The sequence below is a fragment of the Novosphingobium sp. BL-S-34 genome (genome assembly GCF_056857015.1).
In genome coordinates this window covers 2,749,143-2,806,813 of sequence record NZ_CM166472.1, presented here as the reverse complement: position 1 = coordinate 2,806,813, position 57,671 = coordinate 2,749,143, and the positions used below count along the sequence as shown (strand labels likewise).

The following is a 57,671-nucleotide window of genomic DNA, read 5'->3' as shown; positions in this document are numbered from 1 at the left end:
TGTGGCTGCGCATGGTCATGTCGTCGCCCAGCATCGGGCGCTTGTCCTCCAGCGCCTCGCCATAGACCTTCAGGCCGTTTTCATGCGCTACCTTGGCGACTGTGCCGTAGTGCTCGCTGGCCAGCAGGTCGGCCAATGTGCGGCGATAATCGTAGAGGAACTTGTCCGCCTGCGCCCGCGAGCCGACCAGCACGCCGGTCAGGGTGGGCAGCCAGGGCCGGGCGTCGTAGCCGCGCAGGCGCTGGAACTGCTCCAGCATCTTCGGCGTCCAGTTCGCCTCGCCCACTTCGATCGAGTCCGTCAGCAGCGCGCGCACGCCGCGCTGGCCGATCATGTCCGGCCCGGCGGCTTCCTTGTACAGGCCAAGGTAGTGATCGAGATAGCGGCGCACGGCGTCACCGTCGAACTTGTCGACCTCCAGCCCGGTCGCCTCGGGCGGTGCTGGGTGGTTGGTGGTGCCGAGCAGCGAATAGCCCATGCGCAGCACCCGCCAGCGTTGCCCCTTGAGGAGCGCCGGGGCCTGCCAGTCGAGCGTACCATCGGCCTTGAGCTTGCCCGTCAGGTCCAACACGCTGTCAGGCGTAACGCCGGTGGCGCCATCCTTCGGCTCTTCCAGGGCGTAATAGTCGCGGCTCATCACGAAACCGGCCTTGGTCTCGAAACGGTCGACCTTCGCCCCTGCGGTAAGCGCGAAAGTGCCCACGATCAGCGGCTTTTTCGCCAGCATCGCGCCGACGCCGTCGAACAGCCCGCCCATGGCAATGCCCGGCGCCGGCGACCCGAGCCCGCCGTCAGGCTTGCGGGGATTGAGCACCAGCCGGAAATGCGCGGCAGTGACGGCGGGGAAGCTGACGGTCGTCGGCACCGCGCCAAGCGTGAGCGTGGTGATCGGCGTCCATGCCTTGCCGTCGGCGCTCGATTCCAGCGTGCCGGTGAAAGCGGCACCGGCGAACGGCACCGTCACCTCTGGCACGAAGATGGTCGCGGAACCGATGCTTGCGGGCCTGGCATAGTCCAGCCGCAGGCTCGGCGCCTCGCCCTCCTTGCGGGCGAGCGTCACGCCCTTGCCCATGTCGCTGTCCGAAAGCGCGGCGGCGGAAAGCGCATTGCCCAGGCCATCGGCTGCGCGCGGCAGCGCCAGAGCGGGTTCGACGGCCTCCGGGAAAGCGAAGACGCCCACCTCGCCGTAGTAGGACGGACCCGGCGGGGCGGGATGGCCGGAGATCATTTCCTCGATCGAAAGCGCGGCGCCAAGCGCCTGGTATGGGCCCGTTGCCGAAGGCGGCGCGGCCAGCTTGCCGGAGAAACGCTGCCCGGCTGCCACGGAGGTCTCCGACCAGACCAGCTTCTTCAGGCCGTCCTGCGGCTGCACCCAGGGGCCGCCGGTCTCCGACCAGCCGGGCGAAGCGGCGATGGCGAGTTCGAGGCCCTGGCGGTCCGCCTCATGCGCGGCAAAGCGGAAGGCGTCCTTCCACTCGGGCGTCATGTAAACGAGGCGGTGGTCGACCACTTGCGGAGTCTGGAGATTGGCGTCGAAGTTCTGGAGGCCGCCGATGCCGACGCGCTTCATCCAGGCCATGTCCTTGGCGATACCGTCCTTGGAGATATTGCCGTTCATCCAGTGCCACCACACGCGCGGGCGGGCGGAACCCGGCGGATCGCGGAACTGGTCCTCCAACGGGGCGGCGGACGGTTCGGCAGATGTTGCAGCGGGGGCAGGCCCCTGTTCCTGCGCAAGGACCGGCACGGCGACAAGCGTCGCGGCCAGTGCAGTTGCGGAGCACAGCACGGTACGAAGTGAATGGATCGGCATAGTCCCTCCCGGATCCAGATGGTTGTCGGATTTATCGTTGTGATTGTTTTAGTTTTGTTTTTGCCCTCGCCGCCGGGACGTGATGTCCCGGCGAGGAGAGGTTTCCGGGGAGGCTTGCTGCCCCTGTCCCGGCGGCATTTTTAGGTAGTGTGAAGTCTCAGACGATCCCGGCGCCCAGGCCGACGGCCTTGCGTTCCTGCGCCTTGCGGTCGCGCCAGCGACTTTCGCGGTAGGCGCCCAGCACATCCGCCGCACCGCCCGCCTCCACGCGCGCCTTGGCCAGGATCGGGCTGACATCCACGTTGTAGGCCCGGCGCAGCGCCTGGAAGGCCATCATCGTGTCGTTGGCTTCCTGCGAGAGATGCAGCGCCTCGCGGTCCACGAGCAGCGCCTTGGCATAGCACGAACCGATGGCTTCGGCCGAAGACAGCATCGATTCGATCGGGTCGGTCACGTTGTGCGACTGGTCGATCATGTAGCTGGGCTTGAAACCGTCACGCGGGGCCAGTTCGGCCTCGACCAGTTCGTTGAACACCAGGAACAGCTGGTGCGGGTTGATCGAGCCCGAATCGAGGTCGTCGTCGCCGTACTTGCTGTCGTTGAAGTGGAAGCCGCCCAGCTTGCCGAAGCGATGGAGGCGGGCCACGATCTGCTCAATGTTCACGTTGGGCGCGTGATGGCCCAGGTCGACCAGGCACTTGGCCTTGGGGCCCAGTTCCTGCGCGGCGAGGATCGAGGAACCCCAGTCGCTGATGACGGTGGAGTAGAACGCCGGTTCGAACATCTTGTGTTCGAGCAGCATGCGCCAGTCGTCCGGCAGCGCGGCATAGACCTCAGCGGCCGCGTCCAGATAGCGGTCGAGGCTGCGGCCGAGGTCCTGCTGGCCGGGGAAGTTGGTGCCGTCACCCACCCAGACGGTCAGGTCGGTGGAGCCGAGCTGACGGCCGATCTCGATGCATTCGATATTGTGTTCGACGGCCTGCTGGCGGGTCGCCTCGATCGTCGAGGAGAGCGATCCGGTGGCGTAAGAGTGGGCCTGGTCCTTCTGGTCCTGGAAGGTGTTGGAGTTCACCGCGTCGAAGCCGAGGCCAAGGCTAGCCGCTTCTTCGCGCAGCGCCTTGTAATCGCTCACCTTGTCCCAGGGGAAGTGCGGCGAGACGCGCGGGGTGAGGCGCGAAAGCTGGTTGATGACGGCGCAGTCTTCCAGCTTCTCGTGGATATTGGTCGGTTCGCCCGCGATGGGGAACTTGGCGAAGCGAGTGCCGCCCCGGCCCGCGCCCCACGAAGGGACGGCGACCGAGAAGGCGGCGACCTTGTCCTTGATCGCGTCGATGGCGATGCCCGAACGCTCCAGCTTCCGGCCGAGCGAGGCATATTCGTCCTCCAGCGCGTCCGCCGCGCGGGCATTGGCTTCGGCGATCAGTTCATCCGAAATCGGCAGTCTGCTCATTCTTCTATCCTCTAGCCCGTGCGGGGGAACGCGCCGGTTCGCGCCTTCCCCCGATACATATCTCTTAGCGCGTGAACGCCTGCGCGTTACCCGCATCGACATTGATCATGTTGCCGGTCGATTTCGCCGACTGGTCTCCCGCGAGGAAATAGACGGCTTCGGCAATGTCCGAAGGCAGCACGTCGCGCTTCAGCATCGAGCGGTTGCGGTAGTGCTCTTCCAGTTCCTTGCCGGTGTCGATGCCGTGAGCGCCCGCGCGTTCCTTGCGCCAGTCGCCGTCCCAGATCTTGCTGCCCTTGATGACGGCATCGGGGTTGACGACGTTGACGCGGATACCATGCGGCGCGCCTTCCAGAGCGAGGCAGCGCGCAAGATGGTTCGCCGCCGCCTTGGCCGAAGCATAAGCCGAGGCATTGGTGGCCGCCGCCACGCCGTTCTTCGATCCGATGAAGACGACCGAGGTACCGCCCTGCTCCTTCATGCCCTTCAGCAGCGGCCAGGCAGCGCGGCTGGTGAGGAAGTAGCCCTGCGCCAGCACGTCATAGTTGCGGTTCCACAGCTCGATCGTGGTTTCCTCGATCGGGGCCGAGGAAGCGATGCCGGCATTGGCGACGAGAATGTCGAGCCCGCCGAATTCGCGCGCGGCGACGGCGAAGGCGTCGGAGACTTGCGCTTCGTCAGTCACGTCGCAGACGGCGGCGCGGACCACGTCCTTTCCGAACTGCTTCGCGAAACCGGCGCGTACTTCCTCAACGGCATCGGCGTCGCGGTCCGCCAGCAGCACGCAGGCGCCGTCCGCCATCAGCCGCGCCGCCGTGGCGGCACCGATGCCGCCGGCACCGCCGGTGACGAGCGCCACGCGGCCGACCAGCGGCTTGGGCGCGGGCATGCGCTGCAGCTTGGCTTCCTCAAGCAGCCAGTATTCGATGTCGAACGCTTCCTGCTCGTCCAGCGCGATATAGTCGCCGATGGCCTCGGCGCCGCGCATCACGTTGATGGCGTTGCCGTAGAATTCCCCGGCGAGGCGCGCCGTGGTCTTGTCCGTGGCGAAAGTCATGCGGCCGACGCCCGGCACCAGCACGACCACCGGGTTGGCATCGCGCATGGCGGGCGAGTTCCCACGCTTGCAGCGCTCGTAATAAGCCGCATACATGTCGCGATAATCGGCAATCTTCTGAGCCAGATAGTCCTGGTCCTGAAGACGCGAAGGGTCGAGGGTCAGGGGAGCGATCTTGGTGCGCAGGAAGTGATCGGGGCACGAAGTGCCCAGCCCGGCGAGACGTTCGAACTCCACCGAGTTCACGAATTCCAGCGCCTCGGCATCGTCCGAGAAATGGCCGACCTTGCGGCGTGCGCCGGTCATCAATCCGCGCAGGCGCGGCATGAGATCGGCGGCAATGGCGGCGCGGCCTTCGGAAGTGCCGTAGGCGCTGCCGCCGAAGGCCGGCTTTTCGCCGAGCTTGGCATTGAGGTACTTCGCGGCATCGGCGATCAGTTCGACGGTGTGCTCGTAACAGGACTTGGCGCTGTCGGCCCAGCAGATGATGCCGTGGCCGGCGAGCATGACACCCTCCACGCCCGGATTGGCGGCCACGTAGTCACGCAGCTGAACGCCGAGCGTGTAGCCCGGACGCTTCCAGCCCAGCCAGCCGATCTTGCCGCCCCAGATCGCCTGGGTGGCCGCTTCGCCGCCCGAGCTGGCGGCCAGCGCGATGATCGCATCCGGGTGAACGTGATCGACATGCGCGAAAGGCAGCAGCGAGTGCAGCGGCGTGTCGATCGAGGCAGCGCGGCCGTTGAGGTTGAACGTGCAATGCGGCAGGTAGCCGACCATCTTGTCGTCGTCTTCAGGCCCGGCATAGTGCGCTTCGAGGCCGAGCAGCTTTTCCTGGTAGAGCGTGGCGAAACCGTCGAGCTTCATCGAACCGATGTCGCCGCCCGAACCCTTGACCCACAGCACTTCCACCTCGCCGCCGGTCAGCGGGTCGATTTCGGTCAGCTTGGCCGAAGTGTTGCCGCCGCCGAAGTTGGTGACGGTAAGGTCGGAACCGAGCAGGTTGGAGCGGTAGAGCAGCAATTGCTCGGGCGAAAGCGTCGCCGCCACCGAGTCGTCCCAGCGGCTGGTCGGAACGGCAAAAGGTATCGCGGGCGGCATCGCAGCCGGGCGGGAAGCGGTCATGGTATCCATAGTCATCCTCTACCAATTCGTGCTTGCATGAGCAATCTGTTTCGCTACAAAACGATCACGTTCGATCACCAAAGTCAATCATAATTGGTCAGAACGCATTCGGGATTGAGGATGGTTGGAGAGCCATGACGGGTACGGGTACATTCATCGTCGTCGATATCGGCAAGACCCTCAGCAAGCTGACGCTGTGGACGCGGGGCGGCCGCATGCTCGACCGTCAGGTGCGCCCCAACGCCGCCTGCGAGCAGGACGGTCTGCGCGTTCTCGATGTCGAGGGTATCGGCCAATGGCTGCGCGCCACGCTGCGCGGCTGGTCGGGCCATCCGGTGGAGGCGATCATTCCCGTGGCGCACGGCGCAGGCTTCGCGGCGCTGGACGGCGCCGATGGCAATGGGGGCCTGCTGTTCCCCCCGCTCGACTACGAACAGGCCATCCCCGAAGACGTGATGGCGGACTACCGCCGCGAGCGTGACGCGTTCACTCTCACCGGCTCGCCCGCCCTGCCCGACGGTCTCAATCTGGGCACCCAGGTCTACTGGATGTCGCGCCGGTTCCCCGAGGAAATGGCCCGCGCCACGCTGGTGCCCTGGGCGCAGTACTGGGCCTGGTTCCTCACCGGCCGCACCGCCAGCGAAGTGACCAGCCTGGGCTGCCACACCGACCTCTGGTGCCCCGCCGATGCCCGGTTCTCGCCCATGTCCGAACGGTTCGGCTGGGCCGAACGCTTCGCGCCGGTCGTCAAGGCGAGCGACGTGGTGGGCACTCTCCGCGCCGATATCGCCGCCGAAACCGGCCTGCCCGCCACGGCACAAGTGCTCGCGGGCCTGCACGATTCGAACGCCGCCCTGCTCGCCGCCCGCGGTTTCGCCGAGATTGCACGGCAGGAAGCCACGATTCTCTCCACCGGCACCTGGTTCATCGCCATGCGCCTCGCTGCCGAGACGTTCTCGATCGCCGCGCTGCCCGAGGCGCGCGACACCCTGGTCAATGTCGACGCCTATGGCTGGCCGGTGCCTTCCGCGCGCTTCATGGGCGGGCGCGAGATCGAATCGATCATCCAGATCGACACCCGCCGCGTCGACATCCGCCCCGACCAGCCCCGGCTCATGGAGGCCGTGCCCGGCCTGCTCGCGCGCGGCACGATGATGATGCCCACTCTGGCGCCGGGCTTCGGACCCTTCCCTCACGGCACCGCCGAATGGGTCGACAAGCCCGAGGAATGGGCGGGAACCTGGTACGCCCGCCGCGCCGCGATCTGTCTCTATGCCGCGATGGTGGCGGATACTTCGCTCGACCTGATCGGCTCGAAGGAGCGGCTGCTGATCGAGGGCCGCTTCGCCGATGCCGAAGTCTTCGTACGCGCGCTGGCGGCACTGCGCCCCGACACCGAAGTCTATGTGGCCAACGCTCATAACGACGTGTCGTTCGGCGCCCTGCGGCTCATCAATCCGCTGCTGCAGGCGCAAGGCGGCCTGCGCCGGGTCGCGCCGCTCGAAGGCGATCTTGCCGCCTACCGCGCGAAATGGCGCGCGCATATGCGAGAGCTTGCCTGATGATCACCGCCTCGATCCCCGATTTCCGCGAGGCCGCCCGCCGCCGCCTGCCGCGCTTCCTGTTCGAATATATCGACGGCGGCTCCTATGCCGAAGCCACCTTGCGGCGGAACGTCTCCGACCTCGCCGACCTCGCCCTGCGCCAGCGGGTGCTGCGCGACGTGTCGCAGCTCGACCTCTCGACCGAGCTGTTCGGCCAGAAGCTGGCCCTGCCCGTCGCGCTCGCGCCGATCGGCCTTGCCGGCCTCAACGCCCGGCGCGGCGAGTGTCAGGCGGTGCGCGCGGCGGACAAGGCGGGCATTCCCTTCACGCTTTCCACCGTGGGCGCCTGCACCATCGGCGAAGTGGCATCGGCGGCGGCCAAGCCCTTCTGGTTCCAGCTCTACATGATCCGCGACCGCGCCTTCATGAAGGACCTGCTGGCGAAAGCAGTCGAGGCGGGCTGCTCCACCCTGGTCTTCACCGTCGACATGCCGGTGCCCGGCAGCCGCTACCGCGACTATCACACCGGCCTGGCCGGAACCGGCGGCCTGAAAGGCGCGGCCTGGCGCTTCGCGCAGGCGGCCGCGCGGCCCGCATGGGCCTGGGACGTCGGCATCCACGGCCGCCCGCACACGCTCGGCAATGTCGCCCCGGTGCTTCAGGGACGGACCGGCATCGAGGACTTCTTCGCCTGGATGCGGAACAACTTCGACCCCTCGATCAACTGGCGCGATCTCGATTTCATCCGCTCGGAATGGAAGGGGCCGCTGGTCATCAAGGGCATTCTCGACCCCGAGGATGCGAAGGAAGCCGCCGCGCTTGGCGCTGACGGCCTGGTCGTTTCCAACCACGGCGGCCGCCAGCTCGACGGCGTGCTCTCCAGCGCCCGCGCCCTGCCGCCCATCGCCGACGCCGTGGGAGACCGCATGACCGTGCTGGCCGACGGCGGCATCCGCTCCGGCCTCGACGTGGTGCGCATGCTCGCGCTCGGCGCCAAGGGCGTGCTGCTCGGCCGTGCCTGGGCCTGGGCGCTCGCCGCAGGGGGCGAGGCGGGCGTCACCAAGATGCTCAAATTGATCGAGGCCGAGATGCGCGTCGCCATGGCGCTCACCGGCACGACGAAAATCGCAGAGATCGACAGAACGATCCTGGCGGGAGGGACCTGACAATGACGGAAACCGCAGAGCAAGAGGACAACTGGCGCAACACCATACTCGCCGGCCTTGCCAACTATATCGACGCCGGCTCGATCGTCGCCGGCTCCGCCGCGCTCGCGCTGTGGCAGGAGAGCTATCACCTCTCCAACGACTTCGTCGGCCTGATCGCCGCCTTTGGCCCCAACGCCATCGGCGCGGGCGTGGGCGCGCTGATCGGGGGCTGGCTCTGCGACAAGCTGGGCCGCAAGAAGATCTACCAGTGGGACATGCTGATCTACGCGCTCGGCATGTCGATGCTGGTCTTCGCGGTGGCGCCCTGGATGATCGTCGTCGGCTTCCTGATCGTCGGCCTGGCCGTGGGCGCGGACATTCCCGCCAGCTGGTCGCTGATCGCGGAGCAGGCGCCGGACAACAAGCGCGGCAAGCATTCCGGCGTGGCGCAGGCGCTGTGGTATCTCGGCCCGGTCGTGGTCCTGCTGATGAGCCTGGCGCTAACCTCGCTCGGCGTCCTCGGCGCGCGGATCGTCTTCGCGCACCTCGTGGTGATCGCGCTGGGCCTCACCCTGCTGCGCTCGAAGATGAAGGAATCGGAGCGCTGGGTGGAGGCGCAGAAATCGGACGTGAAGCGCCCGCCCTTCTCCTCGCTGTTCAAGGGCAAGTATCTCACCTCGATCCTCGGCCTCGTGGGCATGTACGGGTTCTGGAACCTCTGGGCCGGCACCAACGGCTTCTTCTTCCCCTACATCCTGCGCACCATGGGCGCGGCCACCCAGGCGCAGAGCGTCGCCATCCAGGCGGTCTCGTTCTTCGTCGCCATGATCTCGGTCACGTTCGTGTTCATGCGCCTGTCGGACAAGGTGAACCAGCGCACGCTGTTCATCATCTCGGCCGTGATCCAGATCGCGGGCATGATGCTCCTGGCCATCCTGCCGCTGACGATCCCGGTCGCCCTGCTCTATGTGTTCCTGCTCCAGTTCGGCGGCGGCTTCGGCGCGCAGAGCTTCTTCCAGCTCTGGAGCTCGGAGATGTTCCCGACGATGCTGCGCTCCACCGCGCAGGGCGTCTGCTTCGCCATCGTGCGTATCTCGCTGGGCGTGTTCAGCTTCTTCGTGCCCATGCTCAATGCCACGGGCTTTACGAACCTGGCCTGGATTCTTACCGGCTTCCTTGTCATCAGCGGGATCATCGGCGCACTCTGGGCGCCCCGCAACGAAGGCAAGTCGCTGGAACAGCTCGAAGCGGAACAGGCCAATCCCGGCCTGGCTCCCCAGAAGGAAGCACAAGTCGCATGCACGCCGAGGAACGCGAACGCCTGATACTGGAGGCCGTCGCCGACACGGGCTTCGTGAGCTATCGCGCTCTCGAAGCCCAGCTCGACGCCTCGCCCGCAACGATCCGGCGCGACCTGACGCGGCTGGAGGAATCCGGCCGCATCCAGCGCGTCCATGGCGGCGCCAAGCTGCCGGAAGACGACAAGCCGGAAAACCCCCTGGGTCTGGCGGGCACGCCTTTCGAGCAGTCCATCACCCAGCACCTGCCCGCCAAGCAGGCCATCGGCCGCGCCGCGGCCAGGCTCTGCCGGCCGAGCGAGGGGATCATGATCGACGGGGGCACCACCACGCTCCAGATGTGCCCCTATCTCGACGGGCTGGACATGCAGGTGCTCACCAACTCGCTGCACATCGTCCACGCCCTGCTCCCCCAGACGGGAACGCGCGTGCTGCTGCCCTCGGGCACGGTGTTTCGCGAGCAGAACATCGTCCTGGCCCCGGCGGGCGAAGACTCGATGCCGCGCTTCCACGCGCCCAAGCTGTTCATGGGCGCGGCGGCGGTTGGCCCGCAGGGGGTGATGCAACAGGACGTGATCCTGGTCGCCGCCGAGCGCCGGTTCATGGACCGTGCGGAGGAAGTCGTGCTCCTCGTCGACAGCTCGAAGTTCCGCTCATCGTCGGGCGCGATCGTCTGCGGGTTGGACGAAGTGGATACCATCGTCACCGATGAAGGGATTCCGCAGGACATGGCGGATCGGCTGCGGGATCTCGGGGTTAAGTTGATTATCGCCTGAAGGCAGGAAGAAGGCCTGGGGGATGATCCCCCAGGACCTCAGAATTTGGCGGGCTTGGTGCGCGGCTTACCTTTGCGGGCGGCGCCGCGTTCGATGGTCTCCTGACGGGAATGGCACGCCAGCCCGATAGGGCAGCATGCCATGTTCCTCGTCATTGCGAGGAGGCGAAGCCGACGCGGCAATCCAGAGCCGCGCCAAGCCGCCCTGGATTGCTTCGCTGCGCTCCCAATTACGAAGTGCAGGCGTTCAAAGTGAATTCCGCTTCGCAATCCCGCCCAGCACCGCAGCGCTCGGCTTGGGCGTGCGGGCGAACGTGGTGCGATCCACGCTGCACAGGCCGAAGCGCGGCTTGTAGCCGAAGATCCACTCGTAATTGTCCAGCAGCGACCAGTGCATGTAGCCAAGCACCGGCACGCCGTCGTCCATCGCCTGCTTCAGCCCTTCGAGCGCCGCTGGAATGAAGCGCGCGCGCAGCGTATCGTCCTCGGTGCCGACGCCGTGTTCGGAAACCAGCACCGGAACCTTGGTCGCGGCGTGGACATAGCGCACCGCGCCCGCCAGAGACGGCGCCCAGACTTCGGTGCCGGACCAGTTGCGATCGGCGCTATCCGGCGCGGGCAGGCGGCCCTTGTCGTTCCAGACCGCGCGTTCGTAGTTCTGCACGCCGATGAAGTCGTCGCCCTTGGCGATCTCCAGCCAGTCGCCGTAAAGCTCGGCGCGGACCTTGTCGCGCATCGAGTTCTTGCCGGAAGCCTGGTCGTCCAGCACCGAGAGCGTGAAGCCCACCGGCAGATCGCCGCGCACGGCCTTGATCGCGGCGCGGGCGGCCTTGTGCCCGGCCATCTGGCCCCGGACGATGACATCCACGTCCTCGCGCCCGGCGACATTGGCGCAGAGGAAACGCTCGACGCCGAGCCGCTTGGTGGCGGCCTCCAGAGTCTGGCGCTGCATGTCCCATACCGGCGGGGGCAGGATGTTCTTGAGGATGAGCAGGATATTCGGCTCGTTCAGCGTCATGGCCATGGCGATATCGGCACCGATCGCGCGAGCCACCTTGTCGCAGTAACGGCCGAAGAGCTGGGCGGATTCCGGGTTGCTCCAGCCGCCCTGCGCGCTGAACCAGCGCGGCGCGGTGAAGTGGTTGAAAGTCACCAGCGGGGCCAGGCCGCGGGCGTGGCAGCCTTCGACGATCCGCTTGTAGTGATCGAGCATGGCCTGCGAGAACAGGCCCTTCTCCGGTTCGATCCGCGCCCATTCCACGCCGAAGCGGTAGGAGGTGAGGCCCAGCGACTTCACGATATCCAGATCGGTCGCCCAGAGTTCCAGGCTGTTCACGGCGTCGCCCGAAGGCTCCGCGAAGATGGTCGGCTTCTGGTTTTCGACGAACCAGAGGTCGGACGCCACATTGTTGCCTTCGATCTGGTGCGGCGCGGTGGCCGCGCCCCAGAGGAAGCCCTTGGGGAAGGCCGGGTCTGGACGCTTCGCGGCGGCGCGTGCCATGACCGGCGCGGCGGCGGCAAGTGCTCCAGCGGCGAGCAGGCTTCGGCGGTCGAGATTCGCAATCTTGGTCATCGGATGCCCCTCAGGAATGGTCGGCGAAGAAGGAAAGCAGTTCGTCGGACAGCCGGCGGTCGGACGTGCCGAGATGCATGGCCATCGAATAGTGGTTGTGCCCGGAGGCGTAGTGCGCGCGCGGCAGATGGCCGTGGCGGCCGAGGCGGGCTTGCAGGAGGCTGGCCCATTCGGCCTGGAAGCGCGGCGGGTCGAACTCCGCGCAGGCGACCATGAGCGGCAGGCTGGTCGCCATCACCGCGCCCATCGGCATGCGCAAGTCGTAGCAATCCTGCGGGCCGTAATAGAGCATGTCGCGCTCATCCAGCGGTGTGAACCCATAGAGCCCCGAAAGCAGCGCGGCCCCGCGCACCAGCTTGCCGTGATCCTCGCGCGCTTTCAGAAAGGCCGAGACATGGACCGCGCCCGCCGACGTGCCGAGCAGGAAGATCCGGTCCGGATCGCCGCCATGCCCGGCCACGTTCGCGCGCAGCCAATCGACCGCAAGGCTCACGTCCTCCGCGCCCGAAGGCCACATGTGCGCAGGCGCGAGGCGGTAGTTCATCACCGCGCCGATCAGCCCGTTCGCGGCCGCCCAGCGCCCGACATGGGCATTGGTCCAACCGCTTTCGCCGGCGCCCGCTTGTCCACCTTTGTCGCCAACGAGGAAGCCCCCGCCATGAACGAACAGCACCACCGGACGGGGATCGCCTCCCTGGCCATAGAGATCGAGGCGGTTGCGGGGATCGGGACCATAGGCGCAGTCGAGCGCGACCGGCGCGATCTCGGCGGCGAGCACCTGCTGCTCGGCCTGGAACAGACCCCGGCACGCCGCAACGACATCGGGACCCAGCTTCGTACCCATCGCGACGATGGCGCGTCCCGTTTCACGAGCGGTCATGCCACTTCACTCCCTCGATGCGCGAACAGGCGGGTCAGCGAGTAAGTCGTTCCGGCCACGCCCAGCCCGGTTCCATAGACCAGCTTGAGCACGAGCGCGACTGACCAGCCGATCTCGCGCCACGGCCCGAAAAGACCGATCGCGGCGAGAACCGCAGCGCTCGCCAGGCCCGCCAGCACGACGGTGAGAACGGTCCGCGCGATGAAGCCGCGGCTACCCGTGCGCACTCCGGTCTTGCGAAGACTGGCCGAAACCACCAGCAGCGGCACCAACGAGGACATCAGGGCGATGGCCGCGGCCTGCGGCGGGAAATCCAGCGCGAAATTGTTGGGCGCAGCGAAATGCAGCGGGCGGTTCGCAAAGCCGAAAACGCCGAAGAAGAACACCGCGCTCAGGACCAGATTGATCGCGCCGCTGGTCACTTGCTCACGCCGCAGCCGGGCGGCGATGTTCATGGCCGGCATCCGAGATCGAAGCTCTGGAGATCGCGCGCGAGATCGACCGTCCCGGCATAGCGCGCGGCGATTCCGGAGCGGATGGCGGGTTCGAACTGCGGCAATGGCCCCGGCGGGACCGCGAAGTGAGTCAGCACCACCCTGCCCACACCTGCGTCGGCGGCGATCTCGCCGATCGCTTCAGGCTTAAGGTGATGGGTGGAAAGGTGGCGCTCCATGCCGGCCAGCATCTCGGGCGAGGCGTCCTTGCGGCGCTGGCGGATTTCACCAAGCAGAGCGTCGAGGGCGATGATCTCGGTCACGAACATGTCGCTGCCCTTGGCCAGCGCAGTAACGGCAGCGCTTGGGCCGGTGTCGCCGGTATAGGTAATGCTGCGGGTGCCCAGCGCGAAACGGTAGCTGAGCGAGACGTTGGCCGCATCCGGCTTGCCGTCATGGTCGAAGTGACTGTTGGCGGCGGTCTTCACGCTCACGCCCTGCCCGAGGTCGAGTGCCTGACCACCCGCCAGTTCGATCACACGTACCGAGTCCGCCGGGCGCGGCGGCGGTGTGCCGAGACCGAAGCCGATGCTGCCCGGTGTCGCCAGCGAGGCGACGATGCCTTCCACCACCGCCCGCGTACCCGCCGGGCCGTAGACGGTCAGGACGCCGGGAAACTGGTTCATCCAGCGCAGGCCGATCACGGCGGCGAGGCCGCCGGTATGGTCGAGATGATTGTGGCTGATGAATACCGTGTCGATGGCGCCAAGGTCGAGCCCGATCCGGGCGAGCTGGTCCACCGTGCCGTCGCCCGTGTCGACAAGCATCCGGCGATCACCGATGGTTAGGAGATTGGCCGGTTCCGAGCGCTCGGCCGTAGGCACCGGACCGCCGGCCGTTCCCAGCGTCGTCCAGCGCAGCGCCGGGCAGGTCGTGGCCGCCAGCGCGGGAACGGCGGACATCGCCGCTACCGTAAGCGCCAGCGACGTCATTGCGCGTTGAACCTGCATCATCACCCCTCTGTTGGCCGCCTCTTGAGGGCGCCTCGATGAATTGGGCCGGGGCCTTGCGGACCCCGGCCGGATACGATCAGAACTTCGTTTCGGCCTGGACGCCGATCGTGCGACGGCCTTCGCGGGTGAGCCAGTTCACGTAAGCCCCCGAGTCCGCGAACGGCAGGTGGATGACCGAGGCGTGGAAGCGTTGGTCGAGCAGGTTGCGCACGAAGGCGCCGACCCGCCAGTTGCCGTCCGGATGGCCGATCCCCATGCTCAGGCCGATCGTGCCGTAGCCGTCCTGATAGGCATAGGCATTGGCCACCGCGTACTGCACGCGGCTGCGATAGTAGATATTGGCCGAGGTATCGAACTGGAGGCTGTCGTTGATCGGCAGCTTCACGTCCGCGCCCAGCGTGGCGCTGTACTTCGGCGCGCCCGACAGCGGCTCGCCCTTGGCCTGGACCAGGCTGGTGACGCCGTCGGCTGCCAGGAAGCAGGAATATCCGGCCTTCACGTCCTCGGGGCAGGCAGTCACGTAGTCGGTGAACTTGGTGTCCGAATACGTGAAGCCGCCGCTGAACGAGAGCACCGGGGTGACGCGCCAGGAGGCGTCGATCTCGAAGCCCTTGGCGGTGAAGCCACCGGCGTTCTCGGTAACGAATTCCACGCCGTTGAACACCGAGGTCTGGAGGTTCTTGTACTTGTCGTAGAACAGGTTGGCGTTGAAGGTCACCGCGCGGTCGAACAGCTGCGACTTGATGCCCACGGTGATGTCGCGGACGGTCTGCGGCTTCACGTTGGTGCGCGTGCCGGTCAGGCCGGTGAAGGTCACCGTCGGGCCGAGGTAACCGCGCGCGATGGTGCCGAACAGCATGACATCGGGCGTGATCTTGAACTCGGCACCGCCACGGCCCGACCACGAACCCTTCTTGGTGCTGCCGGTCTGGAGCGAAGTGGGCGTATAGGGCGTCACGAAGCCGGAACCGTCGGCAGCAGGCGTAGCCGGCGCGAAGTTGGGATCGATGATCGAGAAGTAGGACGCCTTCACCCAGTCGTACTGATAGCGCAGACCGCCGATCAGGCTGAACTGGTCGGAGACGTGGAACTTGCCGTCGAAGAAGCCGGCCAGCGAATCCGAGCGCGTCTGGGTGTTGCCCTGCCCGCCGGAGATGTTGACGATGAAGCTCTGGAACGGGTTGGCGGGACGAAGCTGGGCACGGTTGAAGTCGTTGTCGTCACCCACCTTGCGCCGCGAGGCATAGACGCCCGAAGTGAATTCGAGTTGGCTGCCGCTCGGCGAACTGATGCGCAGTTCCTGCGAGAGGAACGACTGGTCCGTGCCGGTCTGCTGCGCGGTGAAGACCGGAACGCTCGAACCGTCGATCGAGAAGACCTGCGGGCCTTCGTCGAGGCGGCGATAGGCGGTGATCGAGGTCAGGTTGTAATCGCCAAGCGCGTAGTTGATCTCCATCGACCCGCCGAAGTTCTGCTCCGAGCTGTACCCGGCGTAGTCCTCCACCGACTTGGTGTTGTCGAAGCCTGCCGTCACGCCGAGCGCGGTGAGGTTACCGAAGCGCGCGGCCATCAGCGGATTGGCGAAGCTGGGCAGGCGATTAAGCGTCCAGAGCTGGCCCGGGCCCTTGCGGCTGATTTTCGAATAGTCGCCGATCAGGTAGATCGAGAAATCGTCCGTGGGCTCATAGAGGAACTTGGCGCGGCCGCCGTAGCTTTCCTCGCCGCCCCAGGTCTCGTCCCGGTAGACGTTCTTGAGGAAGCCGTCGTTGCGGCGGTAGAAGCCGAACACGGCAAGCGCCGAATTCTGGGATACCGGCACGTTGACGCTGGCATTGGCGTTGACTTCGTTCAGCTGGGCATAGCTCAGGAAGGCCTTGCCGAAGAAATGCGAGGGATCGGGCTTCTTGGTGGTGATGTTGATGACGCCGGACGAGGCGTTCTTGCCGAACTGGGTGCCTTGCGGCCCCTTCAGCACTTCGACGCGCTCCAGGTCGCCAAGGCTGTTGATCGGGTTGCCGAAGGGAATGACGACGTTGTCGACCACGGTGCCGACGTTCTGCTCGGACGAGCTGGAGAAGCCGCCGGCCGAGCCTACGCCGCGCAGGCGGAAGCCGGAATCGTTGGGCGAGGATCCGAACTGCACGCCGGAGAACTGGTACTGGATATCGGTCAGCTTCTGGAAACCGCTCTCGGTGAGCTGGGCGCCGGAGATGGCGGAGACCGCGATCGGCACGTCCTGGAGACGCTCGGCGCGGCGGGAGGCGGTGACGATGATGTCGGTGCCGGAAACCTGCGGGGCCTCGGCTGCCTGAGGCGCGGCGGCCTGAGGGGTCTCCTGGGCCTGGGCGGAAACGCTGACGGCGCCCAGGGCGATGCCGGAAAGCAGGCTGAACTTGCTGATGGTGTTCATATTGGTCTCTCCCCAAACTGATTGTTTATAGCCGGTTTTTATGGCCGATTTTATGGATGCGACCCGTCAGGTCTCGTCGATGACGGGGTTGGAAAGGGTGCCGATCACGCCCACGGACACTTCGACCGTGTCGCCGGCCTTGAGGTAGAGCGGGGGCTTGCGCTTGTCGCCGACGCCGCCCGGGGTGCCGGTGGCGATCACATCGCCGGGCTTGAGGTCGGTGAAAGTCGAGCAATAGGCGATGACCGTGGGGATATCCCAGATCATGTCGGAGACCGGCTGGTCCTGCACCAGTTCGCCGTTCACGCGGGTCTGCACGCGCTGCGAGGCCAGGTCTTCCACGTCCGAAGCGGCCACCATCGAAGGGCCGAAGCCGCCGGTGCCGGGCCAGGTCTTGCCCGGCGTGAACTGGATGTTGTGGCGCTGCCAATCACGGATCGAGCCATCATTGAACGGCGCGAAACCGGCAACGTGCTCCCATGCGTTCTCGGGCGCGATGCGGCGGCCGCCCTTGCCGATCACGACCGCCAGTTCGCCCTCGTAGTCGAAGCGTTCGCTTTCGGGCGGGCGGACCATGGGCTCGCCATCGGCGATCAAGCTGTCGGCCCAGCGGGTGAAGATCGCCGGGTGTTCCTTCTGCTCGCGGCCGGTTTCGGCAACGTGGCTGGCGTAGTTGAGGCCGACGCAGAGGATCTTTTCGGGGTTCGGCACGACCGGCAACAGCTTCACCGCATCGGTGGCGAACTCGCCCGTCGCGGGCAGCGCGGCAAGGTCGCCTGCCAGCACGTCCTTCAGCCATGCGTCCGCACCGGATGCGCCGAGATCGATCACCTTGTCCCCTTCGAGGCGGCCGAAGCTCTTGCTGCCATCGGGACGTTCGAAGCTGATGTAACGGTTCATGCGTAGTCTCCCCTGCCCCCGCGTCTCGCGCGGCGGCGGTCAAATGGTCAGAGCGGTGCGGCTTCCCAGTCGCGGCGGAAGCGGAAGCGTTCCTCGGCGCGGCGAAGGCCATCGAAATCCTTGTCGGACACGCCCCACTGGTCGATGCGACCCGCGGGCCAGGTCCAGTCGTCCGGCGCGCCGACCTTGTAGTCTTCCGGCACTTTCTCCACGGCGGTCGAGAATTCGATCACCGGGCCGAACGGGGCGATGAAGTAGGCGTAGACATTGGCGCCAGGCCCGTGGCGGCCGGGGCCCCAGGCAGGCACCAGCGCATGGTCACGCAAGCGGCCGATCCCGCGCATCACCGCGTCCATGTCTTCCATCTCGAAAGCGACGTGGTTGAGCGAGGCGAAACCGGCGCGGGCGAAGGCGGTGGAGTGGTGGCTGTCGTTGCAGCGCACGAAGACCATGCCCTTGGTGCGGTCGGACACGCGGAAGCCCAGCACATCCTCCACCGCATCGCCGCAGGCTTCGGCATCGGCGGCATTGAACACGACATGGGTGAGCTTCACCGGCAGATCGCGCCCGGCGATCGGTTCGACTTCGGTAGCATCGACGAGGAAGCGCAGGATCGTGCCTTCGGGCAGTTCGACCAGCACACCCTGCCCGCCGCCGAGATCGTCGCTCGTGGTCGGGCTCGCCGTCCATCCGGCGGCAGCGACGCGGGCTTTCAGGGCTTCCAGTTCCTCGGCGGTGCAGACGAACGTGGTGGAGCGGACGAATTCGTCCTCCGACTTCTCGAACGCCACGAGGTAGGGAAACGGCCCGGAGCCGCGCAGGTACTGCGTATCGCCTTCAGCTTCCGCAGCAGCCATGCCCCAGATTTCGGTCATGAACGCGGCGGCGGCAGCCGGGTCGGGCAGCGCCAGTTCGATGCTGCGCAGTTTCATGCTTCGGTCTCCTGAGAGAGCCCTGCCGCGCGGATGCCGGCGCGGGCGCAGTCGGCATCACACTCGCCGGTGTCACCGCTGACGCCGACGGCGCCGATCAAAGTGCCGGCGGCATCGCGGATCACCACCCCACCCGGGGAGAACGCGATGCGGCCGCCGACGGCAGCGGTGACGCTTTGAAAGAACACCGGATTGCCCTTGGCCCGCTCGGCCAGGACGGCGGTATCCGCATCCATGCCAACGGCGCCTTCGGCCTTGGCTTTGGCAATGTCGAAACGGAAGAGGCTCGCCCCGTCCTCGCGCGCGAAAGCGACCGGGTGGGCGCCGGCGTCGAGCACGATCACCGCGAGTTGCTTGGCACCGCGGGCGCGTGCCTCGGCAAGCGTGGCGGTAACGATGGTCTGGGCCTGAGCCAGCGTGAGAGTCATGCGGCAAGCTCCTGATGGCTGAAAAGCTGCGCCGCGCGGGCGGCAAGCAGGTCTTCGGCGCTGTGGCTGGCGGTTCCGAAGACGTAATGGTCAGGGCGGATCAGCACAGCATCGACGCCGTGTTCATCCAGCCATGCGGTCACCGCGCCATTGTCCGGCAGGGTGCTGGCGGCGATGCGGGTCACGCCCTCGGCTTGTCCCGGCACCGCATCGTCGCGGACGAACAGGCGCCAGTCGCCGCCGGTCAGGTCGTCGAGCTTGCGGCCATCGGTGAGCACCGGCTGCACGAAGCGCGCACCTGCGCCGGTCGTGCCGGGCAGGACCACGCCTTCGGCAATCGCCGGGATCAGGTCATGCGCGGTCTCGCCGGACTTCTGCCGCGCTTCCTCGCGGATGCGGGCATCGCGCGCGGCGGCCTCGGCGGGATCGAGTTCGCAGATGTAGCGCCCGGCGGCAACGGCGGCACCGATCACCGCACGGACATGCGGGTCGCGCTCGGGCTGGTAGCTGTCGAGCACCGCAGCGTCGGCGCCTTGGTTGGCCACTGCGTCCATCTTCCACGCCAGATTGGCGACATCGCGCAGGCCATGGCACATGCCCTGCCCGAAGAACGGCGGCGTCTGGTGCGCGGCGTCACCGGCCAGGAACACGTTCCCGACCTGCCACTGGTGCGCGACCAGGCCGTGGAAACGATAAGTCGCGGCGCGCACGATCCTGTGCGGCACATCGGCCATCCACGCACCGACGAGTTCGGCCACCTTATCCGGTGCCGACATCGCGACATCGTCTTCACCGGGAAGCAGCATGAACTCCCACCGGCGATGATCGCGGCGGCCGGGAACCACGGTGGCGGGGCGCGAGGGATCGCACATCATCACCGAGAGGCGCTGGAGGTCGGCCCCCTCGGGCACGCCGGAGAGCGGCGGGAAGGAGACCGGGCCTTCGACCTCGGCATCGACGACGAGCCAGGGCTCCTCGAAATCGAGATCGTCCAGTCCGACGCCCAGCGCCTTGCGGACCGAACTGCGGGCGCCGTCGCAGGCAATCACCCAGCGGGCGGAGGTCCTGCGCGTTTCACCGTCCTCGCTATAGTCGACGGTAACGCCGCTCTCGTCCTGCGTCAGGCCGAGGAACGTCGCGCCGAGCACGAGTTCGACGTTGTCCCTGCCTGCAAAGCCTTCGCGCAAGTGCGCTTCGAGTTCGGGCTGGTAGAAGAAGTAGTCGTTGGCCCAGCCAAACGGGCGCGGCTTGCCCACGGTGCCCATGTAGCGGATCACCCCGTGGTCGGCGCCAACATGCAGGTGGCCGTCGGTGGCGATCATGTCGCCTTCCACCCGATCGATCACCCCGGCCGACTGGAACAGGCGCATCATCTCATGATCGAGATGGACCGCGCGCGGCAGCGGATAGTGTTCCAGTTCCCGTTCGAGAACCAGCACGTTGAGCCCTTTCAGGCCGAGAAGGTTCGCAGCCAGCGCGCCCACAGGGCCGCAGCCTACGACAACCACGTCGTACGACATCTTGTAAGCCCTTAATAAACCTGGTCTTCAGCTCGGTTCGATCTCGGCAGGCGCCTTATGGAGCACCCCGCCCTTCATGATCATCTTCAGCCGGTCCTTGTCCTGCAGGATCGCGACGTCCGCCGTGGGATCGCCGTCGACCAGCAGCAGGTCGGCCAGCCAGCCTTCCTTCACCAGCCCGACCTCAAGCCCCATCAGCTCGCCGCCATACTGGGTGGCGGAGCGCAGCGCCTCGGCAGGCGTGAAGCCGTAATGCTGGACGAAGTGCTCCAGATCGCGGGCGTTGCGGCCATGCGGATTGAACGGGAAGCCATAGTCGCCGCCGGTCAGGATGCGCACGCCGCGTGCCTTGAGTTCGGGCACCAGCTTGCCTTCCAGGCCCATGCGGACGTTGGCGCTGGCCTTCATGTGCGTCATGTCGACATGCGGCGGCGGATTGGCCTCGATCGCGGCGATGGAGACGCCGGGACCGGGTGCGTAGAAGAACTTGTCGTTGTCCGCCGCCATGCGATCGACGGTGGCGTCATCCGCGAAGGAGCAGTGGTAGAGCACGCGCGCGCCGGCATCGAGCGCGAGGCCGATGGCCTCGGGGGAATAGGTATGCGCTGCGATCCACAGGCCGGCCTCGCGCGCGGCCTCTCCGGCGGCTTCCAATTCCTCGCGGGTGTAGAGCACATCCATCGCCGAATTCGGCTTGAGCGCGTCCTCTCCGGAGACGACCAGCTTGATCGATTGGACGCCCTCGTCCTTGCAGTAAGCCACGAAATTGCGCATCGCCTCGGGCCCGCGCCCGTTGAACACGTCGCCGGTGTCGACGCCTTCGTCGCCTTCCGGGCTGCGTTCGAGGGTGGAGGGCACCATGCGCGGCCCGGGCGTCTCGCCGGCGGCGATGGCCTGCGCCAGTTCCGGCTCGATCATGTCGCCCAGCGCGCCGGCCGAGTAGATCGAGGTGAAGCCGTGGTCCAGCAGCACCCGCGCATTGCGCCAGGCAGCGACTTTCAACTCGTCGGCCGGGAGGATGAACTGGTGATAGATCTTCTCGACCGACGACCCCCAGGTGAGGTGCGTGTGGGAGTCGACCAGGCCGGGCATCAGCGTCATGCCGTGGCCATCGATTACGGTGTCGGCCTCTTCCCCCGCCAGCGCGTCTGCGCCAAGGGCCACGCGCTGGATGCGCTCGCCCTCGATCAGCACCGCACCGGCCTGCGGCGCGGAGCCGGTGCCGTCGAAAATGGAAACCTGGCGGATCAGGGTCCGCATCGCTCTCTCTCCCGCGCTTTGTCGTTCGGCCGGTTGCCGGCTTGAGAGAGGTTTTGCCCCCTATTGGCCCTCAAGTAAAATAATGAGTTTTCTATTTGCCATAGGTGCAAACTATGGAACGACGGGCAAGGCCTTCAGCATGGCTTCCGCCAAAGGAGAGAGCCTCCGCCGGGCGAGGCGCAGCACGCCGACGCTGCGTTCGAACACGGCTTCCTTGATGGCGATGGCCCGGATCGATCCGTCGGATGCGCCGTCGAGCGCCACCGTGCGCGGAAGCACCGTGACCCGGTCCGTCTCGCGCACGATCGCGCGGGTGGTGAGCAGCGAATCGCAGCGGATCGTGGTGCGCGGCACCGAGACGCCCGCGGCGATGAACAGCGCGTCGACCTGCCGGCGAAAGGCGCCGCGCGCCTCGGGCAGGACCCAGGGATAATGCTCGACATCGCGCAGGGACACGCTGTCACCCAGGTCCGCATGGCGCGGACCGACGATGAGCGCGAAGGGATCGCGGGCAGAGGTCACTTCCTCGACATCGGAAGGCACGTTCTGGATGCGGGTGGTGACGAAGGCCAGTTCGATCTCACCCTTGCGCAGCATGTCCAGCAATTGCTCATCGGGCCGCTCCACCGCGCTCAGCGCAAAGTCGCCTACGGCCTGCTCGACGCGCAGGATCGCGCCGGGCAGCAGCGTGAGCAGCGCGCCGGGCGTGCCGCCGATCCGCAGCGGACCGGCTATGCGGTGGCGCGCATGCTCGACATCGCTCACCGCGTCGGACAGCAACCGCGCCATGGCCTCTGCCGGGCGGCGCAGCACTTCCCCCTCCCGGGTAAGCACGATGCCGCCGCGCCGCCGCTCGAACAGGACGACGCCGAGCCGCCGCTCCAGCAGGGCGATGGTGTTGGAGACGGAGGGCTGCGAAAGGTTCAGCATCCGCGCGGCGGCACTGATCGAGCCGGTCTCGCAGACGATGCGAAAGGTCATCAGGGCGCGGGGATCTATGGCCGGCATGCGCGCCAGCGGCAGGGAGGAAGCGGGTTCGTCCGTCATTCAGTGTTCCTCTCGTCGGCCCTGCTGGACCTTGCGGCGACTTCGACTTCGCCGCTCTCCTGGCCGCCCCCCCGCCGAACGGATTGCTGCTGCTGTCGAGAAACGGAACCTGAAAGGGGCCGGGACGGCGAGCCCGGTTCCGCGACGCGATCGCCGCGTCCTAGATCTGCCGCTTTTCCAGCTTGCGCGCGAGCGTGCGGCGATGGAGGCCGAGGCGGCGGGCGGCCTCGGAGATGTTGAATTCGCATTCGACGAGGGTGCGGTGGATATATTCCCACTCCAGCGTCTTGATCGAACTGCGCCGGCCGTCGACCGGCACACTCGCATCGCCCTCGCCGCTGGTGAAGGCGGCCTCGATGTCGTCGGTGTTCGAAGGCTTGGCCAGATAGTGCGAGGCGCCGAGCTTGATCGCCTCCACCGCGGTCGCGATCGAGGCATAGCCTGTCAGCACGACGATGCGGGTTCCCGGCGAGCGGGCGTGGAGAGACTGCACCACGGCCAGCCCCGAGGATGCCCCGAGCTTGAGATCGACCACGGCATAGTCGAAGACTTCGTCCACGCTCAGCGTCTCGGCCTCGTCCGGGCTGCCCGCCGAACTGACGCGGTAGCCGCGCCGCTCGAAGGAACGGCGCAAGGTGCGCGCGAAAGTGGGATCGTCCTCGACGATCAGCAAGCTGGCACCGCCGGGCTCGTTCGCAACTGTTTCCGTCATCATGCCCCGGCTGTGTCCTCGCCCTTCCTGGGCTCGTAGGCCAGTGTAGCAAGGGGAATCGCAAGTTGCACCCTTGCCCCGCCATCGGCGAGATTGTCGACCGCAACCTTGCCGCCGAGCTTGCGGATCACGTTGACGACCAGGAACAGCCCCAGCCCCCCGCCGTCGCGCCCCTTGGTCGAGGCATAAGGCTGGCCGACCCGCGGCAGCATGTCGGGCGCGAAGCCGGGTCCACGATCGCTGACGGTCAGGACCAGCCCGCCATGGTCCACCCGCGCCTCGATCACGACGAGGCCGGGCGAGACTTCCACGGCATTGTCGATCACGTTGCCGATCACCTGCCGCAGGCCGGGATCGGACACGATCGAGCGGTCTTCCTCGATGCGGTCGATGAAGCGCAGTTCGCCGGGCATGCGGGCACGCCATTCCTCCACGATCTCGCCCAGGAAGCCGCGCAGGGTCGTGACGGCCGGGTCGATGCCGCGGATCTCGCCGGCCGACATCAGGATGCCGCTGACGATGTTCTTGCAGCGCGCCAATTCGCGGCGCACGTCGGCGAGGTCGGCTGCCATGTCGGGATCGTCGGCAATGCCCGGCTGGCGCGCCCAGTCGCCCAGGATCACCGAGATCGACGACAGCGGCGTGCCCAGTTCATGCGCCGCGCCCGATGCGAGCAGGCCCATGCGGATGATATGGTCTTCCTCCACCGCCTGCTGGCGCAGCGCGGCGATCTTGGCGTCGCTCTCGCGCCGCGTGAAGTCCAGCCGCGCCACGAAGACGATCAGCAGCACCGCAGCCAGCACGAAACAGAACAGGCTGCCGTAGATGTAGAGTTCGAAGGGATGCTGGGCGTAGCGCTCGGGCAATTGCAGCGGCACGTAGAAATAGGTCAGCAGCAGCATGCAGAGGCAGGCGTTGATCGCGACCAGCGAACTCCAGCGCAAGTCGAGGATCACCGCGGCGATCACGATCTGGAGCAGGAACAGGAAAGTGAAGGGATTGGTCGCGCCGCCGCTGTGGTAAAGCTGCCAGCAGAGCGCGATCACGTCCACCATCAGCGCCGAGAACAGCTCGCCTTGCGTGAAGTCCCGCCGCCGCAGCACCACGCTGGCAGACGCGAGATTGACCACGATCAGCAGCAGCGGCGCCAGCAGCAGCGGCGCCAGCTCCAGCTTGACCCCCAGCCCTTGCGACACGATCACGATCGTCGCCAGCTGGCCGAAGACCGCCGTCCAGCGAAGCTGGGTAAGCAGCACGACATTGGCGCGGCTGGCCGATCCTCCGGGCAGTCCGTGCGGGGCGAACAGCTCTATCAGGCGGTCCATCGCCCGCGCCGCCAGACGAAGATCAGCGCCATGACCGACATGGCCGCCATGGCGAACCACGTCAGCGCATAGCTCAGGTGGCTGTCGGGGAAGTGGACCTGGGTGAGACCGGGCACCGGGCGCAGGCCCTCCACCGGGGCGGCCTGCTCGACTTGCGCGTCGATGAAGGCCGGTGCGACCGCGCCGATCCCGCGCACCAGCGCCAGCGCCTTCACATCGCGCGAATACCAGCGGTCGGCGGCGGGCTGGTTGGACTGGAGCACGCTGCCGCCCGGCTCGGTGGGGCGAAGCAGGCCGGTCACTTCGACGGGGCCCGGCGGGGTCGTGGCCGCAGCGGCCTCTCGCCGGGTACCGGCGGGCACGAAGCCGCGGTTGATCCAGACCTGCCGACCTTCGGCGGTCCTGATCGGCGTCATGGTCCAGTAGCCGGTGCCGAGTTCGGTGGCCGCCCGCACGAGCGAGGTTGCCCCCGCCTCGTAGCTGCCGGAAATCCTCACCCGCAGGTAATCGAGATCGCGCGTGCCCTCGCCGGTCGCGCCGGCGTCGTTCAAGCGCGCATCGTCAGGAACCGCGACCGGGGCCGCGTGGACGCGGGCCTCGACACGGGCGATCAGCGCGTGTTTCCAGTGCATGCGCTGCACCTGCCACACGCCGAGCGCCGCGAACATCGCGAATGCCAGCAACAGAAACGCGGCGAGCCCCCAGGGCCGCCGCGCTTCCGCTTGATCCGTTACTGTCCGCATTGCTTCGGTCAGGTTGGTATCGTTCATTTCGCCTCGATCACGACGAGAGTCAGGGCAACTGGCCCATGTCGTGGGCGGTCATCGGCATCATGTTGTGGTTCAGGTGGTACATCACCCAAAGCGAGCCGGAAAGCGTGATCACGAGAATGACGATCGTGAAGATCAGCGCCATGACCGTCCAGCCGTTCTCGGCCTTCGTGTTCATGTGCAGGAAGTAGATCATGTGGACCACGATCTGCACCGCGGCGAAAGCCATGATGACCAATGCCGTGGTCGACTTGTCGGCGATCGCGCCGGTCATCACCAGCCAGAACGGAATGGCGGTGAGGATGACCGAGAGGATGAAGCCGATCACATAGTCGCGGAGCGAACCGTGGCTGCCGTGATCGTCGTCGAGATGGTGGTTGGGGTGAACGTGGTCGCTCATCACAGCATTCCCATGAGATAGACAAAGGTGAAGACGCCGATCCAGATCACGTCGAGGAAGTGCCAGAACAGCGAAAGGCACATCAGGCGGCGCTTGTTGGCCGGGATCAGGCCCTTCTTGCCGATCTGGACGACCAGCGTGAACAGCCAGACCAGGCCGAACGTGACGTGAAGGCCGTGCGTGCCCACCAGCGAGAAGAACGCGGTGAGGAAGCCCGAGCGCATCGGCGTCGCGCCCTCATGGATGAGGTTGGCGAATTCGTAGAGTTCGATCGCGAGGAACGAGGCGCCGAACACGGCGGTCACGAGCAGCCAGAGCTGCGTCGCGCCCTTCTTGTCCTTTTCCATGGCGAGCATGGCGAAGCCGTAGGTGATCGAGGAGAACAGCAGCATCGCCGTGTTCACCGCCACCAGCGGCAGTTCGAACAGGTCCTTCGGTCCCGGCCCTGCCGCGAAGCTGCCGCCGAGCACACCGTAAGCGGCGAACAGCATCGCGAAGATGAGGCAGTCGCTCATCAGGTACATCCAGAAGCCCAGCATGGTGCTGCCGCCTTCGGGATGGTCGTGCTCGTTCAGGTCGTAGAAGGCGGCCTGAAGTTGCGGCTGGGACAGTTCCGTCTTGATTGCAGTCGCAGTCATCGATCAGGCTCCTGCGGCTGCAAGCTGGCGCGTACGCGCGGCCTCGGTCGCTTCGACCGTCTCGACCGGGATGTGGTAATCGCGCTTGTAGTTGAAGGTATGGAAGATCGCGTAGCCGATCACGCCCAGGAACGACACGGCTGCGAGCCACCAGATGTACCAGATCATCGCGAAGCCGAGGACGGTCGACAGGCCGGCCAGGATCAGGCCCGTTCCGGTGCCCTTGGGCATGTGGATCGGACGGTAGCCGGTGGTCGGACGCTCCACGCCGCAGCGCTTCATGTCTTCCCAGGCGTCGATGTCGTGGACGATCGGCGTGAAGGCGAAGTTGTACTCCGGCGGCGGCGACGAGGTCGACCATTCCAGGGTACGGCCGTTCCACGGATCGCCCGTTTCGTCCTTCAGTTCCTCACGCTTCCAGATCGACACGGCGAACTGGACGAGCATGGCACCGATGCCGCCTGCAATCATCAGGGCGCCGAAGGCGGCGATGATGAAGAAGATCTGGATCGACGGATCGTCGAACACGCGCATGCGGCGGGTCACGCCCATCAGGCCGAGGATGTAGAGCGGCATGAAGGCGAACCAGAAGCCCGGGACCCAGAGCCAGAAGCTGACCTTGCCCCAGAATTCGTTCAGGCGGAAACCGAAGGCCTTGGGCCACCAGAAGTTGATCGCCGCGAAGATGCCGAACAGCACGCCGCCGATGATGACGTTGTGGAAGTGGGCGATCAGGAACAGCGAGTTATGGAGCACGAAGTCGGCAGGCGGCACCGCGAGGAGCACGCCGGTCATGCCGCCGATGGTGAAGGTGAGCATGAAGGCCACCGTCCACATCATGGGCAGGTCGAACCGGATGCGGCCACGGTACATCGTGAACAGCCAGTTGAAGAGCTTCGCGCCGGTCGGGATCGAGATCACCATCGTGGTGATGCCGAAGAACGAGTTGACGCTCGCGCCCGAACCCATCGTGAAGAAGTGGTGCAGCCAGACGAGGTACGAGAGGATGGTGATGACCAGCGTCGCGTAGACCATCGACGAGTAGCCGAACAGGCGCTTGCCGCTGAAGGTGGCGGTGACTTCGGAGAAGACGCCGAACAGGGGCAGGATGAGGATGTAGACTTCCGGGTGACCCCAGATCCAGATCAGGTTCACGTACATCATCGGCGAGCCGCCGAAGTCGTTGGTGAAGAAGTTGAAGCCCAGGTAGCGGTCGACGGTGAGCATGGTCATCACGGCCGTCAGCACCGGGAAGGCGGCGACGATCAGGATGTTGGTGCAGAGCGCGGTCCAGGTGAAGATCGGCATGCGCATCATGGTCATGCCCGGCGCGCGCATCTTGACGATGGTCGCGATCAGGTTGACGCCCGAGAGCAAGGTGCCGACACCGGCGATCTGCAAGGCCCATATATAGTAGTCTACGCCGACCCACGGACTGTAGGCCAGGTTGGACAGCGGCGGATAGGCCAGCCAGCCGGTCTGCGCGAACTCACCGATGAACAGCGAGGCCATGACCAGCACGGCGCCTGCCGTCGTCATCCAGAAGCTGAAGTTGTTCAGGAACGGGAAGCTGACGTCTCGCGCGCCGATCTGCAGCGGCACGATGTAGTTCATCAGGCCGGTGACGAAAGGCATCGCCACGAAGAAGATCATGATCACGCCGTGGGCGGTGAAGATCTGGTCGTAGTGATGGGCGTTGAGGTAGCCCTCGTTGCCGTTGAAGGCGATCGACTGCTGGATGCGCATCATGACCGCGTCGGCGAAGCCGCGCAGGAACATGATGAGACCCAGAATCATGTACATGATGCCGATCTTCTTGTGGTCCACGCTGGTGAACCACTCCTTCCAGAGATAGCCCCAGAGCTTGAAGTAGGTCAGCGCCGCCACCAGCGCCGCGCCGCCAAGGGCGACGACGACGAACGTGGCGAGCACGATCGGTTCCTGTGGCATGGCGTCCCACCACAGGCGGCCCAATAGCGGGCTCCAGTGCGAATGGTCTACAACTTCCATTGTTCTATCAGTTCCGGGAAATCTGAGAGGAGTGCGCGGCTTCGTTGGCGGCCACAGGCTCGCCCTTCGGTGCGGAGAGCGCCTGCTCGTCCTTGCCGAAGAGCGGCAGCGACTGCGGGGCCGCCATGCCGGCACCGGTCAGCGAACGCAGGTTGGCGGGCGCCTTGACCGTCTTGTCGGGCGCGGAGCCCGGCATCTGGCGGCAGAGCGCGCGAACCCAGGCCAGCTCGCGCTGGATGGCCGCGTTCGGGTTGGCATTGGCCGTGGCTGCAGCTTCGCGGCCGTGCTTGTCGTAAGCGAGCATCTCGACGTTGCGGATGCCGGCCTTGCCGAGGCCGCCGCGCGCGTCGAGCGCCATCATTTCGCTCATGCACATCTTGCCGGGCTCGACGCACATGTCGACGATCGCGTCGTAGAGGTTGGGCGCGACGGTGGCGTAGCGCGTGGCCGGGACCTTCTCGCTCGGCTTTTCAAGCTCGAGATAGGCGGCGCGGTCAAGATTGCCGCCGGTCTCGCCGTTCGTGGCAGGCGTGCCGGCCTTCACGTCGGCCGTCCACTTGGCGAAGTCCGCCTCGGTAACGGCATGCGTGGCGAAGCGCATGTTGGAGAAGCCGGCGCCAGAGTAGTTGGCCGAGAAGCCGACGGTTTCGATCGGCTTGTTGACCACGGCGTGCAGGCGCGTTTCCATGCCCGGCATCGCGTAGATCTGGCCGGCCATGGCGGGCACGTAGAAGGAGTTCATCACGCTCGAAGAGGTGATCTTGAACTGGAGCGGACGGCCGGTCGGCACGACCAGCTCGTTGACGGTGGCCACGCCCTGCTCGGGATAGATGAACAGCCACTTCCAGTCGAGCGCGACGACTTCGACTTCCAGCGGCTTGGCATTGGCGGCTACCGGGGTGGTGGCGTCGATGCGGCCGATGGTGCGGTAGGGATCGAGAAGGTGGGTGGTCACCCAGGTCAGCGCACCCAGGCAGATGATGATCAGCAGCGGGGCCGTCCAGATCAGCAGTTCGAGCTGGGTCGAGTGATCCCAGTCCGGCTGATAGACAGCCTCCTTGTTCGACGCGCGATAACGCCACGCGAACAGGACCGTCGCAGCCATGACCGGGACGATGATCAGCAGCATCAGCAGCGTGGAGATGACGACGAGGTCACCCTGCTGACGCGCGACATCGCCGGCCGGGTTCAGCACGACGGTGTTACAAGCGGAAAGCGCGCCAGTCAGGGACAAGGCGGCAAGGACTTTGGCGAGCGCGGTCAGCTGCCGCGGCTTCGGTCTGGACTCGGGTGGGCGCATGGGTGGAGCGCCTAGGCTCATGCCGCGAGTGCGAACATAGGACATTTTGTCCAATCCCCTTGACGGCCATCAATGACGATAGGGCCTCACCATGTAGCCGGGCGTTTCGCGCGCCCGCCTTGATTCGTCCGCATCCGGCAGGCTTTATCCAGGGCCGGCCGCGCGCGGACCCGAAACGAAGGCCGCAGAATCGAAATGACCAGCATCCCCCAGCCCCGCGAAGCCCTGGGCCTGCCGACGTTCAAGGAGCATCACCAGCCGTCGCCCGGTGAAATCGCCATCGGCGTGATCATCGGCCGAACGTCGGAGTTCTTTGACTTCTTCGTTTACGCCATCGCCTCGGTGCTGGTGTTCCCGAAGCTGTTCTTCCCCTTCGTCGACGCGCTGACCGGCACGCTCTATTCCTTCGCGGTCTTCGCGCTGGCCTTCGTGGCCCGCCCGTTCGGCTCGCTGATCTTCATGGCGGTCGACCGCGCCTATGGCCGCGGCACCAAGCTGACGATCGCACTGTTCATGCTCGGCGGCTCCACCGCGGCGATCGCGTTCCTGCCTTCGTATGAATCGGCCGGAAACACCGCGATCGTCCTGCTCTGCCTGTTCCGTCTGGGTCAGGGCTTCGCCCTTGGCGGCACCTGGGACGGCCTGGCCTCGCTGCTCGCGCTGAACGCGCCCGAGCACAAGCGCGGCTGGTATGCGATGATCCCGCAGCTCGGCGCACCGTTCGGCCTGATCGTGGCCTCCACGCTCTTCGCCTTCATGATCGCCGCCCTCCCCGCCGCCGACTTCCTCGACTGGGGCTGGCGCTATCCCTTCTTCGTGGCTTTCGCGATCAACGTCGTCGCGCTCTTCGCGCGCCTTCGCATCGTCGTCACCGAAGAGTTCGAGAACCTGTTCGCCAGCCGCGACCTTCAGCCGGTCAGCGTCGGCGCCACGCTCCGCAACGAGTGGAAGACCATCGTTCTGGGCGCTTTCGCCCCGCTCGCCAGCTTCGCGCTGTTCCACATGGTCACCGTGTTCCCGCTCTCGTGGGTGTTCCTCTTCACGCCCGATTCGCCGATCAGCTTCCTGCTGATCGAAGCGCTCGCGGCCGCCTTCGGCGTCGTCGCGGTGATCGCTTCGGGGCGCATTGCCGACCGTTTCGGACGCCGTAACCTGCTGGGCAGCTGCGCCGTCGCCATCGCAGTGTTCTCGGGCTTCGCGCCGCAGCTCCTCGATGCCGGTCCGGCAGGCGAAATCGCCTTCATGATCATCGGCTTCATTCTGCTCGGCCTCGCTTTCGGCCAGTCCTCGGGCGTCGTCGCCTCGGCCTTCGCCAGCGAGCATCGCTACACCGGCTCGGCGCTCACGAGCGATCTGGCCTGGCTGTTCGGCGCCGGCTTCGCCCCGCTTGCAGCGCTGCTGCTGTCCAGCCACTGGGGCCTGATCGCCTCGGGCGGCTACCTGCTCTCCGGCGCAATCGCCACCCTGGCGGCGCTCTGGCTGAACAAGGAACTGGCCAGCCGTAACTGATCGGCTGCCCATGGCGGGCCGCTTTCGGCGGCCAGTCACCCTATCGATCGGCAAGGGGGCGCTTCGGCGCCCCCTTTTCGTTGCGGCGGGCGATCTCCCAAGCCCGGCCAGACCCCGGCGCAAGAGCGAATCGGGCGATTTCAGCGGCTTCGAGAGAATTTGGGCGAGTGTTCAAATAACGCCATGCCGTAGTTTGTCAGAAATGAAGCCATTTCATTTGACAAAAAGGGCCTCGCGCAAGCACCCATTCTCCCAATCAAGAGCAAAGAAATCGGAGGGAGAGTCAATGCGTGCGTTCAAGCAGCTGATGCTGTGTTCGGCGGGCCTGTCGGGTATGTGCGGCCTGGGGTGGGTTGCCCCTGCCCTGGCCCAGGAAGCGCCCGATGCGGTGTCGGCCAACGAAGCCAACGTCATTATCGTCCAGGCCCGTCGCCGCGACGAAGACGTGCAGGACGTTCCCGCCGTGATCGACACCGTCACCGCTGACGAGATCGGCAAGCTCAACTTGCGTGACTTCAAGGAAGTTTCGACGCTGGCGCCGGGTCTCCAGCTCGACACCAATGCCAACGGCATCGGCGGCAACGCCAAGATGCGCGGCGTCAACTTCGACGTGAACGCCAGCGGCAACAACCCCACCGTCGAATTCTACATGAACGACGCGCCGATCACTGCCGGCATCGTGCTGCAGCAGATGTACGACATCGGCCAGATCGAAGTGCAGCGCGGCCCCCAGGGCACGCTGCGCGGCCGCGCCTCGCCCTCGGGTTCGATCACCGTCACCACCAAGAAGCCCGACCTCTATTCGCTGGGCGGTTTCGTGGACATGACGGCCAACGACATCGGCACGCAGAACATCAAGGCCGGCCTTAACATCCCCGTGATCGAGGGCATCGCCGCGATCCGCGCCGCCGGCGTCTGGGATGAGAACGAGCTGGACCGCGTCCGCTCGATCTACACCAACCGCGATCCCTGGTCGCGCACCAAGAGCGGCCGTATTTCCGGCCTCGTCACGCCCACCGACTGGCTCCGCTTCGAAGGCATGTACCAGCGCCTCGACCGCGACCAGCGCAGCTACGACCAGATCGCCTCCTTCTCGGAGGTCAATCCGGACGCCGCGCCCAGCCCGGTCTACATCTCGTCGAAGGACCGCCTCTCGAACTACGAGAGCCCGCGCCTCGTCAACCAGGCCTTCGATGTCTACAACTGGCGCGCGGAAGCCAGCGGCTGGGGCCAGCGCCTGATCTATCAGGGCCAGTACTATACCCAGAAGATCCACTCGACAGAGAACTTCGACAAGGGCAACGCCTTTGCCGGCAATGTCGACCAGATCACCGATACCCGTTCCACCTCGGAATCGCATGAAGTCCGGCTGCAGAACGAAGCGCGCCTGTTCGGCATGGTCGACTATGTGGCCGGCTTCTTCGACAGCCACAACAAGCCGCATACGGACCTGACCAACCCGACGATCGTGGCCCTGCCCGCGGCCTTCGGCGGCGGCATTGCGCAAGTCGTGCAGACGCCGATCACCAGCCAGGGCAAGACTCACGAACAGTCGATCTTCGGCAACCTCACCGTGCATATCGGCGATGCTACCGAAATCTCGGGCGGCGCGCGTCATATCGATTACAAGGACGAGAGCCAGCTTATCGTCAACGGCGCCACGATCTCCAACAATGCGCAGAAGGCGAAGAAGTGGATCTACAGCGGGTCGATCAAGCACAACTTCACGCCTGACCTCATGATCTACGCCGCCACCGGCAGCTCCTGGCGGCCCGGCATCAATGTCGTCGGCGATTTCAACATCACCCCTTCGCCGCTGGAAAACTCGTTCCTTCACCTGCCGGCCGAAACCTCGGAATCCTATGAAATCGGCCTGAAGTCCACGCTCATGGACGGCCGCCTGCGCTTCAACCTCACCGGCTACCACCAGAAGTTCAAGAACTACCCCTACCGCGTACCGGGTTCGGGCGTGTTCTACGTCAACACCGTCGCCCTGCGCGATCCCACCACGGGTGCGGTCACCGGGCTGGCCCAGCAGGTCAACAACTTCAACTTCGTCGGCGCCGTGCCGGTTGAGGTCAACGGTGTCGAAGGCGACGTCTCGTTCGACATCACGCAGGGCTGGACCTTGAACGCCTCGGCCAGCTACTCGCTGGGCAAGATCAAGGGCGGCAGCGTGCCGTGCAACGATCTGGACGGCGATGGCGTGCCCGATGCAACCACCAGCGCGCCCTCGCTGGCGGACCTTCAGGCCGCAGTCGGCGCCAACAACATCGCCGCCTGCAACGTCTCGCAGCGGGCCTCGTTCATGGCGCCCTTCTCGGCCACCGTGCAGAGCGAATATTCGTTCCCGGCCTTCGGCGGCAACGATGCCTACCTTCGCGGCCTCCTGACCTACACCGGCAAGTCGCAGGGCGACCCTGGCAACGCCTGGGACGACGTGAGCGACTATGCCCTGGTGAACCTCTTCGCGGGCCTGCGCTCGGGCGACGGGGCATGGGAGATCGGTCTCTACGCCAAGAACGTCTTCGACACGACGAAGACGCTCACCCGCACCAACCCGCTGTTCACGGCTTATCAGCAGCTTGGCTTCGCGGGCCAGTTCAACCCCGCCACCGGCCGCCCGGTCTTCACCGGACCGACGGGCGCCACGGCCACAAGCACGTATACCGGCGTGACCACCACGGCCCCGCGCGAATTCGGCATCAACGTGCGCTACGCCTTCGGCTCGCGCTGACCGCAACGGCCGATACGAAAAGGGGGCGGCAAGGCATCACCTTGCCGCCCCCTTTCGTTTGAGCCGCGAAGCCCGTCAGGTTTCCTGCCAGCTGCCACCCAGCGCGCGGAACAAGTCCACTTGCGCGAAGGCCACGGCGCGGGTCGCCGCTGCATAGTCGGCTTCGGACTGGGCCAGCGTGCGCTGGGCGTCGAGCACGTCGAGCGCATCGATCTGGCCCCTGGTCTCGCGCGCCAGACTGACGTTCGCCGCCCGCTCCGCCGCATCGCGGGCCGAGGCGAGGCGCGCCTTGCGCAGCAGGGCGTTGCGATAGGCCGAAAGCGCCGTCTCGGTCTCCTCCAGCGCGCGCAGCACGGTGCCGTCGAAACTGGCAAGATCGGCCTTGGCATCGGCCTTGGCCCCGCCGATCCGCGAACGGATCGCTTCCTGGTTGGGGAAAGCCCAGGAAATCATCGGCCCGAGCAGCCAGCGCAGCGGTCCGCCGCCGAAGATGTCGGTCGCGCCGACTGCCGTGGTGCCGATCGATCCGCCCAGCGTGATCTTGGGATAGAGATCGGCCGTGGCCACGCCCACGCGGGCGGTGTCCGCCGCAAGACGGCGCTCCGCCGCCTTCACGTCGGGGCGGCGCGCCAGCAGGGTGGCGCCGTCACCCACGGGAATCGGGCTGCTCACGTCCGGCGTGGTGGTGCGGGTCCGCGCCGCCTCGGGCAGGTCCTGCGGGGTGCGCCCGGTCAGGGTCGCGAGGCGGAACAGCGCCGCATCGCGGGCAGCCTGGAGGCTCGGGATCATCGCCGCCTGCTGCTCGCGAAGCTGGGTGACGCGGATCACGTCGAGCTTCTCGTTGAGGCCGCGCTCGAAGCGGGCATTGGTGATGCGCGACGAGCGGTCGAGCAGGTCCACCGTGCGCTGCGCAACGCCAAGCTGGTCGGCGGCGCTGGTGGCATCGACATAGGCGCGCACGGTATCGGCGACGACCGTCACCCGCACCGCATCGGCATCCTCCTGCGCGGCGCCGAGATCGCCGCGCGAGGCCTCGACCCCGCGCGAAACGCGGTCGAACAGGTCGAGTTCGTAGCTGACCGCAAGCTGGCCATCCACGCGGCGCCCTTCCCGATCGAAACCGGGAAGAGCCTGCGCTTCGGAAACGCGGCCATAGGTCCCGCTGGCGCTGACGTCGGTCTGCGGCAGGCGGTCCGAGCGGGCGCCGCGCAGGCTGGCGCGGGCCTTCTCGATCCGCGCCACGGCCACCCGCACATCGGTATTGGCGGCCAGGGCATCGGTCACCAGGCCGTCAAGCACCGGGTCGTTGTAGAGCCGCCACCAGGTATCGTCCGGCGCGGCGGCCGTGACTTCGGCGGTCTGGACGCCCACGAAGGGCGCCGCTGCCTGGGCCGGCGGCGTCGGCGCGACATAGTCGGGTCCGACGGCGCAGGCCGAGAGGGTCGTCGCGGCGAGAAGTCCCGCGACCAAGGATTTGATATTCAGGGACATCTTGCGTCCTTTCATTCCGCCGGCACGACCGCGTGGCTGGCGTGATGACCCGCTGCAGGCTTGCGCCGCAGGGAGGCCGCCAGCTTGCGGCAGACGACATAGAAGGTAGGCGTGAACAACAGGCCGAAGGCGGTGACGCCGGTCATTCCGAAGAACACCGCCGTGCCCAGCGCTTGGCGAAGCTCAGCGCCCGCACCCTTGGCGATCACCAGCGGCACCGTGCCGAGGATGAAGGCCAGCGAGGTCATCAGGATCGGGCGCAGGCGGGTGCGGGCCGCGTAGACGGCTGCCTCCACCGGCGAATAGCCCCGTTCCTCCTCGGCCTGCTTGGCGAATTCGACCACGAGGATCGCGTTCTTGGCGGCAAGGGCAATCAGCACGACGAGACCGATCTGGGTGAGGATATTGTTGTCCATCCCCCTGAGGTTCACGCCGAGCATGGCCGCGAAGAGGCACATCGGCACGATCAGGATGATCGCCAGCGGCAGGGTCAGGCTCTCGTACTGGGCGGCGAGCACCAGGAAGACGAAGAGCACGGCCATGCCGAACACCACGCCGGCGGTATTGCCCGCGGTGGCCTGCTGATAGGCGATACCCGTCCACTCGGTGCCGTAGCCCGAAGGCAGGGTTTCGCCTGCGATCTTCTCCATCGTCGCCAGCGACTGGCCCGAGGAATAGCCCTTGCCGTAGCTGCCGTCGATTTCCACCGCCGGGTGCAGGTTGTAGCGCACCACGCGGTAGGGGCCGGTCTGGTCCTTGAAGGTCGCGACCGAGCCGACCGGTACCATCGCGCCCGAGTCCGAGCGGGTCTGGAGGTTGGCGATGTCCGCGGTGGATCCGCGATGCTCGGCATCGGCCTGCGCGGTGACGCGATAAGTGCGCCCCAACAGGTTGAAGTCGTTGATGTAGGCCGAACCGAGGTAGACCTGCATCGCCTCGAAGACCTTGGCGGGAGAGACGCCCAGCATGTCCGCCTTGCGGCGGTCGACGTCGGCGAAGACGCGCGGGGTGTTCATGGTGAACAGGGTATAGACCTGGCTCAGTTCGGGGGCCTGGTTGGCCTTGGCGATCAGCGCGCCGGCCGCCTTCTGAAGCTCGGCCAGACCGCGCCCTTCCTTGTCCTCCACGACCATGCGGTAGCCGCCCGGGGGGACGATGCCGTTAATGGTCGGCGGCGGGATCAGCAGGACCTGCGCCTTGTCGTAGCCCTGCATCGCGGCCTGGGCCTGGGCCATGATCCCTTCATAGGTCACGCCGAGAGCTTTCCGCTCCTCGAAGCTCTTGAAGGGGAAGTAGATGGCGGCGGCGTCCGGCGCGGCGGTCTGCGAAGGACCGTGGAAACCGGCGAACATCACCGCGCCGCGCAGGCCCTTCACCGGCAGGATGCGCTTGGCGACTTCCTGCGTCACTTCGTCCGTGCGGTTGAGCGAGGAGCCCGGCGGCAGGAAGATCGCGGCGAGGAAGTAGCCCTGGTCCTGGTTCGGGATGAAGCCCGCAGGCGTCGCCCAGAACAAGCCCACGGTGGCGGCGATGAGCGCGGCATAACCGGCCATCATCTTCACCGGGCGCTTCACCAGCGTCAGCGTGAGGCGGGCATAGCCCTCGCTCATGCGTTCGAAGCCGTGGTTGAACCTGTCCGCGGCGCCTTGCAGCGTGCGCTTCCAGCGCGGGGCGCCCTCTGGCAGGGCATGGCGTTCCTTCAGCAGCATCGCCGCCAGGGCCGGAGACAGCGTGAGCGAAAGCACCAGCGAGATCACCGTGGCGGTGGTGATCGTGACGGCGAACTGCTTGTAGAACTGGCCCGACATGCCGGTGATGAACAGCGTCGGCACGAAGACCGCGCAGAGCACCAGGACGATGGCGATCAGGGCGCCCGTCACTTCGTCCATCGAGCGGCGAGCAGCCTCCAGCGGAGACATGCCCTCCTCGATGTAGCGTTCCACGTTCTCGACCACGACGATCGCGTCGTCGACGACGATGCCGATGGCGAGCACCAGCCCGAACAGCGAGAGGTTGTTGAGCGAGTAGCCGACCGCCGCCAGCATGATCGCGGTGCCGACCAGCGAGACCGGGATCGCGATGATCGGAATGACGGCGGCGCGCCAGTTCTGGAGGAAGACGAGGATGACGAGGACGACGAGGATCACCGCCTCGAACAGGGTGTGGTACACCGCGTCGATCGACTGGCCGATGAACTCGGTGGGGTTGTAGATGACGGAGTATTCGAGGCCCTTGGGGAAGTGCGTGGCCACGTCGTCCATCTCGGCGCGCACGGCCTTGGCGGCATCGAGCGCGTTCGAGCCCGGGCGTTGCAGCACGGCGATCACGACCGTGGGCTTGCCGGAAAGGTAGGTGTTGGTGGTGTAGTCCTGCGCGCCCAGTTCCACGCGCGCCACGTCACGCACGCGGACCTGGCGGCCTTCGGCATCGGTGCGCACGACGATGTCGCCGAACTGCTCGGGCGTGGTCAGGCGGCCCTGCATCTCGACGCCGACCTGATAGGCATTGCCGCGATCATACGGCGGCGCGCCGATCGCACCGGAGGAGACCTGCACGTTCTGGGCCTTCAGCGCGGCGACGATCTCGCCCGCGGTCAGGTTCATGGCGGCGGCCTTGGTGGGATCGATCCAGATGCGCATGCCGTAATCGCGCGAGCCGAACAGCTGCACGTCACCCACGCCGTTCAGGCGCGAGAGGCGGTCCTTGACCTGCGTGAGCGCATAGTTCGACAGGTAGTCACGGTTGAACGTGCCGTCGGGCGACTGCAGGTTCACGACCATCAGGAATTCGGGCGAAGTCTTGCGCGTCACCACGCCCATCGCGCGCACCGCGTCGGGAAGGCGCGGTTCGGCAATGGCGACGCGGTTCTGCACGAGAACCTGCGCGGCATCGAGGTCGGTGCCGATCTTGAAGGTGACGGTGATGGTCACCTTGCCGTCGCCGGTCGACTGCGAGGACATGTAGAGCATGTCGTCGACGCCGTTGATTTCCTGCTCGATGGGAGCGGCCACGGTGTCGGCGACGGTTTCGGCGGAAGCGCCGGGATATTGGGCGGTCACCGTCACCGTCGGGGGGACGATGTCGGGATATTGGCTGACCGGCAGGCCGAAGAACGCAAGCGCACCCACCACGGTGAGGATCACCGCGATGACGCCTGCGAAGATCGGCCGGTCGATGAAGAACCGGGAAAATCGCATGAGAATATGCCCCTGTCACGGGGAGCGGTCACTCAGGTCGAGGACCGCTCCCCCGATGGGTGAATGTCAGTTGGCGAGCGTGGCCTGCGCGGCCACGGGCGCGCTGGGACCGGAGACGACCGCAGCCGCCTTGGGATCCACCGCGATCTGGCCGCGGCGGGTATTGACCTTGGCGCCGGCAATGGCGGCCTGGTAGTTGGAGATGACGACGCGGTCGGTCGGGGCCAGGCCCGAGCGGATGACGCGAAGGCCGTCCACCAGCGGGCCGAGTTCGACCGGCTTGGCCGCGACTACGCTGTCCTTGCCCACCGTCAGCACCACCTTGCGGGCCTGGTCGGACTGGATCGCATCGTCGGGCACCAGCATGGCCTTGACCGTGCCGCCTTCGGCCAGACGCATGTTGCCGAACATGCCCGGCGTCAGGAAGCCGTCTGGATTGTCGAGCACGGCACGCACGCGGATCGTGCCCGAGCGCGGGTCGAGGCCGTTGTCGGTGAAGTCCAGCTTGCCGTTCCAGCGATAGGCCGCCTCGTCCTGGAGGCGGACCTGTACGTTGGCGGCGTCCTTGTGCTCGGCCTTCTCGCGCTGGGTCTTGAGGAACAGCGCTTCGGAGGCATCGAACGTGAAGTAGATCGGGCTGACGGCATTGATCGTGGTCAGCAGCGTGGCGCCGGTGCCGTTCTCGCCCGAGACGAGGTTGCCCACGTCCACGCGGCGGTCGGAGATCCGGCCCGAGATCGGCGCGCGGACGGTGGCGAACTCGACGTCGAGCGAACGCTGGCGCACGCGAGCATCGGCGGCGGCCAGCGCGGCAGTGGCAGCGCGGACCTTGGCGCGAAGCTGGTCGACTTCGCTGGCGGCCATGGCCTCGTCACCCTTGAGCCCGGCGACGCGGGCATAGTCGGACTTGGCAAGGACGAGCGCGCTCTGGGCGGAGGCCACTTCGGCCTGCGCCTCGGCCAGTGAAGCGCGGTAGGGACGCGGATCGACGGTGAACAGCGGCTGCCCTTCGCGGACGAAATCGCCGTCCTTGAAGAACAGCTGCGTGATCGCGCCCGAGACACGCGGGCGCACTTCCACCGACTTGCTGGGTGCGAAGCGGCCGACATAGTCGTCCCACTCGGTCACGTCGCGCATCAGCGGATTGGCGGCCTGGACGACGGCAGGCGCCATCGGCGCTGCGTCGGCTTCGGAGTGGCTGAAGGTTTTCCAGCCGATGCCCGCCACCGCGACCAGCGCGATGGCGGCAATGGCGGCCTGGCGCCCGCGGGACGGGCGGCCTCGCGGGCGGCTGCGCGGAAGCTCGGCTTCCGCTTCCGCCGCGGCGAGGGTTTCTGGGGATACGGGGAAATTCACGCGGCAAGCCTCCGGAACGGGGCGCGGGAGCGCCCGATAAAATCGATGACGGCGCCGATCTTGGCTTCGCTGTGGCCGGCCGCGCGGGCTTCCTTCATGACGGAAGCGGGCAGCGTGTAGCCATGATGCCAGGCCTGGACCGCCAGGCGGCGCAGCGCTTCCAGCTCCTCGTTGGCGAGCGTGGGCGAAGGCGGCTGCGGGCCGAAAATCAGGCGGGCGAACCAGCCGCGCTTGCGCTGCGGCCGGAGCGTTTCGAGACCATCTCCCCGCGCCAGTTCGACGATCCTGCGCTCGAAGCGCGAGAGGATTTCGGACACGGCGCCAAGGGGCGTCTCGGGAATGGGGCGGGTTACGGGCAGCGCCTGGAGCGCCGCATCGGAAAAGTCGATGAAGGCCATGATTCGTGCTCCCTGGAAAGTGCCCGGCACGCGCCCTCGGGACAGGAGGGGAAAAAGGGCGCGCGCCGGGGTTCTCCGGCGCAAGGGGCGTCGGAAAGTCTTGGGACACAGAAAGACACTCCCCGGAATCGCACTTCCGAAAACGTCTTCTGCACAGGTTCGTATTCTAGGAGTCACCTGCGGGGACAGGCGGCACCGAGGGGAGGCCCGGTTGACCGGACCCTTGGGAACTTGGCCCCCGCTACTCCCTCAAGCGGCGAGTCGGGTTACCTCGTTCTGTACCAAGCGGTATATATTGCGGTGCAGTATCCCGTCAAGCGACTTTCTGTACCGCTTGGTAAGATTTGTTCGAAAGTGCTCATTTCAAGGCCTGAACGCCGGTTGAATGAGATTTTTTCGAAGGGCCCGTTTACGCGGCGTCAACCTGACACACGTTCAGGATGATCCGGGGAAGCGCGCGAATTCGGCGCTTAAGCCGCTTAACGGCCCGGCCACATCGTCAGGTAGGTATCGACGACGCCCTTCAATTCCTGCGCGCAGGAACCGCCCTGGGCCTTGACGGACATGCCCTGGAGCACCGTGGTCAGGCATTGGGCCAGGCAGCGCGGATCGACGGTGTCGGGCAGATCGCCCTCGGTCTTGCCGCGTTCGAAGCGTTCGATGAGCGCATCCTCAGTGGCGATCCGGCGTTCGGTGACGAAGTTGCGGATCGAGGGATCTTCCATCGTGCAAGTGACGGTGGACATCACACCCAGGCAGCCATGCGGATCGCTGCCGCCGCAATGGGTGGTGATCGCCCCTTCCAGCAGCCGCTCGGCCACGCCGCGCGCGGTGGCGGCTTCCAGCGCCTTGCCGACATAGGCCAGCTTGTCGCGCTCGTAGAGGTCGAGCGCCTTCTTGAAGAGTGCTTCCTTGTTGCCGAAGCAGGCATAGAGGCTAGGCTTGGTGATGCCCATGGCCTCGGTCAGCTCCGCCATCGACGCGCCTTCGTAGCCGCGCTGCCAGAACACCCGAAGCGCCGCCGTCAGCGCCTCTTCGGGGTCGAACTCACGCGGACGACCGCGAGTCGTAGTGGGGGCCGAACATTTCATACCGGTCGGTATATAGGTAGCACCCTGCCGTCCGTAAAGTGTCACGCTCGATCATAGACCGAGCGTGACAGGCAACGGAAGAAGCCGGGACTTCCTTAACCTACGAACGCACGTTCGATGACGAAGTCGCCCGGCTTGGCATTCGAACCCTCGGTGAAGCCCCAGGATTCGAGGTCGGCCGAGAAGTCCTTGATCATGTCCATCGAGCCGCAGAGCATCACGCGGTCGGTCTCGGGGTTGAAGCGCGCATCGCCCTTCAGACCTTCGAACATGCGGCCGCTTTCCACCAGGGCGCCGATGCGGCCGCTGGTATGGAAGGGTTCGCGCGTGACGGTGGGCACATAAGTCAGCTGCACCAGCGCCTGCTCGGCCACCAGCGGATCTTCGGCCAGCTGGCTTTCCAGCTCCTCGCGGTAGGCCAGATCGCTGACGCGGCGGACGCAGTGGACGACGACGATCTCGTCATAGAGGTCATAGACGTCCGGGTCGCGGATCAGCGACATGAACGGCGCGAGGCCGGTGCCGGTCGAAAGCATGAACAGGCGCTTGCCCGGCAGCAGCGCGTCCGTGACGAGCGTGCCGGTGGGCTTGCGGCCGAGATAGATCTGGTCGCCCGGCTGCACGAGCTGCAGGCGCGAGGTCAGCGGGCCGTCCGGCACCTTGATCGAGAGGAACTCGATTTCCTCGGCCCACGAAGGACTGGCGATCGAATAGGCGCGCAGCAGTGGGCGCTTCTCGCCCTGGAGGCCGAGCATGACGAACTCGCCGGAGCGGAAGCGGAACGATGCCGGGCGCGACATCGTGAAGCTGAACAGGTGCTCGTTCCAGTGGCGGACGCTGAGAACTTCCTCGACCGAAAGGGCCGTCGTGGGTTCAAGAGTGGGCATCACGGCCTGACCGTCGCTCATCAATTCATTCCTCGGGTGGTAGAGTGGCTAAGCTCACATGTGGGCCCAAACAGGCGCGAGCCCGCAGAGTCAAGGCTTTCAGCGGGGCCGGAAGCATTCCGCATCGCTGCGGAACCGACTGAGCCGCCGCCCCTCCGCACGCCATGCGCGCGCTGGCGGCGCATAGCAGATGCAATCGCAGGCGCAAGCGCCCGGTGCCGGGAGAGGCGAAAAGGGATCATGGGCTTGGAGGTTTCGCCTAGTAGCCCGGTTCGCCGGGCTTGCAACGCAATTGCATTTTCACGCCCGAAAGCCAGACTTGGCCCCGCATCCGGGAACGCCGGTGCCGCACATTGCGCGGCGTTCGGTGTGAATACTCTCACCGCACCATGCGCCGCTCCGCATGAAAGACGCCTGCTGCGGCCACGTCCGGGTGCAGCGACGCGGGAGGCATCGATCGGAACCGGGAGCAAGGCAGCAGCGGCAAACATAGCGGCGCGACTACTATTATTGCTATCGACTTGCAATAGCACACATGCGCGCATCTGTTGACGTGCAGCGCCGGCGACGCGAGGCAAGGCGCGACCCTTCAAGAAACTGGAACAAGACGAACCAACTTATCCCAATACCCTGAACGGCCGAAACGGAGGAAACAGATCCCGCCTCCAACGCCGCGAAAGACCCTGCCATGACCCGCCTTCTCGAACCCTTCCACGACCGCGCCAACCGCTTCGCTGACATGGCGCAGCCGGTCATCATCGCCATGGGAACCGCGGGCCTGACCGGCGGCGCCATGGCGGCCTTGGCCCTGTTCACCGATCGCGCCATCCAATCCCGCGCCGCCGCCGCCGCGCACCGCTGACGAGACGGCCCTGCACCCGGGCCGCGCACCCGCCGGCCTTGCGCGCCAGAGGCTTTCCCCGAGGCTGCGGACAGTCTATCTGTCGCCGCGAAAACCGCGACCATGCCTCCCTCCTCACCCCCTTCCCCCTCCCGATCGGGCCTGGAAGCCGCCTTTCTCGAGAATCGGGACAAGCTGCTGCACTTCCTGCGCGCGCGCGGCGCCGGAGATTCGGCGGAGGACATCGTCCAGGAAGTGTGGCTGAAGATCTCGCGCAGCAGCCCCGGCCCTGTCGCCTCGCCGCTGTCCTATCTGTTCCGCACCGCCGACCTCCTGATGATCGACCGCTTCCGCTCCGCCCGGCAATCCGGCACGCGTGAGCGCGACTGGACGGATGCGAATGCAGACGACGCCGGCGCCTCGCCCGAACCTTCCGCCGAACGCCGCCTTGCCGCCGCGCAGGAAGCCGGGCGCGTGCTCTCCCTCCTCGAAAGCCTGGGCCCGCGCGTCTCGGCCATTTTCCGCAGCCACCGGATAGACGGCATGGCGCAGAAGCAGATCGCGGCCGCATTCGGCATCAGCGTCAGCACCGTGGAAAGCGACTTGCGCATCGCTTATCGGGCGCTCGCCCAATGGAAGGAACGCAGCGATGGGGCCTGAGATCGAAAGGCCTGAGACCGACGGGCCTGGGACCGGCAGCCTCGGAACAACAAGGCCGTCGCCCATTGTCTCCGTCTTCGCCGCAGAAGGAGCGCGCGATGAGTGAAGACGACAAGATCCGGGCCGAGGCGCTCGACTGGGCCGTGCGCGCGGGCGATCCGGCCTTCGAGGACTGGGAAGGCTTCACGCGCTGGCTCGACGAGAACCCCGCCCATGCCGCCGCTTACGACCGGATCGCCGCGTCCGTTCTGGACGGGGCCGAACTGATCGCCGCCGCCGCGCCGGCCAATGACGATGGGGGCGAAACGCCCGTTCCGACAGGCGCCGCGCTGCGCCGGTCGGCGCGGCCGTGGATCGGCGGCGCGCTGGCCGCTTCGCTGGCGCTCGTCGCGGGCCTGTGGATGTGGCAGGCCGGCAGCCGCGACCTCTACCGGATCGAGACCGCACCGGGCCAGGTCCGCACCGTCGTGCTCGACGCGCAGACGCGGGTGGATCTTGCCGGCGGCACCGCGATGGCGTTCGACCGCAAGGACCCGCGTTTCGCCCGGCTCGAAAGCGGCCAGGCGCTCTTCACCGTCCGCCACGACGAGGCCAGGCCGTTCCGCGTGACCGTGGGCAAGGACACCCTCGTCGACGTCGGCACCGTCTTCGACGTGCGCAGCCAGAGCGGCGACCTCAGCGTTGCGGTGTCGGAAGGCGCCGTGCAGTTCAATCCCGAAGCGCAGGACCTGCGCATCGCCCCGGGCGAGATCCTGCAGCGGCGCGGCCGGTCCGGCGACTATACGCTGGGCAAGATCGCGCCGGAGCAAGTGGGCGAATGGCGGGGCGGGCGGGTGACCTTCCAGGATACCGCGCTCGGCGCCGTGGCCGCCGATCTCGCCCGCGCGACCGGCGTGGACTACCGCGTGGCGCCCGGCAGCGCCGAGCGGCAGGTTTCGGGCTCGCTGCTGGTGGCACCGCTGCGCAAGGACCCTGCCGCCCTCGGCCCGCTGCTCGGCGTCGAGGTCCGCGCCGAAAGGCCGGACGGCGCCGATCCGCGCTGGGTGATCGGCGTGCGCTGATCGTGAAGGGTGCGGCGTGGCTTCTGGCGGCCCTCGCGGCCATGCCTGCGACCGCCTTGGCGCGCGATGCCGACGTGCTGACGCGCGCCGGCACGGCGAGCGAAGCCGTCGTCGAACTGGCGCGCCAGACCGGCACCAGCATCGTCATCGCCGATCCGGCGATTGCCCGCCGCCCGATCCCCGCACTGCGGGGGCGCATGCCCGTGGCCGAGGCGCTGAACCGGCTTGCCCGCGCGGCCGGGGCGCGCGCCGTTCCGGTCGGTCCCTCGGCCTGGCGGCTCGAAGCCGCGCGGCCCGCAGCGCCCCTCGCCCGCCCGCCTCGTGAGGCAGCCCGAACCGCAGCGCCCTCCGCCCCTGTCGAAACGCGCGGCGAGCCGATCGTCGTCCAGGCCACCAAGCGCGACTTGCGGGTGGAGGATGTGCCCGGCCAACTCGCGATCCTTGACGGCAAGGCGCTGGAATCGGGCGGCGTGGGCGGGACGGAGAAGTTGACCCGCCAGTTGGCGACCGTGTCCTCGACCCATCTCGGCAGCGGGCGCAACAAGCTGTTCATCCGCGGCATCGCCGATTCCAGCTTCACCGGCCCGACCCAGGCCACCGTCGGCCAGTACCTGGGCGACATGCGGCTGACCTACAATGCGCCGGACCCGGATCTTCGCCTGTCCGACCTTGCCCGCGTGGAAGTGCTCGAAGGACCGCAGGGCACGCTCTACGGCGCCGGATCCCTGGGCGGGATCATCCGTCTGGTGCCTCATGCCCCGGTCATGGGGGAAACGGGCGGCACGGTGATCCTGGGCGGCTCGCTGACTCAGCACGGCACGCCCGGTGCCGATGCCAGCGCAACGGTCAATCTGCCGCTCGCGGGCGAGAGCGTGGCCCTGCGCGCCACCTTGGACAGCTCCACCTCCGGCGGGTACATCGACAAGCCACTGCTCGGCCGCACCAACGTCAACCGTTCCAACGTGCTGGGCGGCAAAGTGGCCCTGCGTGCCCGGATCGCGCCCGACTGGACGATGGACCTGCTCGCGCTGGCCCAGACCACCGAGGCCGACGACAGCCAATATGCGGACCGGGACGGCAAGCCGCTGGAAAGCTCGGCGCGGGTGCCCGAAGGCTCAAGGGCGGACTATGCCCTCGGCCAGTTCGTGGTCTCGGGACGGATCGGCGCGGTGAATCTGCGGTCGACCACCGGGATCGTCGCGCAGGACCTGCACGAGCATTATGACGCCAGCGAGCCCGGCGGCGATCCGCGGCTGTTCTCGCAGACCAACGATACCCGCATGATCGTGCACGAGACGCGCCTCTGGCAGAGCGAGCGGCACGGCTTCGGCTGGCTGCTCGGCGCGAGCTACACCCACAACCGCACCACCCTCAATCGCGACTTCCAGAGCCCGGCCTTGTCGGTGCGCAAGGCAGCGACGGGGGTGCGCAACACCATCGACGAATTCACGCTCTACGGCGAGGCCAGCCTGCATCTGGCCGGTCCGCTGACGGCGACCGGCGGCGGCCGCCTCACCCGCTCGCGGCTCGGCGGCGACGGGGAGGATATCGCCATGGCCACTACCATGGCGCTCGCCGCCTCGGGCGTGACGGCAAAACGCACGATGAGCACTTTCCTGCCCTCCTTCGCGCTGAACGCCCGTTTCTCGCCGGAAGATTCGCTCTACTTGCGCTACCAGGAAGGCTTCCGCCCCGGCGGCTTCGCGATCGAGAGCAATGCCGTGCGCCGTTTCCAGAGCGACCGCACCGGCACGTTCGAAGTCGGTGCCCGCCACGGCCGCGCCGGCGCCAGCCCGTTCGACATGGCGCTCAGCCTTTCCTACACGCGCTGGCGGGACATCCAGGCAGACTTCATCGACGGCTCCGGCCTGCCCAGCACGGCGAACATCGGCGACGGCCGCGTCTGGTCCGCCAGCATCTCGGGCGGCGTGCTGCTCGCGCCCGGCCTGCGCGTGGAACTGGGCGCGACCTGGAACGAGAGCAAAGTGGACGAACCGTCCGCGGCGCTGGTGCAATACGTGCTGGCGCCGGTCGGCCTGGCAGCGGCTACGCTGTCGCGGGCGGACGTCCTGCGCTATGTGTCAGCGCGGGGCATGCAGGTGCCGAACATCGCCCGGTTCGCCGGCCACTCGGCCCTGGCATGGACGCATGAGCTTGGCGGGTTCCGGGACGGAGACTGGGCGATCAACGCCAACGGCTGGGTCAATTACATCGGCCGCTCGCGCCTCGGCATCGGGCCGGAACTGGGCGCACCCCAGGGCAACTACGTCGACAGCGGGTTCGACATGCGCTTCGGCACGCCTGCTTACGGCCTCACCCTGAGCGTGACCAACCTCGCCGATGTCCAGGGCAACCGCTTCTCGCTCGGCACGCCGTTCAGTACCGGCCGCGAGCAGGTGACGCCGCTGCGCCCGCGCACCTTGCGCCTGGGTCTCGACGCGCGGTTCTGACGGCACGATCCGCGCACCGGCCATCGCCGGATCCCCGCCTTCCCTGCTGACGGGCGGGCAAGCGCGGACGGCAAGCGAAACTTTTTTCCAAGGCTGCCGGCGAGTGTCTCCGTCTCAGGTGTCAATACGACCTGAAGGGACGAAGATGCCTCGCTACCTGCTTGCTTCCACCGCGCTTTTCGCACTGGCGACTGCAGCCCACGCCGAAGACGTGACGACCAAGAAGACCACGCCGCTGCTCACCTCGACGATCAAGGCCGGTGCGGCCGACGCGATCAACGTGACCAAGGACGGCTCGGTCGTGCTGACCGGCGGCACGGCCGTGACGATGGACAGCAACAACAACGTCGCCAATGCCGGCGCCCTGACCGTCACCAATGCCAACGGCGCGCGCGGCATCGTCGCCAATGCCGGGACCACGGGCGACATCGTCAACACCGGCACGATCACGCTGGACGAGCCCTATACCCCGACCGACGACGACAAGGACGGCGATCTCGACGGTCCCTTCGCGCTCGGCTCGAACAGGATCGGCATCCGCACCGAAGGCGATCACATCGGCAAGATCACCCAGAGCGGCACGATCACCATCGAGGGCAACGATTCCGCAGGCGTTTCGCTGGGCGGCAAGCTCACCGGCAATTTCACCCATGACGGCAAGACCAGCGTGCTGGGCGACAACGCGATCGGCGTGAAGACCGGCCAGATCGACGGCAACGTCCGCCTCGCCGGCTCGGTCCAGGCCCAGGGCAAGAACGCCATCGGCGCGCAGTTCGGCGGCGACGTCAACGGCGCGATGGTGGTGCAGGGTTCGATCGTCTCGACCGGCTACCGCTATCCCACCCCGCCCGCCGATCCTTCCAAGCTCGACGCCGACGACCTGCTTCAGGGCGGCTCCGCGATCGTCGTTGCGGGCAATGTGACCGGCGGCATCGTCCTGGCCGTGGCGCCCAAGGACAGCGATCCCAACAATGCCGACGAGGATGGCGACGGCATTCCCGACGCCACCGAAGGCGCGGCCAAGGTCTCCAGCTACGGCAAGGCGCCAGCCATGATGATCGGCGCGGCCGGCAGGGATATCGCCATCGGCCCGGTTGCGGCCACGGCCAGCAAGTACGGCCTCCAGATCGACGGCACCGTCGAAGGGCACGGCCTCTACACCGGCATCGACGGCAATGGCCTGGCCATCGGCGGCCTTGGCGGCAACGTCACCATCGCGGGCGGCATCGGCATCAACGGCTCGGTCGCCGCGACTTCCAAGGACGCCGCCGCCACCGCCCTGCGCCTCGGCGCGGGGGCGAGCACGCCGCTGATCCAGAACGCCGGCACCATCAGCGCCTCGGGCGCCCAGGCCGTCGCCGTCCGCATCGACGCCGGCGCCAGCCTCCCCATCTTGCGCAACTCCGGCACGATCAAGGCAGCCGCGGTCAACGAGAACGGTTCGGCCACCGCCATCAGCGATGCCAGCGGCACGCTGGCCCTCGTCGAGAACAGCGGCGCCATCTCGGCCACCGGCGCCAAGGCGGGATCGGGCAGGAACATCGCCATCGACCTCTCCAGGGCGGCCGGCAGCGTGACGGTGAAGCAGACCCAGGTGGGCGCGGGCTTCACCGCCCCCTCGATCGTCGGCGACATCCTGCTGGGCGGCGGCAACGACGTGGTCGACATCGCCGACGGCACGGTGACCGGCAACGTCGCGTTCGGCAGCGGCAACAATACCCTCTCGCTTTCGGGGGACGCCGTGCAGACCGGCAATGTCACTTTCGGCGCCGGGTCGGACAGCATGACCCTGGCGGGATCGTCGCGCTTCGTCGGCACGGCGGACTTCGGCGGCGGCACCGATACGCTTGCCCTTGCCGGCACTTCGGTGTTCTCGGGCGCGCTGGCGAATGCCGGCAATCTCGCGGTCAAGATCACCGGCGGCACGCTCGACGTGAAAACGCCGGCCTCGATCGGGTCCCTCGAAGTCGGCAAGGACGGCGTCCTCGCGGTGACGCTGAACAAGGCACCGGGCCAGGGCTCGGCCTATAACGTCGCCGGTACCGCCTCCTTCGCGGACGGGGCCAAGCTCTCGATCAAGCTGGCCGACGTCTCGACCGCCGAAGGCAGCTACCAGGTGCTCACTGCCGGCACGATCCAGGGCCGCGACACGCTGAAGGCCGCGACCGATCTTGTGCCCTACATGTTCAAGGCCACGCTGAACGATACCGCCGCCGCCAATACCCTGGTGGTGGACATTGCCCGCCGCACCGTGGCCGAACTAGGCCTCAACCGCTCGCAGGCGACGGCCTACAATGCGATCTTCACGGCTCTCAGCCAGGACGAGAAGATCGAGGACGTGTTCCTGGGCATCACCAATGGCGACCAGTTCCGCCAGAGCGTGGGCCAGATGCTGCCCGACCATGCGGGCGGTGCGTTCGAAGGCATCAGCCTCGGCGCACGCACGCTCGCGCGCCAGCTCATGGACCCGGTCAACCCGGTCTGGGGCGAAGGCCGGTTCAGCACGACGATGAACCTCTCGTTCTGGGGCAGCGACAAGAACGCGGGCAGCACCGCGGCCTACAACCTGCAAGGCTACGCCATGTCGCTGGGCGCGGAGTACCTCACCGGGCTCGGCCGGTTCGGCGGCACGTTCTCGTACTTGTGGAACCGCCACACCAGCGGCGGCACCAGCGAGATCAAGTCGAACTCGTTCGAATTCGCCGGTCACTGGCGCGGCCAGTTCGGCGCGGTACAGGGCTTCGGCCGCGCCTCCGTGGGCCGTTCGAACTACGACAGCGAGCGCCAGTTCATCGGCGCGATCGGTACCGAGAACGTCAACCGCACGATCAAGGGCAAGTGGAACGGCACGTTCGTGACCGCAGCGGGCGGCGCCTCGTGGGAGGGCGGCGGCAGCCACTTCTTCTACCGTCCCGCCGTCTCGGTCGACTACGTGCGCCTGAAGGAAGACGGCTATACCGAGAACGGCGGCGGCAAGGCGCTCGACCTCACGGTGGCTTCGCGCACCAGTGACGAGCTGGGCGTCAACGGCGGCCTGACCCTCGGCATCGACTTCATGGGCATGCAGAGCCGCGACGAGAACTGGTTCCGCGTCGAGACCGAGGGCGGCTGGCGCGAAATCGTCAGCGGCGGCATCGGATCGACCACCGCCCACTTCGCCGGTGGCCAGAACTTCACGCTCGACGGCGACGAGGCCACCAGCGGCTGGTTTGCCCGCCTGCGCGCAGTGGGCGGCACGCTGGGACTGACGATGGGCGGCGAACTCTCGGCCGAGGATCGCCACGGCCATGTCGACCTCGCCTTGCGCGGATCGGTCACCATCGGCTGGTGATCGTCCGCGCCTGAGCAAGGCTGGAAACGGCCACCGGACCGGCGCCCCAGCCGGTCCGGACCGCCGCGCAAGGAACGCCGCCCCACCCCAACCCCGCGCCCCCAAGGCGCACGGCGTTCCTTCCGCCCAGCCTCCGGCCCCGGTCGTCCCCAAATGCGACCGGGGCCGGACCCTTTTCGACCCGCCTCTCACCGGCGCGACGCTTGCCATGATCCCGATATCCGGTATTCCATTTCGCAAAATGGAACGGAGATGAGGATGAACAGAGCCCTGTCGGCACTCGTGGCGGGCGCAGCGGGCGCAGCGCTGATATTCGCGGCGCCAGCGTCAGCATCGGGATCGGAATCGGCATCGGCTGGACCCGGCCCGCGCGAATGGGTCGATCCGGTCACCGGGCACCGCATCGTCCGGGTGGACGACCGGCCCGGCGTCTATGGCCTCTACTTCAATTACAACGCCTTCACGCCCGGCGGGGACCGCATGGTCTACCTGACGGCGGAAGGCATTCGCACGGCCTCCACCCGCGACTGGTCCACCAGGCTGGTGTTCCGGGGCAAGGTGGACCGCCTGCTCTTCACCGGCCATACCCGCGCGACGGCCTATTACACCACCCGCCCGGCCGGCAGCGACGATGGCGAGGGACCGTTCACCGTCTGGATGCTGGACCTGGACACCGGCAAGTCGCGGCAGGTCGCCAGCATGCCCGGCGGCCGCATCGAATCCATCAATGCCGACGATACGCTGCTCGCCGGCCATCGCGAACTGGCGCCTCCGCCGCCGGCGATCGCCGCGCAGGGCCGGCGCGATCCGAAGACCGGCTCACCCACTTATTCCGGTACCGACGCGCAGGGCCGCCCGCTGCCTTTCGCCGAAGCCAAGGCGCGCTGGATGGATGCCCGGCTGGCCGCGAAAGTGCCGATGGAGATCTTCACGCTCGATATCGCCACGGGCGCCGCCCGCAGCATTCACCGTGCCACCGACTGGCTCAACCACGTCCAGTTCTCCCCCACCGATCCGGCGCTGATGATGTTCTGCCACGAGGGCCCCTGGCACAAGGTCGATCGCATCTGGACGATCCGCACCGACGGCAGCGATCTCACCCGGATCCACCACCGCACGATGCAGGGCGAGATCGCCGGGCACGAATACTGGTCGAGCGACGGCAAGGCGATCTGGTACGACCTGCAGATGCCCCGCGGCGGCATGCTCTGGCTCGCCCGCCACGAGATCGGCGCAGGCCGGGATGCGGCGAAAGGTCCTGCACGCCGCACCTGGTACAAGGTCGCGGCCGACCAGGGATCCTACCACTACCTCACATCCCCGGACGGCACGGTCGTCGCCGGGGACGGCAACGATGCGGGCAAGTTCATCAGCCTCTTCCGTCCCGTGCCGGACCCTTCCCCCGAAGCCGCCGAAACGCTGGACGGAGACCGCCTGATCGCGACCGGATCGCTGAAAAGCGAGAGGATCGTCGATCTCTCCCGCCAGGACTATACCCTGGAGCCGAACGAGCACTTCACGCCGGATGGGCGCTGGCTGGTCTATCGCGCCAATGTCGAAGGCCGGCCCGCGCTCTACGCCGCGCAGCTCTGAGGATCGGCCCGGCCAGCGGGCATGCCGGCCCAGTGTGGGCGGCGCGCGGTTTCGGCCTGGTCTGAGCACTTATGCCCACAGGAGCCAATCGGCTTCTCGCGCGCTTTCCTATGGTCACGGTCCTTCGTGACCAGAAACGCCAGGAGAGAGAAATGAGCATCAAGGGCCAAGCAAAGGAAGCCGCCGGCTACGTGAAGGAAGAAGCCTTCGAGCACGGCAAGTCGCCCGAAAGCCAGGAAAAGGCCCAGGAAGGCCGCGATCTTCGTAACGAAGGCCGCATCGAAGACGGCAAGGCGCCGAAGCCGGGCGCTCCGGGCACTGAAAAGCCCTAACCCCTTACAAGGCCGCCTGCGCTCCATTTCGATGGCGCCAGGCGGGCCTTGTCCCTTTCGAAGGCCCGCTGTCGGGACCTTGTTGCCGGTTTCCGCGTTAAGTCCGGCATGATTACTGTCCATCACCTTGAAAACTCGCGCTCCCAGCGTGTCCTCTGGCTGCTGGAAGAGCTGGGGCTGCCTTATGCGGTCCGCCGATATAAGCGCGACGAGAAGACGATGCTGGCGCCCCCCAGCCTTCGCAAAGTCCATCCGCTCGGCAAATCGCCCGTGATCGTCGATGACGCGCCTGTCGAGGACGGAGGCGCAGGGCAGGCCCCGCGTACGGTCGCCGAGACCGGCGCGATCATCGAATATCTCACGGAAAAGGCCGGTGGCCGCCTTGGCCCGCCGCAGGATCGCGAGGGTGCGCTGCACTATCGCCACTTCCTGCACTATGCCGAAGGCTCGCTGATGCCGCCGCTACTGGTCAAGCTGGTGCTCGGCCAGATCCCCATCCTCGGGCGCCATGCCCGGAAGCGGCTGCAACCGATGATCGACGTTCATCTCGACTTCGTGGAGCAGGAACTGTCGCGCCGCGAATGGTTCGCCGGCAGCGCATTCACCGCGGCCGATGTCATGATGAGCTTCCCGCTGGAAGCCGCGCGCAGCCGTGCCGGGCTGGACGATGCCCGGCCCGCGACGATGGCCTGGCTCGACAGGATCCACGCCCGCCCCGCCTATCAGGCCGCGCTCGCCAGCGGCGGTCCGTACAAATATGCCTGACGCGCCCGCCGTTGCCGCTTGCCTGAATTGACAGGCGGCAAGGCGGCGGAGCAAAGCGCGGAACGGCGCGTTTCGACGCGTGACGAATTTCGACAGGGGCAATTCCAGAAATGACCATGAACCGGGCGCGCGTCGAGAACGGGGGCTTGATCCTCTTCCTGGCCGCGATCACCATCGCCCTCACCCTCGTGGTGTCGAGCTTCATCGGCGCCCTGCTCTGGGCCGCGCTGGCCGCGCTGTTGTTCCAGCCGCTGTTCCAGCGCCTGCTCGCCCGCTGGCCGGAGCGCCGCAACCTTGCCGCGGCCCTCACCCTGCTGGTCATTTCCGTGGCGGTCGTGATCCCGGCGCTGATCATCACCAGCCTGGTCGTCGAACAGGCCGCCGGCGTCTACGCCCAGATGCGCGACGGACAGATCAACTTCGCGGAATATTTCCAGAAGATCCACGACGCCCTTCCTTTCCGGATCCAGGAACAGATCGACGGCTTCGGCTTCAACTCCTTCGAGCGCGCCCAGGCCCGCATCAGCGAGGCGGTGAGCAACAGCGTCAGCGTGATCGCCAGCCGCGCGCTGGCCATCGGCGCCAATGCCGCGTCCTTCATCCTCGCCTTCGGCGTGGGCCTCTATGTGACGTTCTTCCTGCTGCGCGACGGCGAGAAGATCGGCCCTGCCGTGGTGCGCGCGCTCCCGCTCGAACTCAACGTGGCGCGCCGCCTGTCGGAGCGTTTCGTGATCGTGGTGCGGGCGACGATCAAGGGCAGCGGCCTGGTCGCCCTGGCGCAAGGCGCGCTGGGCGCCATCACTTTCGCCATCGTGGGCCTGCCCGCCGCCCTGCTCTGGGGCCTGCTCATGGCCATTGCCGCCCTGCTGCCCGCCATCGGCCCGGCCATCATCTGGGCCCCGGTCGCGGTCTACCTCCTGGCCACCGGCGCGATCTGGCAGGGCGCCGTGGTCGTCGGTTCGGGCGTGCTGGTCATCGGCCTGGCCGACAATGTCCTGCGGCCCATGCTGGTGGGCCGGGACACCGGCATTCCGGACTGGCTGGTGCTGGTGACGACGCTGGGCGGGATCGAACTGGTGGGCCTCAGCGGCATCGTGATCGGCCCGCTCGCCGGCGCCCTGTTCATGACCGGGTGGAAGATCATGACCGAACAGCGCATCGGTCACGAAATCTAGGTTTCCTTCGGCGCCGTTTCCGCTCCGGCGGAAAGGCCTGACCACGAAAAGCGCCGCGGGGAGCAAGCCTCCCCGCGGCGTTTTTGTCGTTCCGGTCAATCGACCAGGAAGCTGGTCGTGGCGATGCGGTGCAGCACGGCCACTTTGCCGACCGAGGTTTCGAAGGCGCCTTCATCCTTCTGCGAGGCCGTCAGCAGATAGCGCCCCTTCCCGCGCACCGGCACGGCGACCACGCCCTGGGCATCGGTCTTGAGCGACTTCTTCCACTTGTCCGGCGAGATCACGGTGACTTCGGCCCCGGCCACGGGCTTGCCGTCGCGCACGACCACGAAGCGATCGGCTCCGGCACTGGCAGGAGCGATTTCGAAGGGCATGACCGCGCGGGCATCGGCGCGGCCGGCGCGGGCGTAATAGGCCACGGCTTCCTTTTTGCCGTCTTCGCCCCAGGGATCGAAGACGCTGTCATCCTGCGCGCGCACGTCGCCCGCAGGCACCGCCACTTCGAGATAGCCGGCCTTGCGCGTCATCGGCGCCTTGCTGGCGGGGACAAGCTTGGGCGCCTTGAGATGATCGAACTCGGGATCGCCTTCGGGGGGAAGGACTTCCTCGGGTTCACCCAGGTAGATCCGCGCGGGACCGGTGCCGTCGCGTTCGATCCAGACCTCGTGGGCCTGCACGGACGGTGCGAGAATGGCCAGCGCGAGCGGGGCCAGGTACTTGGCTTTCATGGTCGAACTCCTTGCTGAAGGATGGGCTCAGGGATAGGCGAAGCGAAGCGTGGCGAAGACCGTGCGCGGCGTGCCGAAATAGTTGCCGCGTCCGGTGGAGGAGATGCGCGCATAATACGTCTTGTCGAGCACATTGTTCACGTTGACCGACAGGGAGATGCGCTCGTCGAACTCATAGCCCGCGCGCAGGTCGACCACCGCATAGGCGCCCTGCCGCACGATGGAAGAGCGGGTGACGAGCGCGCCGGCTGCGTTGAAGGTTGCCGGATTGCCGCCATAGGTGGAACTGAACCAGGTCAGGCCGCCGCCCAGGCTGAGTCCGGCCAGCGCGCCTGCCGGCGCCTTGTAATTGGTGAAGACCTTGACCGAGTGCTTCGGAATGATCGGCACCAGCGGCAGGCCTTCGAAGCTGGCGTTGGCGTCCTCGAGATACTTGGTGCGGGTATAGCTGTAGCCGCCGTTGATGCGCCAGCCCGGCAGGATTTCCCCGGCCGCCTCGGCCTCGAACCCGCGCGCGCGGACCTTGCCGATCTGCAGCACGACACCGGCATCGTCAGGATCGTTGAACAGGCGGTTGGTCTGCTCGATCTGGTACGCCGCCGCGGAAAGCAGAAGCCGGTCGTTCATCAGCGAGAGCTTGGTGCCCAGTTCGTACTGCGCACCGACCAGCGGCTCGACTTGCTGGCCATCGGGACGGATCCTGCCCGCAGGCGCCGCCTGCGGCGTGAAGCTGTCCGCATAGGAGGCATAGATGTTCCACTCGCGCGTCGCATCCCAGACCAGGCCGGCATAAGGCGTAAAGCGCGCGTCGATGGAATAGCCGCCCTTGCGGCCCAGCGTCGGCAGCAGGGTCTGGGTATCGGTATCCCACCAGGTCAGGCGTCCGCCGCCAATCGCGGTCAGGCCCTCGACCGGGCTGAAGCGCATCTGGCCATAGGCGCCGAACTGCGCGATCCGCGTGTCGCTTGCGCTCAGGTTCTGCGGCACCGTCTGTCCCGTGCCGCCTTGCACCGGGTAAGGGGGCGAAGGCTTGTAGGGATCCAGCGGCGGCTCCAGCGGGGAAACCGGATTGTAGACGTCGATCCGGGCATAGTTCGAAAGGCGCGTGCCGTAGGACTGATAGGAGCTGTCCTGATAGTCGAAGCCCAGGATCAGCGTTTGCTCGCGCCCGAAAGCCGGGAAGCTGCCCACCGCGTTGAAATCGAACGAATGCGACTTCATGAAGCTGTCGCCGCGATAGGCGATGTGGTTCGTAAGTCCGTTGGTTTCCGTGATCGGCTGGTTGCCGATATAGCTGTACACGTCGACGCGCTCGACGTCGGTGTAGAGCGCGCTGGCGCGGATCGTCCAGCGGTCGCTGATTTCGTGAGTAATGTCCGCGAAGGCCGACCAGATGTCGGACTTGAAGCGGTTCCAGTCAGCACCGAGGTAAGTGGAACGCCGAATGTCGAGCAACTGGCCGTCGCTGCCGTCCGCCCCGCCGATCAGGCCCGGCAGGCCCGACTGGATGGCCGGCTTGAAGCGGTCGTAAGTCGCGCCGAAGGTGAAAGTCGTACGCTCGCCGATATCGATCTTGCCGACGCCGAACGCGGTCACGCGGTTGCGATGCGCCACGTCGAAGAACTGGTCCTGGTCCTGCACCATGGCGCCTGCACGCACGGCCACGCCCTTTGCCAGCGGCGCCGAGACGTCGATCTCGCCGCGGAAGTTCTGGTAGCTGCCATAGCCGAGCGATCCCTGCAGCTTCAGCTCGTCCAGCGGACGCTTGCGCACCAGGTTGATACTGCCCGCCGGATTGCCGGAACCGCTGAACAGCCCCGCGGGACCGCGCAGCACTTCGAGCCGGTCATAGGCGAACAGGTCGGGGACGACCGAAGGGAAGCCGAAAGACAGGGTCGGCGTGCCGTCGATCAGGTAATTGCTGATCGCGAAGCCGCGCGACATGTAGGAGGGATCCTCGCTGCCGACGCCGGTGACGGTGATGCCTGGCGTGGCGGTGAGCGCATCTTCCAGCGTGAAGAGGTTCTGCGCCTGGATCTGCTCCCGGTCGACCAGCGTGACGGTATTGGGAATGTCCTTGAGCGGCGTGACCGTCTTGCCGACTTCCTCGCCATAGCTCTTGCCGAGGACGACGATTTCCGGCCCTCGTTCGTTTTCGGCATCGGCCGCCTCGTCGGCCCAGGCCTGCGCCGGGCATAAGGAAAAGATGGCGGCGCCCACGGCGCCGACAGAATTCAACAGACTGGTTTTCACTGGGTCGCTCCCTGATTCGCAGGGGCGGATAGCCAATCCGCTATCGCGAGTCACTCG

General features: G+C 66.7%; 44 protein-coding genes (1 of these 44 only partly in view). 15 read left to right on the top strand and 29 right to left on the bottom strand.

Translation table 11 applies throughout. From position 1 onward, the window contains the following. From AC1VV3_RS13435 to AC1VV3_RS13425, 3 genes are all read right to left on the bottom strand, one after another. Positions 1–1,813, bottom strand: the 5' portion of a protein-coding gene (locus AC1VV3_RS13435; RefSeq protein ID WP_482961915.1) for a glycosyl hydrolase. Its footprint begins 1,616 nt before the window's first position; the window shows 1,813 of its 3,429 coding nt (coding positions 1–1,813); the start codon lies at positions 1,811–1,813; the stop codon falls past the left edge of the window. A 157-nt stretch (positions 1,814–1,970) separates the two neighbouring features. Further along, on the bottom strand, positions 1,971–3,263 hold the full coding sequence (gene rhaI, locus AC1VV3_RS13430; protein ID WP_132261687.1) for an L-rhamnose catabolism isomerase: 1,293 nt from the start codon (positions 3,261–3,263) through the stop codon (positions 1,971–1,973). A gap of 64 nt (positions 3,264–3,327) precedes the next feature. Continuing rightward, on the bottom strand, positions 3,328–5,442 hold the full coding sequence (locus AC1VV3_RS13425; RefSeq protein ID WP_482961914.1) for a bifunctional rhamnulose-1-phosphate aldolase/short-chain dehydrogenase: 2,115 nt from the start codon (positions 5,440–5,442) through the stop codon (positions 3,328–3,330). A gap of 134 nt (positions 5,443–5,576) precedes the next feature. Here AC1VV3_RS13425 and AC1VV3_RS13420 point away from each other — a divergent pair, with 134 nt between their 5' ends. The 4 genes from AC1VV3_RS13420 to AC1VV3_RS13405 are packed head-to-tail and all read left to right on the top strand — an operon-like array spanning position 5,577 to position 10,208. Next, positions 5,577–7,004 carry an FGGY-family carbohydrate kinase gene (locus tag AC1VV3_RS13420; RefSeq protein WP_132261684.1) on the top strand — a complete coding sequence of 476 codons (1,428 nt, stop codon included), beginning with the start codon at positions 5,577–5,579 and terminating at the stop codon, positions 7,002–7,004. Then, a complete protein-coding gene (gene lldD, locus AC1VV3_RS13415; protein WP_132261682.1) occupies positions 7,004–8,152 on the top strand; it encodes an FMN-dependent L-lactate dehydrogenase LldD in 1,149 nt (382 codons plus the stop codon). The genes AC1VV3_RS13420 and lldD overlap by 1 nt, the downstream gene beginning before the upstream one ends. Positions 8,153–8,154: 2 nt before the next feature. Continuing rightward, positions 8,155–9,459, top strand: a complete 1,305-nt coding sequence (locus AC1VV3_RS13410) for an MFS transporter (protein ID WP_132261680.1) — start codon at positions 8,155–8,157, stop codon at positions 9,457–9,459. Next, positions 9,432–10,208, top strand: a complete 777-nt coding sequence (locus tag AC1VV3_RS13405; protein WP_431568656.1) for a DeoR/GlpR family DNA-binding transcription regulator — start codon at positions 9,432–9,434, stop codon at positions 10,206–10,208. Before AC1VV3_RS13410 ends, AC1VV3_RS13405 begins: the two co-directional genes overlap by 28 nt. Before the next feature lie 246 nt (positions 10,209–10,454). Here the strand turns inward: AC1VV3_RS13405 and AC1VV3_RS13400 are convergent, their stop codons facing one another. The 18 genes from AC1VV3_RS13400 to cyoA form a co-directional block, all read right to left on the bottom strand. Continuing rightward, the gene (locus AC1VV3_RS13400; RefSeq protein WP_132261677.1) at positions 10,455–11,780 is read right to left on the bottom strand and encodes a family 1 glycosylhydrolase; all 1,326 of its coding nucleotides are present in this window, start codon (positions 11,778–11,780) and stop codon (positions 10,455–10,457) included. A gap of 10 nt (positions 11,781–11,790) precedes the next feature. Further along, positions 11,791–12,660 (bottom strand): alpha/beta hydrolase, encoded by an 870-nt coding sequence (locus AC1VV3_RS13395; protein ID WP_431568655.1) that lies wholly within the window; start codon positions 12,658–12,660, stop codon positions 11,791–11,793. Beyond that, positions 12,657–13,115 carry a hypothetical protein gene (locus AC1VV3_RS13390; RefSeq protein ID WP_431568654.1) on the bottom strand — a complete coding sequence of 153 codons (459 nt, stop codon included), beginning with the start codon at positions 13,113–13,115 and terminating at the stop codon, positions 12,657–12,659. Before AC1VV3_RS13390 ends, AC1VV3_RS13395 begins: the two co-directional genes overlap by 4 nt. Further along, the gene (locus AC1VV3_RS13385; protein WP_431568653.1) at positions 13,112–14,104 is read right to left on the bottom strand and encodes an MBL fold metallo-hydrolase; all 993 of its coding nucleotides are present in this window, start codon (positions 14,102–14,104) and stop codon (positions 13,112–13,114) included. The genes AC1VV3_RS13390 and AC1VV3_RS13385 overlap by 4 nt, the downstream gene beginning before the upstream one ends. Positions 14,105–14,183: 79 nt before the next feature. After that, positions 14,184–16,517, bottom strand: coding sequence for a TonB-dependent receptor (locus tag AC1VV3_RS13380; protein ID WP_431568652.1), 2,334 nt, complete (start codon positions 16,515–16,517; stop codon positions 14,184–14,186). Between the two features lie 66 nt (positions 16,518–16,583). After that, the gene (locus tag AC1VV3_RS13375) at positions 16,584–17,417 is read right to left on the bottom strand and encodes a fumarylacetoacetate hydrolase family protein (protein ID WP_431568651.1); all 834 of its coding nucleotides are present in this window, start codon (positions 17,415–17,417) and stop codon (positions 16,584–16,586) included. Positions 17,418–17,464: 47 nt separating this feature from the next. Further along, positions 17,465–18,349 (bottom strand): VOC family protein, encoded by an 885-nt coding sequence (locus AC1VV3_RS13370; RefSeq protein ID WP_431568650.1) that lies wholly within the window; start codon positions 18,347–18,349, stop codon positions 17,465–17,467. Further along, positions 18,346–18,777: a GlcG/HbpS family heme-binding protein gene (locus AC1VV3_RS13365; RefSeq protein WP_431568649.1), complete on the bottom strand. Its 432-nt coding sequence runs from the start codon at positions 18,775–18,777 to the stop codon at positions 18,346–18,348. Before AC1VV3_RS13365 ends, AC1VV3_RS13370 begins: the two co-directional genes overlap by 4 nt. Further along, positions 18,774–20,297 carry a bifunctional 3-(3-hydroxy-phenyl)propionate/3-hydroxycinnamic acid hydroxylase gene (locus tag AC1VV3_RS13360; protein ID WP_482961913.1) on the bottom strand — a complete coding sequence of 508 codons (1,524 nt, stop codon included), beginning with the start codon at positions 20,295–20,297 and terminating at the stop codon, positions 18,774–18,776. The genes AC1VV3_RS13365 and AC1VV3_RS13360 overlap by 4 nt, the downstream gene beginning before the upstream one ends. 27 nt (positions 20,298–20,324) lie before the next feature. After that, positions 20,325–21,557 carry an amidohydrolase family protein gene (locus AC1VV3_RS13355; protein ID WP_431568647.1) on the bottom strand — a complete coding sequence of 411 codons (1,233 nt, stop codon included), beginning with the start codon at positions 21,555–21,557 and terminating at the stop codon, positions 20,325–20,327. 111 nt (positions 21,558–21,668) lie between these two features. Then, positions 21,669–22,604 carry a LysR family transcriptional regulator gene (locus AC1VV3_RS13350; protein WP_243841118.1) on the bottom strand — a complete coding sequence of 312 codons (936 nt, stop codon included), beginning with the start codon at positions 22,602–22,604 and terminating at the stop codon, positions 21,669–21,671. Between the two features lie 160 nt (positions 22,605–22,764). Next, a complete protein-coding gene (locus AC1VV3_RS13345) occupies positions 22,765–23,319 on the bottom strand; it encodes a response regulator transcription factor (RefSeq protein WP_431568646.1) in 555 nt (184 codons plus the stop codon). Then, positions 23,316–24,641 carry an ATP-binding protein gene (locus tag AC1VV3_RS13340; protein WP_132261660.1) on the bottom strand — a complete coding sequence of 442 codons (1,326 nt, stop codon included), beginning with the start codon at positions 24,639–24,641 and terminating at the stop codon, positions 23,316–23,318. Before AC1VV3_RS13340 ends, AC1VV3_RS13345 begins: the two co-directional genes overlap by 4 nt. Beyond that, entirely contained in the window at positions 24,629–25,411 is a 783-nt protein-coding gene (locus AC1VV3_RS13335) for an SURF1 family protein (RefSeq protein WP_431568645.1), read from the bottom strand. Before AC1VV3_RS13335 ends, AC1VV3_RS13340 begins: the two co-directional genes overlap by 13 nt. 22 nt (positions 25,412–25,433) lie before the next feature. Further along, positions 25,434–25,811, bottom strand: a complete 378-nt coding sequence (cyoD, locus tag AC1VV3_RS13330) for a cytochrome o ubiquinol oxidase subunit IV (protein ID WP_208324890.1) — start codon at positions 25,809–25,811, stop codon at positions 25,434–25,436. Beyond that, entirely contained in the window at positions 25,811–26,449 is a 639-nt protein-coding gene (cyoC, locus tag AC1VV3_RS13325; protein WP_132261656.1) for a cytochrome o ubiquinol oxidase subunit III, read from the bottom strand. Before cyoC ends, cyoD begins: the two co-directional genes overlap by 1 nt. A 3-nt stretch (positions 26,450–26,452) precedes the next feature. Then, entirely contained in the window at positions 26,453–28,459 is a 2,007-nt protein-coding gene (gene cyoB, locus AC1VV3_RS13320) for a cytochrome o ubiquinol oxidase subunit I (protein ID WP_132261655.1), read from the bottom strand. A gap of 7 nt (positions 28,460–28,466) precedes the next feature. Beyond that, entirely contained in the window at positions 28,467–29,759 is a 1,293-nt protein-coding gene (gene cyoA, locus AC1VV3_RS13315; protein WP_132261653.1) for a ubiquinol oxidase subunit II, read from the bottom strand. A gap of 195 nt (positions 29,760–29,954) precedes the next feature. Between cyoA and AC1VV3_RS13310 the strand changes: the two genes are divergently transcribed. Together AC1VV3_RS13310 and AC1VV3_RS13305 are read left to right on the top strand one after the other, a co-directional pair. Beyond that, positions 29,955–31,268, top strand: a complete 1,314-nt coding sequence (locus AC1VV3_RS13310; RefSeq protein ID WP_132261652.1) for an MFS transporter — start codon at positions 29,955–29,957, stop codon at positions 31,266–31,268. 286 nt (positions 31,269–31,554) lie between these two features. Next, positions 31,555–34,005, top strand: coding sequence for a TonB-dependent receptor (locus AC1VV3_RS13305; protein WP_431568644.1), 2,451 nt, complete (start codon positions 31,555–31,557; stop codon positions 34,003–34,005). Between the two features lie 75 nt (positions 34,006–34,080). Here the strand turns inward: AC1VV3_RS13305 and AC1VV3_RS13300 are convergent, their stop codons facing one another. The 6 genes from AC1VV3_RS13300 to AC1VV3_RS13275 all read right to left on the bottom strand — a co-directional run bounded on the left by AC1VV3_RS13300 (position 34,081) and on the right by AC1VV3_RS13275 (position 42,446). Beyond that, positions 34,081–35,496 carry an efflux transporter outer membrane subunit gene (locus tag AC1VV3_RS13300; RefSeq protein WP_431568643.1) on the bottom strand — a complete coding sequence of 472 codons (1,416 nt, stop codon included), beginning with the start codon at positions 35,494–35,496 and terminating at the stop codon, positions 34,081–34,083. Positions 35,497–35,507: 11 nt separating this feature from the next. Continuing rightward, positions 35,508–38,693 (bottom strand): efflux RND transporter permease subunit, encoded by a 3,186-nt coding sequence (locus AC1VV3_RS13295; protein WP_431568642.1) that lies wholly within the window; start codon positions 38,691–38,693, stop codon positions 35,508–35,510. A gap of 66 nt (positions 38,694–38,759) precedes the next feature. Further along, complete coding sequence (locus tag AC1VV3_RS13290) at positions 38,760–40,049, bottom strand: efflux RND transporter periplasmic adaptor subunit (RefSeq protein WP_431568641.1); 1,290 nt, start codon at positions 40,047–40,049, stop codon at positions 38,760–38,762. Next, positions 40,046–40,447, bottom strand: coding sequence for a hypothetical protein (locus AC1VV3_RS13285; protein WP_132261645.1), 402 nt, complete (start codon positions 40,445–40,447; stop codon positions 40,046–40,048). Before AC1VV3_RS13285 ends, AC1VV3_RS13290 begins: the two co-directional genes overlap by 4 nt. A gap of 479 nt (positions 40,448–40,926) precedes the next feature. Further along, entirely contained in the window at positions 40,927–41,538 is a 612-nt protein-coding gene (locus AC1VV3_RS13280) for a TetR/AcrR family transcriptional regulator (RefSeq protein ID WP_431568640.1), read from the bottom strand. A gap of 95 nt (positions 41,539–41,633) precedes the next feature. Beyond that, positions 41,634–42,446 carry a ferredoxin--NADP reductase gene (locus AC1VV3_RS13275; protein ID WP_132261641.1) on the bottom strand — a complete coding sequence of 271 codons (813 nt, stop codon included), beginning with the start codon at positions 42,444–42,446 and terminating at the stop codon, positions 41,634–41,636. A 667-nt stretch (positions 42,447–43,113) separates the two neighbouring features. On the opposite strand from AC1VV3_RS13275, the gene AC1VV3_RS13270 reads away from it, so the two are divergent. The 9 genes from AC1VV3_RS13270 (at position 43,114) to AC1VV3_RS13230 (ending at position 54,633) form a co-directional block, all read left to right on the top strand. Beyond that, entirely contained in the window at positions 43,114–43,287 is a 174-nt protein-coding gene (locus AC1VV3_RS13270; protein ID WP_431568639.1) for a hypothetical protein, read from the top strand. A gap of 102 nt (positions 43,288–43,389) precedes the next feature. Beyond that, positions 43,390–43,926, top strand: coding sequence for an RNA polymerase sigma factor (locus tag AC1VV3_RS13265; RefSeq protein ID WP_431568638.1), 537 nt, complete (start codon positions 43,390–43,392; stop codon positions 43,924–43,926). 98 nt (positions 43,927–44,024) lie between these two features. After that, the gene (locus AC1VV3_RS13260; RefSeq protein ID WP_431568637.1) at positions 44,025–44,987 is read left to right on the top strand and encodes a FecR family protein; all 963 of its coding nucleotides are present in this window, start codon (positions 44,025–44,027) and stop codon (positions 44,985–44,987) included. Positions 44,988–45,028: 41 nt separating this feature from the next. Further along, positions 45,029–47,437 (top strand): TonB-dependent receptor, encoded by a 2,409-nt coding sequence (locus AC1VV3_RS13255; protein WP_431568636.1) that lies wholly within the window; start codon positions 45,029–45,031, stop codon positions 47,435–47,437. A gap of 145 nt (positions 47,438–47,582) precedes the next feature. Then, positions 47,583–50,768: an autotransporter outer membrane beta-barrel domain-containing protein gene (locus AC1VV3_RS13250; protein ID WP_431568635.1), complete on the top strand. Its 3,186-nt coding sequence runs from the start codon at positions 47,583–47,585 to the stop codon at positions 50,766–50,768. Between the two features lie 258 nt (positions 50,769–51,026). Beyond that, entirely contained in the window at positions 51,027–52,361 is a 1,335-nt protein-coding gene (locus AC1VV3_RS13245) for an oligogalacturonate lyase family protein (RefSeq protein ID WP_431568634.1), read from the top strand. A 152-nt stretch (positions 52,362–52,513) separates the two neighbouring features. Further along, positions 52,514–52,693, top strand: coding sequence for a hypothetical protein (locus AC1VV3_RS13240; RefSeq protein WP_132261631.1), 180 nt, complete (start codon positions 52,514–52,516; stop codon positions 52,691–52,693). A 108-nt stretch (positions 52,694–52,801) separates the two neighbouring features. Beyond that, positions 52,802–53,458: a glutathione S-transferase family protein gene (locus AC1VV3_RS13235; RefSeq protein WP_482961912.1), complete on the top strand. Its 657-nt coding sequence runs from the start codon at positions 52,802–52,804 to the stop codon at positions 53,456–53,458. Positions 53,459–53,568: 110 nt separating this feature from the next. Continuing rightward, positions 53,569–54,633: an AI-2E family transporter gene (locus AC1VV3_RS13230; RefSeq protein ID WP_132261628.1), complete on the top strand. Its 1,065-nt coding sequence runs from the start codon at positions 53,569–53,571 to the stop codon at positions 54,631–54,633. Positions 54,634–54,728: 95 nt separating this feature from the next. On the opposite strand, the gene AC1VV3_RS13225 is transcribed toward AC1VV3_RS13230, so the two are convergent. Together AC1VV3_RS13225 and AC1VV3_RS13220 are read right to left on the bottom strand one after the other, a co-directional pair. Then, positions 54,729–55,361 (bottom strand): DUF4198 domain-containing protein, encoded by a 633-nt coding sequence (locus tag AC1VV3_RS13225; protein ID WP_431568632.1) that lies wholly within the window; start codon positions 55,359–55,361, stop codon positions 54,729–54,731. A gap of 27 nt (positions 55,362–55,388) precedes the next feature. Beyond that, positions 55,389–57,614: a TonB-dependent siderophore receptor gene (locus tag AC1VV3_RS13220; RefSeq protein ID WP_431568631.1), complete on the bottom strand. Its 2,226-nt coding sequence runs from the start codon at positions 57,612–57,614 to the stop codon at positions 55,389–55,391. Positions 57,615–57,671: the final 57 nt, after the last annotated feature.

Coding starts and splice junctions, on each gene's coding strand:
- AC1VV3_RS13265 (WP_431568638.1), top strand. CDS start 43,390: ATGCCTCCCTCCTCACCCCCTTCCCCCTCCCGATCGGGCCTGGAAGCC.
- AC1VV3_RS13250 (WP_431568635.1), top strand. CDS start 47,583: ATGCCTCGCTACCTGCTTGCTTCCACCGCGCTTTTCGCACTGGCGACT.
- AC1VV3_RS13420 (WP_132261684.1), top strand. CDS start 5,577: ATGACGGGTACGGGTACATTCATCGTCGTCGATATCGGCAAGACCCTC.
- AC1VV3_RS13360 (WP_482961913.1), bottom strand. CDS start 20,297: ATGTCGTACGACGTGGTTGTCGTAGGCTGCGGCCCTGTGGGCGCGCTG.
- AC1VV3_RS13410 (WP_132261680.1), top strand. CDS start 8,155: ATGACGGAAACCGCAGAGCAAGAGGACAACTGGCGCAACACCATACTC.
- AC1VV3_RS13270 (WP_431568639.1), top strand. CDS start 43,114: ATGACCCGCCTTCTCGAACCCTTCCACGACCGCGCCAACCGCTTCGCT.
- AC1VV3_RS13405 (WP_431568656.1), top strand. CDS start 9,432: ATGCACGCCGAGGAACGCGAACGCCTGATACTGGAGGCCGTCGCCGAC.
- AC1VV3_RS13400 (WP_132261677.1), bottom strand. CDS start 11,780: ATGACCAAGATTGCGAATCTCGACCGCCGAAGCCTGCTCGCCGCTGGA.
- AC1VV3_RS13280 (WP_431568640.1), bottom strand. CDS start 41,538: ATGAAATGTTCGGCCCCCACTACGACTCGCGGTCGTCCGCGTGAGTTC.
- cyoB (WP_132261655.1), bottom strand. CDS start 28,459: ATGGAAGTTGTAGACCATTCGCACTGGAGCCCGCTATTGGGCCGCCTG.
- cyoC (WP_132261656.1), bottom strand. CDS start 26,449: ATGACTGCGACTGCAATCAAGACGGAACTGTCCCAGCCGCAACTTCAG.
- AC1VV3_RS13390 (WP_431568654.1), bottom strand. CDS start 13,115: ATGAACATCGCCGCCCGGCTGCGGCGTGAGCAAGTGACCAGCGGCGCG.
- AC1VV3_RS13350 (WP_243841118.1), bottom strand. CDS start 22,604: ATGACGGACGAACCCGCTTCCTCCCTGCCGCTGGCGCGCATGCCGGCC.
- cyoA (WP_132261653.1), bottom strand. CDS start 29,759: ATGCGCCCACCCGAGTCCAGACCGAAGCCGCGGCAGCTGACCGCGCTC.
- AC1VV3_RS13310 (WP_132261652.1), top strand. CDS start 29,955: ATGACCAGCATCCCCCAGCCCCGCGAAGCCCTGGGCCTGCCGACGTTC.
- AC1VV3_RS13225 (WP_431568632.1), bottom strand. CDS start 55,361: ATGAAAGCCAAGTACCTGGCCCCGCTCGCGCTGGCCATTCTCGCACCG.
- AC1VV3_RS13305 (WP_431568644.1), top strand. CDS start 31,555: ATGCGTGCGTTCAAGCAGCTGATGCTGTGTTCGGCGGGCCTGTCGGGT.
- AC1VV3_RS13340 (WP_132261660.1), bottom strand. CDS start 24,641: ATGGACCGCCTGATAGAGCTGTTCGCCCCGCACGGACTGCCCGGAGGA.
- cyoD (WP_208324890.1), bottom strand. CDS start 25,811: ATGAGCGACCACGTTCACCCCAACCACCATCTCGACGACGATCACGGC.
- AC1VV3_RS13345 (WP_431568646.1), bottom strand. CDS start 23,319: ATGATGACGGAAACAGTTGCGAACGAGCCCGGCGGTGCCAGCTTGCTG.
- lldD (WP_132261682.1), top strand. CDS start 7,004: ATGATCACCGCCTCGATCCCCGATTTCCGCGAGGCCGCCCGCCGCCGC.
- AC1VV3_RS13285 (WP_132261645.1), bottom strand. CDS start 40,447: ATGGCCTTCATCGACTTTTCCGATGCGGCGCTCCAGGCGCTGCCCGTA.
- AC1VV3_RS13260 (WP_431568637.1), top strand. CDS start 44,025: ATGAGTGAAGACGACAAGATCCGGGCCGAGGCGCTCGACTGGGCCGTG.
- AC1VV3_RS13275 (WP_132261641.1), bottom strand. CDS start 42,446: ATGAGCGACGGTCAGGCCGTGATGCCCACTCTTGAACCCACGACGGCC.
- AC1VV3_RS13425 (WP_482961914.1), bottom strand. CDS start 5,442: ATGACCGCTTCCCGCCCGGCTGCGATGCCGCCCGCGATACCTTTTGCC.
- AC1VV3_RS13375 (WP_431568651.1), bottom strand. CDS start 17,417: ATGAACCGTTACATCAGCTTCGAACGTCCCGATGGCAGCAAGAGCTTC.
- AC1VV3_RS13395 (WP_431568655.1), bottom strand. CDS start 12,660: ATGACCGCTCGTGAAACGGGACGCGCCATCGTCGCGATGGGTACGAAG.
- rhaI (WP_132261687.1), bottom strand. CDS start 3,263: ATGAGCAGACTGCCGATTTCGGATGAACTGATCGCCGAAGCCAATGCC.
- AC1VV3_RS13355 (WP_431568647.1), bottom strand. CDS start 21,557: ATGCGGACCCTGATCCGCCAGGTTTCCATTTTCGACGGCACCGGCTCC.
- AC1VV3_RS13365 (WP_431568649.1), bottom strand. CDS start 18,777: ATGACTCTCACGCTGGCTCAGGCCCAGACCATCGTTACCGCCACGCTT.
- AC1VV3_RS13240 (WP_132261631.1), top strand. CDS start 52,514: ATGAGCATCAAGGGCCAAGCAAAGGAAGCCGCCGGCTACGTGAAGGAA.
- AC1VV3_RS13380 (WP_431568652.1), bottom strand. CDS start 16,517: ATGAACACCATCAGCAAGTTCAGCCTGCTTTCCGGCATCGCCCTGGGC.
- AC1VV3_RS13245 (WP_431568634.1), top strand. CDS start 51,027: ATGAACAGAGCCCTGTCGGCACTCGTGGCGGGCGCAGCGGGCGCAGCG.
- AC1VV3_RS13255 (WP_431568636.1), top strand. CDS start 45,029: ATGCCTGCGACCGCCTTGGCGCGCGATGCCGACGTGCTGACGCGCGCC.
- AC1VV3_RS13235 (WP_482961912.1), top strand. CDS start 52,802: ATGATTACTGTCCATCACCTTGAAAACTCGCGCTCCCAGCGTGTCCTC.
- AC1VV3_RS13370 (WP_431568650.1), bottom strand. CDS start 18,349: ATGAAACTGCGCAGCATCGAACTGGCGCTGCCCGACCCGGCTGCCGCC.
- AC1VV3_RS13230 (WP_132261628.1), top strand. CDS start 53,569: ATGACCATGAACCGGGCGCGCGTCGAGAACGGGGGCTTGATCCTCTTC.
- AC1VV3_RS13385 (WP_431568653.1), bottom strand. CDS start 14,104: ATGCAGGTTCAACGCGCAATGACGTCGCTGGCGCTTACGGTAGCGGCG.
- AC1VV3_RS13335 (WP_431568645.1), bottom strand. CDS start 25,411: ATGAACGATACCAACCTGACCGAAGCAATGCGGACAGTAACGGATCAA.
- AC1VV3_RS13295 (WP_431568642.1), bottom strand. CDS start 38,693: ATGCGATTTTCCCGGTTCTTCATCGACCGGCCGATCTTCGCAGGCGTC.
- AC1VV3_RS13300 (WP_431568643.1), bottom strand. CDS start 35,496: ATGTCCCTGAATATCAAATCCTTGGTCGCGGGACTTCTCGCCGCGACG.